Annotated in this window: 51 protein-coding genes (1 of these 51 running past the window's edge); 22 read left to right on the top strand and 29 right to left on the bottom strand. The window is 66.8% G+C overall.

Going from position 1 to position 55,895, the window contains the following annotated elements; genetic code table 11:
* The 5 genes from O0K41_RS08275 to O0K41_RS08255 form a co-directional block, all read left to right on the top strand.
* A protein-coding gene (locus O0K41_RS08275) for a DUF3299 domain-containing protein (RefSeq protein ID WP_108269805.1) crosses the window boundary here: on the top strand, nt 1-531 show its 3' portion. It extends 21 nt beyond the left edge of the window; the window shows 531 of its 552 coding nt (coding positions 22-552); its start codon lies off the left edge, out of view; the stop codon is at nt 529-531.
* Complete coding sequence (locus O0K41_RS08270; protein ID WP_108269806.1) at nt 521-1,141, top strand: DUF3299 domain-containing protein; 621 nt, start codon at nt 521-523, stop codon at nt 1,139-1,141. Before O0K41_RS08275 ends, O0K41_RS08270 begins: the two co-directional genes overlap by 11 nt.
* Nucleotides 1,141-1,887, top strand: coding sequence for a hypothetical protein (locus O0K41_RS08265; protein ID WP_164222846.1), 747 nt, complete (start codon nt 1,141-1,143; stop codon nt 1,885-1,887). Before O0K41_RS08270 ends, O0K41_RS08265 begins: the two co-directional genes overlap by 1 nt.
* A gap of 152 nt (nt 1,888-2,039) precedes the next feature.
* On the top strand, nt 2,040-3,572 hold the full coding sequence (locus O0K41_RS08260) for an MFS transporter (protein ID WP_164222843.1): 1,533 nt from the start codon (nt 2,040-2,042) through the stop codon (nt 3,570-3,572).
* A gap of 4 nt (nt 3,573-3,576) precedes the next feature.
* Entirely contained in the window at nt 3,577-4,134 is a 558-nt protein-coding gene (locus O0K41_RS08255) for a TetR/AcrR family transcriptional regulator (protein ID WP_088436282.1), read from the top strand.
* A 481-nt stretch (nt 4,135-4,615) separates the two neighbouring features.
* On the opposite strand, the gene O0K41_RS08250 is transcribed toward O0K41_RS08255, so the two are convergent.
* The gene (locus tag O0K41_RS08250; RefSeq protein WP_164223371.1) at nt 4,616-5,512 is read right to left on the bottom strand and encodes an AraC family transcriptional regulator; all 897 of its coding nucleotides are present in this window, start codon (nt 5,510-5,512) and stop codon (nt 4,616-4,618) included.
* A gap of 106 nt (nt 5,513-5,618) precedes the next feature.
* Between O0K41_RS08250 and O0K41_RS08245 the strand changes: the two genes are divergently transcribed.
* Nucleotides 5,619-6,155 carry a peroxidase-related enzyme gene (locus tag O0K41_RS08245; protein WP_049450840.1) on the top strand — a complete coding sequence of 179 codons (537 nt, stop codon included), beginning with the start codon at nt 5,619-5,621 and terminating at the stop codon, nt 6,153-6,155.
* A 308-nt stretch (nt 6,156-6,463) separates the two neighbouring features.
* Here O0K41_RS08245 and fdhD read toward each other — a convergent pair whose 3' ends face one another.
* Nucleotides 6,464-7,303 carry a formate dehydrogenase accessory sulfurtransferase FdhD gene (fdhD, locus tag O0K41_RS08240; RefSeq protein ID WP_164221189.1) on the bottom strand — a complete coding sequence of 280 codons (840 nt, stop codon included), beginning with the start codon at nt 7,301-7,303 and terminating at the stop codon, nt 6,464-6,466.
* Nucleotides 7,304-7,547: 244 nt separating this feature from the next.
* Here fdhD and O0K41_RS08235 point away from each other — a divergent pair, with 244 nt between their 5' ends.
* Nucleotides 7,548-9,830 carry an FdhF/YdeP family oxidoreductase gene (locus O0K41_RS08235; protein WP_164221191.1) on the top strand — a complete coding sequence of 761 codons (2,283 nt, stop codon included), beginning with the start codon at nt 7,548-7,550 and terminating at the stop codon, nt 9,828-9,830.
* Between the two features lie 18 nt (nt 9,831-9,848).
* On the opposite strand, the gene O0K41_RS08230 is transcribed toward O0K41_RS08235, so the two are convergent.
* Nucleotides 9,849-10,865, bottom strand: coding sequence for a DUF4034 domain-containing protein (locus O0K41_RS08230; protein WP_239503517.1), 1,017 nt, complete (start codon nt 10,863-10,865; stop codon nt 9,849-9,851).
* A 181-nt stretch (nt 10,866-11,046) separates the two neighbouring features.
* Between O0K41_RS08230 and O0K41_RS08225 the strand changes: the two genes are divergently transcribed.
* Together O0K41_RS08225 and O0K41_RS08220 are read left to right on the top strand one after the other, a co-directional pair.
* The gene (locus O0K41_RS08225; protein WP_080052374.1) at nt 11,047-11,388 is read left to right on the top strand and encodes a hypothetical protein; all 342 of its coding nucleotides are present in this window, start codon (nt 11,047-11,049) and stop codon (nt 11,386-11,388) included.
* Nucleotides 11,389-11,503: 115 nt separating this feature from the next.
* Nucleotides 11,504-12,040, top strand: coding sequence for a DUF411 domain-containing protein (locus tag O0K41_RS08220; RefSeq protein WP_164221195.1), 537 nt, complete (start codon nt 11,504-11,506; stop codon nt 12,038-12,040).
* Between the two features lie 122 nt (nt 12,041-12,162).
* On the opposite strand, the gene blaL1 is transcribed toward O0K41_RS08220, so the two are convergent.
* The 4 genes from blaL1 to O0K41_RS08200 form a co-directional block, all read right to left on the bottom strand.
* Nucleotides 12,163-13,035, bottom strand: coding sequence for a L1 family subclass B3 metallo-beta-lactamase (gene blaL1, locus O0K41_RS08215; RefSeq protein WP_164221197.1), 873 nt, complete (start codon nt 13,033-13,035; stop codon nt 12,163-12,165).
* A 95-nt stretch (nt 13,036-13,130) separates the two neighbouring features.
* The gene (locus O0K41_RS08210) at nt 13,131-15,560 is read right to left on the bottom strand and encodes a TonB-dependent receptor (RefSeq protein WP_164221199.1); all 2,430 of its coding nucleotides are present in this window, start codon (nt 15,558-15,560) and stop codon (nt 13,131-13,133) included.
* A gap of 71 nt (nt 15,561-15,631) precedes the next feature.
* Entirely contained in the window at nt 15,632-16,483 is an 852-nt protein-coding gene (locus tag O0K41_RS08205; protein WP_164221201.1) for a FecR domain-containing protein, read from the bottom strand.
* On the bottom strand, nt 16,480-17,004 hold the full coding sequence (locus O0K41_RS08200) for an RNA polymerase sigma factor (RefSeq protein ID WP_164221203.1): 525 nt from the start codon (nt 17,002-17,004) through the stop codon (nt 16,480-16,482). Before O0K41_RS08200 ends, O0K41_RS08205 begins: the two co-directional genes overlap by 4 nt.
* A 202-nt stretch (nt 17,005-17,206) precedes the next feature.
* Here O0K41_RS08200 and O0K41_RS08195 point away from each other — a divergent pair, with 202 nt between their 5' ends.
* Together O0K41_RS08195 and O0K41_RS08190 are read left to right on the top strand one after the other, a co-directional pair.
* Nucleotides 17,207-17,473 (top strand): hypothetical protein, encoded by a 267-nt coding sequence (locus O0K41_RS08195; RefSeq protein ID WP_088429971.1) that lies wholly within the window; start codon nt 17,207-17,209, stop codon nt 17,471-17,473.
* A gap of 9 nt (nt 17,474-17,482) precedes the next feature.
* A complete protein-coding gene (locus O0K41_RS08190; RefSeq protein WP_197592025.1) occupies nt 17,483-18,655 on the top strand; it encodes a low temperature requirement protein A in 1,173 nt (390 codons plus the stop codon).
* 100 nt (nt 18,656-18,755) lie between these two features.
* Here the strand turns inward: O0K41_RS08190 and O0K41_RS08185 are convergent, their stop codons facing one another.
* From O0K41_RS08185 to O0K41_RS08155, 7 genes are all read right to left on the bottom strand, one after another.
* Complete coding sequence (locus O0K41_RS08185; protein WP_164221207.1) at nt 18,756-19,271, bottom strand: DUF1697 domain-containing protein; 516 nt, start codon at nt 19,269-19,271, stop codon at nt 18,756-18,758.
* Complete coding sequence (locus tag O0K41_RS08180) at nt 19,268-19,909, bottom strand: response regulator transcription factor (RefSeq protein WP_164221209.1); 642 nt, start codon at nt 19,907-19,909, stop codon at nt 19,268-19,270. Before O0K41_RS08180 ends, O0K41_RS08185 begins: the two co-directional genes overlap by 4 nt.
* Nucleotides 19,902-20,957 carry an ATP-binding protein gene (locus tag O0K41_RS08175; protein ID WP_308304481.1) on the bottom strand — a complete coding sequence of 352 codons (1,056 nt, stop codon included), beginning with the start codon at nt 20,955-20,957 and terminating at the stop codon, nt 19,902-19,904. The genes O0K41_RS08180 and O0K41_RS08175 overlap by 8 nt, the downstream gene beginning before the upstream one ends.
* A gap of 196 nt (nt 20,958-21,153) precedes the next feature.
* Nucleotides 21,154-21,891 (bottom strand): MgtC/SapB family protein, encoded by a 738-nt coding sequence (locus tag O0K41_RS08170; RefSeq protein WP_005413576.1) that lies wholly within the window; start codon nt 21,889-21,891, stop codon nt 21,154-21,156.
* Nucleotides 21,892-21,922: 31 nt separating this feature from the next.
* Nucleotides 21,923-24,682, bottom strand: coding sequence for a magnesium-translocating P-type ATPase (gene mgtA / locus O0K41_RS08165; RefSeq protein ID WP_164221213.1), 2,760 nt, complete (start codon nt 24,680-24,682; stop codon nt 21,923-21,925).
* A 63-nt stretch (nt 24,683-24,745) separates the two neighbouring features.
* On the bottom strand, nt 24,746-25,045 hold the full coding sequence (locus O0K41_RS08160; protein WP_005409807.1) for a hypothetical protein: 300 nt from the start codon (nt 25,043-25,045) through the stop codon (nt 24,746-24,748).
* A 293-nt stretch (nt 25,046-25,338) separates the two neighbouring features.
* Nucleotides 25,339-25,638 (bottom strand): hypothetical protein, encoded by a 300-nt coding sequence (locus tag O0K41_RS08155; protein ID WP_164221215.1) that lies wholly within the window; start codon nt 25,636-25,638, stop codon nt 25,339-25,341.
* Nucleotides 25,639-25,900: 262 nt separating this feature from the next.
* Here O0K41_RS08155 and O0K41_RS08150 point away from each other — a divergent pair, with 262 nt between their 5' ends.
* Genes O0K41_RS08150 through O0K41_RS08135 form a run of 4 tightly spaced genes read left to right on the top strand, consistent with a single transcriptional unit; the run spans nt 25,901 to nt 32,224 of the window.
* Nucleotides 25,901-27,070 (top strand): efflux RND transporter periplasmic adaptor subunit, encoded by a 1,170-nt coding sequence (locus O0K41_RS08150; RefSeq protein WP_164221216.1) that lies wholly within the window; start codon nt 25,901-25,903, stop codon nt 27,068-27,070.
* Nucleotides 27,067-30,180: a multidrug efflux RND transporter permease subunit gene (locus tag O0K41_RS08145; protein WP_111118275.1), complete on the top strand. Its 3,114-nt coding sequence runs from the start codon at nt 27,067-27,069 to the stop codon at nt 30,178-30,180. The genes O0K41_RS08150 and O0K41_RS08145 overlap by 4 nt, the downstream gene beginning before the upstream one ends.
* The gene (locus O0K41_RS08140; RefSeq protein ID WP_111118274.1) at nt 30,177-30,866 is read left to right on the top strand and encodes a heavy metal response regulator transcription factor; all 690 of its coding nucleotides are present in this window, start codon (nt 30,177-30,179) and stop codon (nt 30,864-30,866) included. The genes O0K41_RS08145 and O0K41_RS08140 overlap by 4 nt, the downstream gene beginning before the upstream one ends.
* Nucleotides 30,863-32,224 carry a heavy metal sensor histidine kinase gene (locus O0K41_RS08135; protein WP_164221218.1) on the top strand — a complete coding sequence of 454 codons (1,362 nt, stop codon included), beginning with the start codon at nt 30,863-30,865 and terminating at the stop codon, nt 32,222-32,224. The genes O0K41_RS08140 and O0K41_RS08135 overlap by 4 nt, the downstream gene beginning before the upstream one ends.
* A gap of 9 nt (nt 32,225-32,233) precedes the next feature.
* Here the strand turns inward: O0K41_RS08135 and pip are convergent, their stop codons facing one another.
* Nucleotides 32,234-33,193, bottom strand: coding sequence for a prolyl aminopeptidase (pip, locus tag O0K41_RS08130; protein ID WP_111118272.1), 960 nt, complete (start codon nt 33,191-33,193; stop codon nt 32,234-32,236).
* Between the two features lie 114 nt (nt 33,194-33,307).
* Here pip and O0K41_RS08125 point away from each other — a divergent pair, with 114 nt between their 5' ends.
* On the top strand, nt 33,308-33,973 hold the full coding sequence (locus O0K41_RS08125; protein ID WP_005409805.1) for a TraX family protein: 666 nt from the start codon (nt 33,308-33,310) through the stop codon (nt 33,971-33,973).
* A 156-nt stretch (nt 33,974-34,129) separates the two neighbouring features.
* Here O0K41_RS08125 and O0K41_RS08120 read toward each other — a convergent pair whose 3' ends face one another.
* Complete coding sequence (locus O0K41_RS08120) at nt 34,130-36,322, bottom strand: TonB-dependent siderophore receptor (RefSeq protein WP_164221220.1); 2,193 nt, start codon at nt 36,320-36,322, stop codon at nt 34,130-34,132.
* A gap of 229 nt (nt 36,323-36,551) precedes the next feature.
* On the opposite strand from O0K41_RS08120, the gene O0K41_RS08115 reads away from it, so the two are divergent.
* Both O0K41_RS08115 and O0K41_RS08110 read left to right on the top strand, forming a co-directional pair.
* Entirely contained in the window at nt 36,552-37,136 is a 585-nt protein-coding gene (locus O0K41_RS08115; protein ID WP_014647283.1) for a TetR/AcrR family transcriptional regulator, read from the top strand.
* Nucleotides 37,137-37,240: 104 nt separating this feature from the next.
* Entirely contained in the window at nt 37,241-38,329 is a 1,089-nt protein-coding gene (locus O0K41_RS08110; RefSeq protein WP_049450921.1) for a crosslink repair DNA glycosylase YcaQ family protein, read from the top strand.
* 96 nt (nt 38,330-38,425) lie between these two features.
* On the opposite strand, the gene O0K41_RS08105 is transcribed toward O0K41_RS08110, so the two are convergent.
* The 4 genes from O0K41_RS08105 to O0K41_RS08090 form a co-directional block, all read right to left on the bottom strand.
* A complete protein-coding gene (locus tag O0K41_RS08105; RefSeq protein WP_164221222.1) occupies nt 38,426-39,352 on the bottom strand; it encodes an ABC transporter six-transmembrane domain-containing protein in 927 nt (308 codons plus the stop codon).
* A 155-nt stretch (nt 39,353-39,507) separates the two neighbouring features.
* Complete coding sequence (locus O0K41_RS08100) at nt 39,508-40,584, bottom strand: ATP-binding protein (RefSeq protein WP_005409800.1); 1,077 nt, start codon at nt 40,582-40,584, stop codon at nt 39,508-39,510.
* Nucleotides 40,585-40,588: 4 nt separating this feature from the next.
* Nucleotides 40,589-41,305 carry a response regulator gene (locus O0K41_RS08095; RefSeq protein ID WP_032965890.1) on the bottom strand — a complete coding sequence of 239 codons (717 nt, stop codon included), beginning with the start codon at nt 41,303-41,305 and terminating at the stop codon, nt 40,589-40,591.
* 47 nt (nt 41,306-41,352) lie between these two features.
* Entirely contained in the window at nt 41,353-41,817 is a 465-nt protein-coding gene (locus O0K41_RS08090; RefSeq protein ID WP_005409798.1) for a hypothetical protein, read from the bottom strand.
* Between the two features lie 329 nt (nt 41,818-42,146).
* On the opposite strand from O0K41_RS08090, the gene O0K41_RS08085 reads away from it, so the two are divergent.
* Nucleotides 42,147-43,328, top strand: coding sequence for an efflux RND transporter periplasmic adaptor subunit (locus O0K41_RS08085; RefSeq protein WP_164221303.1), 1,182 nt, complete (start codon nt 42,147-42,149; stop codon nt 43,326-43,328).
* Nucleotides 43,329-43,330: 2 nt separating this feature from the next.
* A complete protein-coding gene (locus tag O0K41_RS08080; RefSeq protein WP_164221224.1) occupies nt 43,331-45,274 on the top strand; it encodes a MacB family efflux pump subunit in 1,944 nt (647 codons plus the stop codon).
* Nucleotides 45,275-45,390: 116 nt separating this feature from the next.
* Here the strand turns inward: O0K41_RS08080 and O0K41_RS08075 are convergent, their stop codons facing one another.
* The 3 genes from O0K41_RS08075 to O0K41_RS08065 all read right to left on the bottom strand — a co-directional run bounded on the left by O0K41_RS08075 (nt 45,391) and on the right by O0K41_RS08065 (nt 47,340).
* Nucleotides 45,391-45,984, bottom strand: a complete 594-nt coding sequence (locus tag O0K41_RS08075) for a mechanosensitive ion channel domain-containing protein (protein WP_164221226.1) — start codon at nt 45,982-45,984, stop codon at nt 45,391-45,393.
* Between the two features lie 5 nt (nt 45,985-45,989).
* A complete protein-coding gene (locus O0K41_RS08070) occupies nt 45,990-46,856 on the bottom strand; it encodes an SDR family oxidoreductase (protein WP_164221228.1) in 867 nt (288 codons plus the stop codon).
* A 100-nt stretch (nt 46,857-46,956) separates the two neighbouring features.
* A complete protein-coding gene (locus O0K41_RS08065) occupies nt 46,957-47,340 on the bottom strand; it encodes a sensory rhodopsin transducer (protein ID WP_005409793.1) in 384 nt (127 codons plus the stop codon).
* A 59-nt stretch (nt 47,341-47,399) separates the two neighbouring features.
* Here O0K41_RS08065 and O0K41_RS08060 point away from each other — a divergent pair, with 59 nt between their 5' ends.
* Entirely contained in the window at nt 47,400-48,386 is a 987-nt protein-coding gene (locus O0K41_RS08060; RefSeq protein ID WP_164221230.1) for a TIGR03885 family FMN-dependent LLM class oxidoreductase, read from the top strand.
* On the opposite strand, the gene O0K41_RS08055 is transcribed toward O0K41_RS08060, so the two are convergent.
* Nucleotides 48,356-49,942 (bottom strand): alpha-amylase family protein, encoded by a 1,587-nt coding sequence (locus O0K41_RS08055; RefSeq protein WP_164221232.1) that lies wholly within the window; start codon nt 49,940-49,942, stop codon nt 48,356-48,358. The two genes, O0K41_RS08060 and O0K41_RS08055, sit on opposite strands and share 31 nt — an antisense overlap.
* A gap of 161 nt (nt 49,943-50,103) precedes the next feature.
* Here O0K41_RS08055 and xth point away from each other — a divergent pair, with 161 nt between their 5' ends.
* Nucleotides 50,104-50,895, top strand: coding sequence for an exodeoxyribonuclease III (gene xth, locus O0K41_RS08050; RefSeq protein WP_164221234.1), 792 nt, complete (start codon nt 50,104-50,106; stop codon nt 50,893-50,895).
* On the opposite strand, the gene O0K41_RS08045 is transcribed toward xth, so the two are convergent.
* The 5 genes from O0K41_RS08045 to O0K41_RS08025 form a co-directional block, all read right to left on the bottom strand.
* Nucleotides 50,896-52,614 (bottom strand): PAS domain S-box protein, encoded by a 1,719-nt coding sequence (locus O0K41_RS08045; RefSeq protein WP_005413551.1) that lies wholly within the window; start codon nt 52,612-52,614, stop codon nt 50,896-50,898. It lies immediately after the preceding gene.
* A gap of 120 nt (nt 52,615-52,734) precedes the next feature.
* On the bottom strand, nt 52,735-52,929 hold the full coding sequence (locus O0K41_RS08040; RefSeq protein ID WP_005413550.1) for a hypothetical protein: 195 nt from the start codon (nt 52,927-52,929) through the stop codon (nt 52,735-52,737).
* Nucleotides 52,929-53,564 carry a DNA-3-methyladenine glycosylase gene (locus O0K41_RS08035; RefSeq protein ID WP_164221236.1) on the bottom strand — a complete coding sequence of 212 codons (636 nt, stop codon included), beginning with the start codon at nt 53,562-53,564 and terminating at the stop codon, nt 52,929-52,931. The genes O0K41_RS08040 and O0K41_RS08035 overlap by 1 nt, the downstream gene beginning before the upstream one ends.
* A gap of 72 nt (nt 53,565-53,636) precedes the next feature.
* The gene (locus O0K41_RS08030) at nt 53,637-54,596 is read right to left on the bottom strand and encodes a cation diffusion facilitator family transporter (protein WP_088436535.1); all 960 of its coding nucleotides are present in this window, start codon (nt 54,594-54,596) and stop codon (nt 53,637-53,639) included.
* Nucleotides 54,597-54,738: 142 nt separating this feature from the next.
* On the bottom strand, nt 54,739-55,895 hold a 1,157-nt coding region (locus tag O0K41_RS08025; RefSeq protein WP_308304480.1), incomplete at its 5' end, for a hypothetical protein.

Here is a 55,895-nt window from a genome sequence, read left to right as displayed (position 1 = left end):
CCGATGGTACTGGCCCTGGTTGCCTGCGAGCGGCCGGTGGATACCGGTGTGCAGGCCTTGCCACCCTCGCCGGTTGTCGACCGCGCTGACGCTGCGGATGCGGCAGAGCAGGAACTGGACTGGCTGCAGATGATGCCCAAGGACGAGCTGGCCGCGCTGGAGCGGGGCGAGGGCCCGGAGGTCGAGCACAACGGCAACCGGCGCATGCCGCAGTTCGGCACCTTCCGCACCGTGGACACGGTACTGCAGCGGCCGGTGCGCCTGCCGGGCTACGTGGTACCACTGGCCAACGCGCAGGACGGGCGGCTGACCGAATTCCTGTTCGTGCCGTACTACGGCGCCTGCATCCACGTGCCACCACCGCCGCCGAACCAGATCGTGCACGTTGTGCTGCCGCGCCCCATCGCGATGCCGGACATGTACTCGCCGTTCTTCCTGGCCGGCACTCTGCGTGCCGAACGGTTGGACGACGATCTGGCCGGTTCGGCCTACACCATGCGTGACGCACAGTTGAGGCCGTATGAACCGTAGTTGCCTGCTGCTGGTGCTGGGGTGCGTCGGGTTGGCAGCCTGTACCGCGCCGGGCGGCGATGCCGTGGTGGTCACGCCGCAGGACAAGCCGGCGCCCTCCGCCACGGCCGAAGCCCTCATCGACCGTTGGGACGCGTTGCGACCCGACGAGGTCACCTACCAGCGCCCACCCCCTCAGATCGGCCTGTCACGCAATGGGATGGAGGGCGTGGGTGGCCTGATCGACGACACCGGCTCAGGCACGCCACCGGGGCTGGAGATCGACCATTCCAGCCCGGATCGCGCCAAGCAGTTCGGCTCTTCGCGCGTGGTCGACGCTGTCGACGGTCGCGCGGTGGATCTGGATGGCTACGTGGTACCGCTCGGCACCAACGATGCCGGACTGGTCGATGAACTGCTGTTCGTACCGTTCTACGGGGCCTGCATCCATGTTCCACCGCCGCCGCCCAACCAGATCATCCACGTGACCCTGGCGACACCGATCGCGCTGGGCGATCTGTGGGATCCGTACCGGCTTGCCGGCCGCCTGCAGGTGAAGCGTTTCGACGCGGACATCGCCAGCGCGTCCTACGATGCCGCGGCAGCCACGCTGACGGCGATCCGCAACTGATGCGCAGGCGATGGATCATGGCTGCCGGGCTGATCGTGGGCGCGGTGGTGCTGCTGGTGTGGTGGCAGCGGCAGCGCGGACCCACCGCGCCGCCGGCGGTTGCGTTTCCAGCACCGGCGTCCGATGCCAGCCAGCGCATCGAACAGCGCCTGGGTGACGACCACGCATTCCGCAACGACGTGCTGTTCCTGCTCGCGGCAACATTGCGTGACCGCTGCCAGCCGGCGCAGGCGGGAGTGCTGGCGCGCATGGCCAATCGTGCATCGCTGCCGGTGCTGGCGGCAGTCAGCGCGGTGACCCAGCAGGATCCATCGCTGGACCGGCCCATCTACCAGTACATCCAGCATCGCGCCGACGCGACGCCGTGCGGACAGACGCTGCAGATGCCGTTGGCCGGTGGACGCCGCATGGCCGTGGACATCGAACAGTACGCGCGCACGTTCCCGGACAGCTACTTCGACCCGCAACGCAGCAGCGAACCGCGGGATTTCGGTGGGCTGTCGCTGCAGCAGCGCGCCGGCAACGCCTGCAACAGCGTGGTGTACTCGGTGCTGCCGCTGGGTGGCACCGACTGGCGATGCAGCAGCCTGCGCGCCAATGCCCGCGCGCGCGTGCGCGGGCTGTGCGAGGACGAGCTGCGGCGCCAGCATGGTGACATTGGCGGCGAACTGGACGCCGCCGTGGGGCAGGGCATGCAGGCGGCCGTGGTATCGGCCATCGCCGCGCTGCCGGAAGACTGCCGGTGAGCGTCTGCCAGTAGAGCCAGGCCATGCCTGGCTGGCGGCCCCGTCGAGCAAGCCCGCCTCTACAAAAACTGAATCGGCTGGCTCCGACGATCATAACTATACAGGACATCCGGTATAGTTATGATCGTAATCCACCCCCACCAGGTTCTCCCATGGCTTTGTCCCAGCCCTTGGCCGGTGCTCCGGCCCTGTCGCGTGCCCGCCGCTGGGCACTGTTGTTTACCGTCGCCGCCGGCCTGCTGCTGGTCACGCTCGACAACTCCGTGCTCTACACCGCACTGCCCACCCTGACCGAGGAACTCTCGGCCAGTGCCGGCCAGGCGCTGTGGATCATCAACGCCTACCCGCTGGTGATGGCCGGCCTGCTGCTCGGCGCGGGCACGCTGGGCGACCGCATCGGCCACCGCCGCATGTTCCTGATCGGCCTGGTGGTGTTCGGCGGCGCCTCGCTGGCAGCGGCGTTCGCCGACAGCGCAGCGCAGCTGATTGCCGCACGCGCGTTCCTGGCGGTCGGTGCCGCAGCGATGATGCCGGCCACGTTGGCGCTGATCGGCCTGAGCTTCCACGAAGAGCGCGAACGCAATATCGCCATTGCGATCTGGGGTTCGGTGGCCATCGTCGGCGCGGCGCTCGGACCGATCATTGGCGGCTGGCTGCTGCAGCACTTCTGGTGGGGCTCGGTGTTCCTGATCAACGTGCCGGTGGTGGTGGTCGCGTTCGTGGCCACGTTGCTGCTGGCGCCGGAAGGACAGCGTGACACCTCGCGGCCATGGGACCTTGTGTCCTCGGTGCTGGCATTGGCGGCACTGTCCGGCCTGGTGCTGGCGATCAAGTCGTTGATCGCTACGCCGCCGTCGTATGCGCTGGGCGCAGGCGCGCTGCTGCTGGCCGTCATCAGCGGTGCGGCGTTCGCGCGCCGCCAGCAACAGCTGCCGTACCCGCTGCTGGACTTCGCGATCTTCCGCAACCCGGCGTTCCTGGCCGGCACGCTGTCGGCGGTGTTCACCCTGTTCGCGATGGCCGGCCTGCAGCTGGTCACCACCCAGCGCTTCCAGCTGGTGGCAGGTTTCACGCCGCTGCAGGCCGGCCTGCTGGTCTCGGTGGCGGCACTGAGCAGCCTGCCCAGCGCACTGCTGGGCGGCAGCATCCTGCACCGGGTGGGCCTGCGCCCGCTGATCTGTGGCGGCCTGGCCGCAGGTGCGCTGGGCGTCGGCGTGGTGGCGTTCGGCTTCCCGCACGGCCTTGGTTGGGTGGTCGCGGGCATGGCGATCACCGGCTTCGGCATGGGTTCGGCCATCTCGGTGGCATCCACCGCCATCCTCAACAATGTGCCGGCACACCGCGCAGGCATGGCCTCGTCGGTGGAAGAAGTGTCCTATGAGTTCGGCGGCCTGCTGGCGGTGGCGATGCTGGGCAGCCTGAGCGCCGCGATGTACAGCGCGTTCCTGCCGGTCTCGGCCGACATGCCGGCACTGGCCCGTGAAGGCTTCACCCAGGCGCTGCATGCCGCGCGCGAGAGCGGGCAGGGCGAGTGGTTCGCATTGACTGCGGCGGCGTATGACCGTGGCTACCAGATCGTGCTGCTGGTGATCACGGCGGTGTTGGCGATGGGCGCGACGATCCTGGCGCGCCTGCTGCGCGGCCGCGTCGGAAGCCGCGAGGGTGCGGCCGATCGCGTAAAATGAAGCGATGAGAACCAGCAAGCGCGACCGCATCCTCGACGCCGCCGTCAACGTGATCAATCGTGATGGCGTGCGAGGGGTGACCTTCGAGTCGGTGGCGGCCGAGGCCAAGCTGACCCGCGGCGGCCTGCTGTACCACTTCCCGTCGCGCGAGGCGCTGCTGCGCGGCATCGACGAGCACCTGGTGCAGGCCTGGGAAACGTCGATGGAAACGCTGCTGGGCAAGCGCGCGGATGAAGCGACGGCACTGGAGCGTTACCAGACCTTCGTGCGTGTCTCGGCGCAGAGTGCCACCCGTGCCGAACTGATGTTCATGCTGGAATCGGCCGACCCGGAGGCGGGCGAGCGTCCATGGGGACCGGCGGTACGGCGCTGGGCACCATCCGCGCCGGAGGCCGGGAATGTCGATCCGACGACGCTCGACAATTTCGTGGCGCGCCTGGCCGCCGATGGCCTGTGGATCTACGAGGCGATGTACGAAGGCCAGCTGGACGAAGGCGTGCGCGCCCGTGTTGCCGAGCGCATCGCCGGGTTGTTGGCGAAGTCTGAAGGAACGTCCAGTTGAGCGGCCCGCCGGCGCGCAGACATCACCCGTGGTAGAGCCGACCGCTGGTCGGCTGCCCTTCGGTCAGGCCACGAAAATGCGCTTCGGTAGAGTCGACTGTCAGTCGACTGCTCTTCGGTCAGACAACGAAAACCCCGCGCTTCGCGCGATAGTCGACTGACAGTCGACTCTACCCCTCGCGCGTCTGCCCAGCCTGGCCCCCAGCCGCTTGCGGAACGCCTTCGACAGCGAGAATGACGGGACGTCCAGTTGAGCGGCCAGCCGGCGCGCAGACATCGCCCGTGGTAGAGCCGACCGTTAGTCGGCTGCCCTTCGGTCAGGCCACGAAAATGCGCTTCGGTAGAGTCGACTGTTAGTCGACTGCTCTTCAATCAGAGAACGAAACCCCGCGCTTCGCGCGCTGGTCGACTGTCAGTCGACTGCTCTTCGGTCAGACAACGAAAACCCCGCGCTTCGCGCGTTAGTCGACTGACAGTCGACTCTACTCCTCGCGCGTCTGCCCAGCCTGCGCGGCGCCCGAGGCCAGCCACGCCCTCGGCGATACCCCCAGCCGCTTGCGGAACGCCTTCGACAGCGAGGCGGTATCGGCAAACCCGACCTCGATCGCCACCTGCTTGACCGCCACGCCGGCCCGCAGCTGCGTGCAGGCCAGGCTCAGCCGCCAGTCCAGCAGATAAGCGGCCGGTGTCGCCTGCATCACCTCCTTGAACACGGCCGCGAACGCGCTGCGCGACATGCCGGCAGTCGCAGCCATGCGCGGCAGCGTCCATTCGTCCTGCGGCGCCTGGTGCATCGCCACCAGCGTACGGGCCAGCCGCGCATCGGACAGCCCGCGCATCAGCCCATGGCTGACGCCAGCCGCATCCGGGTGGTCCACCACCCAGCGCAGGATCTGGATCAGCGCCACCTCGAACAGGCGGTTGGTCAGCAGCCGGGAACCGCAGCGCTGGCGATCGGCCTCGGCGAACAGCAGGTGCAGGGTGTCATCCAGTTCGCCGATCGCCGCCAGCGGCACCACTATCACCGGTGGCAGCGACTGCACGATCGGATTGCGCGCGCCGCCATCGAAGTCCAGCGTGGCGCAGGTGAAATCCGGGCCATCCAGCGGTGCGTTGAAGAACACATGGTGCAGCGGCTGCGGATACAGCAGCAGGCTGGGTGTGTCGATCTTCAACCGGGGCAGCGCGATATCGCCCCCGGGATGACGGACCTCCATTTCACCCTGGCGCAGGATGTGCAGGAAGGCACGACCAGGCTGCGGCTCGAAGACGTGGCGCCCGCACAGCGGACCGCTGTGGAACAGCGCGGCCTGCACCCGGAAGCGTTCCAGCAGGGAGGAGAGGCGGTCGGGTGCGGAAGCGTCGGCGGATACGTTCATGGATGAATGGACAACATGTGTGGTTTATCGCGCCTGATTCGTCCGGGGAGTCTACCTAGGATGAGCGGGTCGTCCAATCCCGGGCGCTTTCCCAAGGAGATCCACCATGTCCCGTGTCCCCCTGATCGATGCCGCCAACACCACCGCCGACCGTCAGGCCCTGCTGGGCCAGGTCCACGCCGCCTTCGGCGCCACCCCGGCCATGTTCCGTGCCGTGGCCAACTCGCCGGCTGCCCTGCAGAGCATGTGGGGTGCGTTCGGCGCGCTGGGCGGCGGTCGCCTGTCGCCGCTGCTGGGCGAGCAGATCGCCGTGGCCATCGCCAACCGCAATGCCTGCGAGTACTGCCTCGCCGCGCACACCGCGCTGGGCCGCAAGGCCGGCGCCAGCGGCGAGCAGATGGCCGCCGCGCAGATCGGCCAGTCCAGCGATCCGGCCACCTCGGCGGCATTGGACTTCGCGCTGAAGGTGGTTGAGCAGCGTGCGCAGATCGCCGACGGCGACGTGCAGGCGCTGCGCGCGGCTGGCTTCGATGATGAGCAGATCGTTGAGATCCTCGCCCACGTCGCGCTCAACCTGTTCACCAACTACATCAACGTAGCATTCGACGTCCCGGTGGACTTCCCGAAGGTCGCGCTGCGCTGAGATCTGGCCTGGCCCGGGTGGCAGTGGTCGCCCGGACCGGTCTGAATGGAGCCGACCGGGTAGAGTCGACTGTCAGTCGACTATCGCGCGCAGCGCGGGGTTTTCGGGGGTCTGAACGAAGAGCAGTCGACTGACGGTCGACTCTACAACGCAGCGTTCGACGTGCCGGTGGACTTCCCGAAGGTGGCGCTGCGCTGAGATCTGGCCTGGCCCGGGTGGCAGCGGGCCGCGCGGGCAGGTCTGAATGGAGCCGACCGGGTAGAGTCGACTGTCAGTCGACTATCGCGCGCAGCGCGGGGTTTTCGGGGCTACTTGTCGTCTGCCTGCAGCCGTTCGGGATGGGTATACACATTGAACCCGCTTTCCCGCGCGAACCCGACCAGGCACAGGCCGGCGCTGCGCGCCAGATCGATCGCCAGCGCGGTCGGCGCGGACACCGCTGCCAGCACGCTGGCGCCGGCGCGCACTGCCTTGCTGACCATCTCGTAGCTGGCCCGGCTGGAAATCACCAGCAGACCACCCTCGATCGTGTGTTCATTGTGATGCAGGGCGCCGATCAGCTTGTCCAGTGCGTTGTGGCGGCCGACGTCTTCGCGTACCCAGCCGATGCGCCCACTGGCGTCGGCCCAGGCCGCGGCGTGGATCGAACCGCTTGCCGCATTCATCGGCTGGTGCTGCGCCAAGGTGGCCACCGCCCGCTGCAGGGCGGTGGCGGAATAGCTGCGGCGTTCGCGGATCTGCGGGAGTGGGCGCAGCACTTCTTCCAGCTGGCGCGTGCCGCACAGGCCGCAGCCACCACGGCCGGGCAGCAGGCGCCCATTGGCGGGGTCCAGATCGGCACCGGGTGCCTCCTCGGCCACGGTCATCTGCAGTTCGATGCCTTCCAGCTGTGGGCGGATGTCGATCGACAGCAGCTGCGAGGGCGTAGCAATCAGTCCCTCGCTGAGCGAGAACCCAAGCGCAAAGTCCTCCAGGTCGCAGGGCGTGGCCATCATCACCGCGAAGGCGACGTCGTTGTAACGCAGCGCCACCGGCACTTCCTCGGCCACCACGTCGACCAGGGGCTGTCGCCCCTCGCTGCGCCAGCGCTGCAACGGGCGCTGGGCCGTGCCGGCAGGCGGGGTGTGCGGTGGGGTCGAATCAGGCATGCAGCGCGTCCGGACAAGGGAGATACGCAGGTGGTGGACCACCCACGCCATCGAGAATAGCGCAGTGGCCATGCGCTGACGCAGGTGTAACCGTTGTCATGGCAGGCTGCGCTGAAAACAGCGCGCACCCACTGGCGAAGCCGTGCAGGCCGTGTTTGACTGTGGGGCTGGCTGTGCATCCGAAAGCGCCGCCGGACCGCGTTGTGCCCATTGTTGCCGCGTTCCTCCCGTCAGGTTCCCGAACATGTCCGAGCAGAAGCCGCCGCGTTACAAGCCCTACAACCAGCCCGCCGGTGGTTGGGGTGCCGCCGGAGCCACCGCCAAGGTGCTGCTGCAGCAGAGTGTGATCGGCAAGGGGTCGAAGGCGTTGCTGGCGATGAACCAGCCCGGTGGCTTCAAGTGTCCCAGCTGCGCGTTCCCCGATGCCGACGAACGCAAGAAGCTGGAGTTCTGCGAGAACGGCGCGAAGGCACTGGCCTGGGAAGCCACCCAGTTCCGTGCCGGTCGTGAGCTGTTCGCCCGGCATACCGTTACCGAGCTGATGGCGCAGACCGACTACTGGCTGGAGATGCAGGGCCGGTTGACCGAGCCGATGCGCTACGACGCGGCCACCGATCACTACGTGCCGTGCAGCTGGGACGATGCCTTCGCACTGATCGGCCGCCACCTGCAGGCGCTGGACAGCCCGCACCAGGCCGAGTTCTACACCTCCGGACGCACGCCCAACGAAGCGGCGTTCCTGTATTCGATCTTCGTGCGCGAGTTCGGCACCAATAATTTTCCGGACTGCTCGAACATGTGCCACGAGCCGACCAGCCGCGGCCTGCCGCCAGCCATCGGGGTGGGCAAGGGCACCATCGTGCTGCAGGACTTCGAGCATGCCGAGGCGATCTTCGTGATCGGCCAGAACACCGGCACCAATTCACCGCGGATGATGAGCAATCTGGTCGAGGCGCGCAAACGCGGCATTCCGATCGTGGCGGTCAACCCGATGCCCGAGCGCGCGCTGATCCGCTTCGCCGAGCCGCAGGACATGGTGCAGATGGCCACGTTCGGTTCGACCGAGATCACCAGCGAGTTCGTGCACATCCGCATCGGCGGCGACCTGGCCCTGATCAAGGGCATGATGAAGGTGATGTTCGAGCGCGAGGCGCAGGGTGAGCGTGTGCTCGACCATGCATTCCTCGCCGAACACACGGTGGGCCTGGAGCCGCTGCGCGAAGACGTGATGGCGCAGGACTGGGACGAGATCGTGCAGGTGTCCGGCATTTCGCAGGCGCAGATCCGTCGCTGTGCGGAGATCTACATCCGCTCCAATGCCACCGTGATCTGCTACGGCATGGGGCTGACCCAGCACCAGTACGGCTCGCGCCTGCTGCAGCAGGTCGCCAACCTGCTGTTGCTGCGTGGCAACTTCGGCAAGCCCGGTGCTGGCATCGGGCCGATCCGGGGCCATTCCAATGTGCAGGGCGACCGCACCGTCGGCATCGACGAGAAGCCCAAGCCGGCCTATCTCGACCGCGTGCAGCAGGTGTTCGGCTTCGACCCGCCGCGTGAGCATGGCCACCATGTGGTCGAATCCATCGAGGCGATGCTGGACGGCAGCGCCAGGGTGTTCATCGGCCTGGGTGGCAACTTTATCCATGCCGTGCCCGATACGCCGCGCGCGTACGAGGCAATGCGTGGGCTGGACCTGACCGTGGGCATCGCCACCAAGCTCAACCGTGGGCACCTGGTTCATGGCCGCGATGCGCTGATCCTGCCGGTGGTGGCGCGCTCGGAGCGCATCGTCACGCCGGCCGGCGAGCAGTTCGTCACCATCGAAGACGCGATGTCCAATGTGACCGCCTCGCGCGGCGTGCTCGAGCCGGTCAGCGCCGATGTGTTGCCCGAGGTCGAGATTGTCTGCCGGATGGCGATGACCGCGCTGCCGCACAGCAAGGTCGACTGGGCAGGTTGCATGCACGACTACGCACTCATCCGTGAGCTGATCGCTGCGGTGTACCCGGAGATCTACACCGGTTTCAACGAGCGCATCCAGCAGCCGCATGGTTTTCATCTGGACATCCCGCCGCGCCGCCGCGTCTGGCCCACGCCAAACGGCAAGGCCAACATCCTGATGATGCCCGGCCTGGACGTGGACGATCCCGTACATGATCCGGACATGCTGCGGTTGGCCACGGTGCGCTCGCATGACCAGTACAACACCACCATCTACAGCTACAACGACCGCTATCGCGGCGTGTACAACGATCGCATGGTGCTGTTCATGAACATCGAGGACCGGCTGGCGCGCGGGCTGGAGAAGGAGGCGCTGGTCAGCCTGGAGACGATCAGCGGCGATGGCGTGCAGCGGCGCGTCGAGGGCCTGACCGTGCTGGACTACCCGATGCCGCGCGGCGCGCTGGCCGGCTACTACCCCGAACTGAACCCGTTGTTGCCGCTGGACTACTACGACCGCATCAGCGGCACGCCGGCGGCCAAGTCGATCCCGGTGCGGATGAGTGCAATGGCGGCGGTCGCCTAGCAGTGAATGAATCCAGTCCTATGGGCCTTCGGCATGTGGGTTGGGTTCATCCAGAGCAAAGGAGCAACGGAAATAGTTGGCCGTATCCCGCCAAGCGCCAACGATCGGTTCCTGGATCTGCGCCAGCAGTTCACGGGCCTTGACGGGATCATTGGCCTGGCAGGCGAAGTACGCGAACGATTGCAGGTTCCATGGCGAGGGATAACGTGACAGCACGTCTTCGAAGCCGCGTTTCATGGTCGGCCAGTTCACTTTCGACTCGGTGAACAAACGGTCCTCGTACTCCCGCTGCGAGGCGACCCAGTAGATACGGGCGTACAGCATGTATTGGTCCTGCGGTGGGGCCGCAGCCATGACCCTGCGTGCATAGGCTTCCAGGCCAGCCGGATCGCCGCCCCACTTCGGAGCGAAATAGCGCACGGCAGCAAAGTAGAGCGGGAAGTAGCCCGGATAGCGCGCGATGCCTTCGTCATGCAATGCGAAGAAGCGGTCTGCATCCCAACTCTGTTCGATCGCCCGGTGTTCCATCGACTCGTACCAGTACGGGTCCGTGCTGGCGATGTCCTTGTATTTCAGCAGGTAGTCAACGGCCTGCTGCTGCAGCGCCTTGAACGGTGCCCAGTCCTCTTCCTTCACCGTATTTGCATAGCCGGGGCCGCGGATGCTCCAGCCTTGGCGGCTGAGCATCTCAGCCATGGCCAAGCGCGCCGACGGCGACCTGGGGTAGCGCGAGATCCACGCCTGCACGAGCTTCTCGCGACCCTGCCAGTAGGCCGGGTCACGGTTCCTCATGCTGAAGACATAGCCGATGCCTACGTAGTACGCCGAAAGCTTCCAGACACCACTGCTGAAGTAGCGATCCGTATCCCGGTAACGACTGGCGAGTTGCTCCAGTCTGGCGAAATCCTGCTTCTCCAGCAGTTGCTGTGCCTGCCGGGAGACTTCAGCGCGTTCGCTTGCTTCATCTTCGCTTGGTTCTTCGCCGTGGGTGATGGTCGCGCACGACAACAGCAGCACCACAAGCAGTGTTCGCATGAATCCATTCATGAGGGAAACTCCGTGTCGGGGACAGGGGCAGGGGCGTGGCAATGCAGGGTGGCACGATTGCCATCTCGCCATAGCAAGGGGCATCGCGCAAGTCGGCCGCGTGGTTGTCAAGCTGTCAGGGTCGTTGCCACCCCACGTTCAGGGCGCCTGCATCGGCTATCATCGGCCGGTGAACCTGCCTGGCCTGCTGCTGCGATGGATGTTGCTTGTCGCCCTGGTGCTGAATGCACCGGCGCTGGCGCTCGCTGCGTCTTCGTACAGCGGCCCGTCCAGCCAGGGGCATTGCGCTGCACCGCACTCGGCCGCGATGGCTGCAGCCGGCTGCTGCGATGATGCAGCCCCGGCGGCCTGCCAGAGTGGTGAGTGCGAATGCCCACCGGCCTGTCTTGGCATGCTGGCGACATTGAACGGAACACCGGCCTCGCCGTGGCGCGAGGCGCCTGTTCCGGCCAATGCCCAGCAACGCGCACCGCCGCCGAGACTCGACCCGCTGCGGCCCCCCATCGCGTGATTCCCTGCAGGCCCTACGCGCCTGCCGTAGCTGCTCGACTTCTTCTCGACTCTGCCCGCGCCTTCGATGCGCGGGCGGCGGGCTACGTTGCCCGCCTCTGCAAAGGAATCACTCAATGAACCGTACTCTCTCCCTCGGCCTGCTGCTGGGCACCGTGCTGGCCACGACCGCCTGCGCTCGTGCCGCCGAAGAATCCTCCGCGGCACCGGTTGCCAGCGAAGCACCGGTACCGGCCCAGGCCAGCCCGGCCAAGATCGATCCAGCCTTGCCGGTCGCCATCGTGCACAAGACCGCCAGCTGCGGTTGCTGCGGCATCTGGGTCGACCACCTGAAGGCCGCCGGCTTCCAGGTCGATGTGCGCGACACCGATGACATGAATCCAATCAAGGTCCGCTTGGACGTGCCGGTCGGCAAGGCGTCCTGCCATACCGCCGAGATCGGCGGTTACGTGGTCGAGGGTCACATCCCGGCCGAGGACATCAAGCGCCTGCTGGCCGAACGCCCGGCCGCGCGCGGGCTGGTGCTGCCCGGCATGCCGGCCGGTTCGCCGGGCATGGAAATGCCGGACGGCTACGTGCAGCCGTATACCGTCGAGCTGGTGCGCACCGATGGCAGCACCGAGCCGTTCGCCCAGCACGGGCAAGGTGGCTGACAGCCAGTGGTGGTGCCGGTCGGTCTGACCGGCACCTTTCCTCGCGGCCGACTTGCTCTTTACAGAGTCGAGCCGTGCTCGACTGCTCTGCGGCTCCGTCGAGCAAGCTCGACGCTACAGAATCAGCGGGTCCCGGCCGTTTCCCTGGCCAACTGCGCGTCGAACTTCTTCTCGGCCGCATCTGCGTAGGCGTTGCAGGTCAGTGCCTCGGCGCTGGCCTTGCTGCCGGCGGCATAGTTCCAGTTGCTGGCGCCCGGATGCGGGGTGAGCAGCAGATCGCAGGGCAGCGCCCGTACCGTTGCGAAGCTGCGCTTGTAGTCCTCGATCAGGCGCGGATAACGGGGATTGCCCTTCAGCTGGTAACCCGGTGCACTCAGGCTGTCGGCGTAGGCGATGCGCACCGGCTTGCCATTGCGGGTGTCGGTCCAGGTCCAGGCGGTGCTGCCCGGGGTGTGCCCTGGCATGAAGTGCGCGGTGAATGCGATGCCGCCCACCGTGACCACTTCGCCATCCATGATGATGCGGTCGGCGCTGGCCGGCGGATAGGTGATGCCGTCGCCAAAGTGCAGGTCGTTGCTGCCGCCGCGCGCCAGCAGCACCGCCGTTTCTGCATTGGCCGCCACATGCGCGCCGGTGCGACGCTTGAGCTCGGCGACCGGGCCGGCGTGGTCGGCATGCGCATGGCTGAGCAGGATCAATCGCAGGTCCTGCGGGGCCACGCCGCGCAGCTTCATGTTGTCCAGCAGGTGACCGGCCATCTGTGGCATGCCGCCATCCAGCAGTACTGCGCCCTCGGCGGTCTGCACCAGCAGCGCGGTCAGGTCCTCGGTGCCGATCTGCCAGGTGTGGTCGGCAACCTGCAGCGGCGCCATCGGCTGCAGCCAGGACGCATCCACGGTATAGGCCCGCAGTTGTGGCAGCGGTGCCTCGGCGGCGCTGGCGTGGGCGGCCGGAAGAGCGACGGCCAGGGCGAAGGCGAGCAGGGTAAAACGCATGATCCACGTCCGCTTGAAGGAGGCCCAGAAACTAGCATGGGCCTCCTTCATCGCGTCTCGCATAGATTTCATGGCTCCCATAAGGACGCCATGGATCAGTACCGGTACTGCCATCCCAGCGTCAGCACCCGGCCGCGGCCGGAGAAATAGCTCGGGTTCGACGGCGTGGTCTGCGAGTAGTAGCTGATGTACTGCCTGTCCGCCAGATTCTGCGCGCCCAGCGTGAAGGCATGCTTGTCCAGCGTATAGCGCGCGACCAGATCCACGGTGGTGTAACCCTTGAACTCGGCCACCCGCGCGCCACGCAGGTCGAAGTCGCGGTCGAAGGCGTGACTGGCCTGCAGGCGGGTGCTCAGCTGCGGCGTCCAGCTCTGTTCCCAGAACGCAGTCAGCCGGTTCGGCGCGATGTTCACACCAGCCAGGTCGCTGTCGAGGCGACCGTCAACGTCGGCGTCGTAGCGGCCGTTGGCGCGTGCATAGCCCAGTCCGAGGCGGCTGTTGCCCAACCGCAGGCGAAGGTTGCTTTCAAAGCCTTCCACGCGGGTGGCTTGGCGCTGCACCGCATAGGCATCGATGCCCGGATCGTAGATCAGCACCGAGCCCAGCTCGGATTCGGAGGTGTAGTAGGCAATGTCACCGCTGAAGCGGCCATCGTCGTACTCCAGGCCGATCTCGCGGTTGTCCGACACCACCGGTGACAGGTCGACGAGGCTGTCCACGCGTTGTCCGTCGCGGTTGATCGCGCGCAGCACGCGGCCGACGTCGGCCACGGTGTAGCCTTCCGAGTACGAGGCATAGGCGTTGAGGCGATCGTTGATGTACCAGACCGCGCCGAAGTTGGGCAGGGTCTCGCTCATCGTCGGCTTGCCACCGGCCACCTTGCGTGCGCCGTAACGGGGCAGGGTGGTGTAGTCGCCTACTTCCAGCTCGCCCTTTTCGTAGCGCAGGCCGCCGGACAGCATCAGGTGATCGGTCGGCCACCAGTGCAGCTGCAGCAGCGGTGACAGGCTCTGGTAGGTGGTCTGCGGCACCCAGTTCATGCCACTGGCCAGCAGCACCTGGTGGGTGCGGTCGCGCAGGCCGTCCAGGCCCAGGGTCACGTCCAGCGTGGTGTCGGCGATGCGGCTCCAGCTCTGGGTCAGCTTGAAGCCGCGCTTGTCCGATTCGTTCTGGGTCTGGTCCCAGGCGGCATTGGCGCCGGTGTTGCCCCACGGATCCCATTGGCTGGCACCGTAGCGGCCTTCGAAATCGACCGCGAAGGCCTGCGCCTGGAAACGGCCGCCGAGCAGGTCGGCGGCGCTGTAGTCCACCGTCAGCGAACGCGAGCGGTTCATCGGCGGATCGAGCGGCGTATCGCCGGGGACCGAAATGGTCGGGCGACCGGTCCGGTAGTCACCGTTGATGGCCAGGTAGTTGTCCAGCCCGCGCAGTTCGTAGCGGTTGGCCATGACCTGCAGGCGGTGGCCGTCGGCAATGTTCCAGCCCAGCTTGGCAAATACGTTCGATGAGGTCGAGTCCATCAGCTCGCCCTGCGCGTTGGTGCCGATCGATCGGCCCTCGCCGTCGTGGTACAGGCCCTGCTTCTCATAGGCCAGGCCGGCGACCAGGTCGAACTGCTCTCCGCGCACGCCCACCAGGGCCGAGCCGCGCTGGCCATTGTCGTCGTGGCGGCTGGGCAGGGCAGCGCTGTAGCTGACGTTGGTGTCGAGCAGGAACGCGCCCGGCTCACTGGGCGCATTGCGGGTGATGATGTTGACGATGCCGCCGGTACCGCCGATGCCCTGCAGCGCGTTGGCACCGTGGATGACCTCGATGCGTTCGATCATCGCCGGGTCGATGGTGTGCGAATCACGCGAGCCATCGCGCAGCGGCGTGGACTGCGGCACGCCGTCGACCATGTACAGGATGCCGCGGCCGCGCATGGTTTCGCCGTAGTTGGACATCTTCTCGCGCGCCGGGGCAAACGCCGGGATCTGCGACGACAGCACCCGCGACACATCCGAGCCCAATGCCAGCTGCTGGGCGATGTCCTCGCGGGTCAGCACCGTGATGGTATTGGGCATGGCGGTCTCGCCCTGCGGCATGCGCGCGGTCGAGGCCGAGACCGTGACGCGGGCCAGCGACGTCGTCGAGGCGGATGACGGCGCCGATGATGCGGCCCGGGCCGGGATGCGCGGCTTCGCCGGCGCTGGCGCGGCACTCACCACGAACACCCCTGGCGAACGTTCCTGCATCGCCAGGCCTTGGCCTGACAGCAGCCGCTGCAGGGCCTCACGCGGGGTGTAGCGGCCATCAACAGCCGGGGCGCTGCGGCCGCTCACGCTGTCGGCGGCGAACAGCAGCTGGATGCCACTCTGCCGCGCCAACGCAGTGAGCGAGGCCTGCAACGGGCCGGCCGGCAGGTGCAGCTCGACGGGCGCGGACGCAGCGGTCTGCGCCATGGCGGGCAGGGCCGCACACAGGCAGGCAGCGAGCAGGGTAGGGGCCAGCCGGCGCAGGGCGGCAGGCGGAACAGGGCGGGTCATGCGGGGGTCCTTCGGAAGGGTTCAAGCATCTGCCGGATGGGACGACGCGCAACCCACCCTCGGTGCGGCATTCAATCGCGGGCGCGCAGATGCAGGCTGCCATCGGAAGCGGTGTGCACCTGTACCGGCAGGATCTCGGGCAGCAGCGCGAGTACGGCTTCGGCGCGGTCGGCATCGAAGACGCCTGATACCTGCAGCGGCCCCAGTACCGGGTCGTCCAGCACGATGGGACGGTCGTGATAGCGCTGCAGGATGCGCAGCACCTCGGCCAACGGCATGCGGTCGAACTGCAGCCGCCCACGGGTCCAGTCCGCTCGATCCGGGTCCACCGCTTCCGGCGGAGACAACGATCCTGGCTGGGCCAGCACACGCTGCCCCGGCTTCAGGCGCTGCTCGGCGCCCCCGCCATCCACACGCACGCCCACCTCGCCGCGCCACAGGGTTACCTCGCTGAGGCTACCCTGCCGGTCAACGTCGAACACCGTGCCATAGTTGCGCACATGCACCGCCCCGGCCTCGACCTCGAACGGGCGCCAGGTCGAGTGCTGCACCTGGAAACGGGCCTGGCCCTGCACCAGCACCACTTGCCGCGAGCGGATGTGCCTGCGAACCTGCAGATGGGTACCGGCGTCGAGCAGCAGATGGCTGCCATCGGGCAGGCGGATGCCGCGGCGTTCGCCCACCGCGCTCCGATAGTCGTGCACCTGCCATGCCGGGTCGGCAATGAACACGCCCGTGGCCGTGATCAGCAGCAGTGGCAGGACGATCTTCGACGCACGCCCACCGCGACGACGCTGCAGCGCATCCGCGCTGGGCATGGGGAAGCGTTCCTTCAGGGCATCGCGATGCTGGTCCAGCACCTGGTCGGTGGTTGCGGGTTGGACCGGCGGTTGCGGTGGGGACGGCGGCGGTTGTGGGCTCATCGCAGGCCAGCCGACCGTTGGCAATCGGCCATGGCCAGGCGCAGGTGGCGCTCCACCGCCTTCTGGCCGATACCCATGCGGCGGGCAACCTCAGCCTGTGGCAGTTCGTGGATCTTGTGCAGGATGAAGACCTGCTGGCGGCGGCAGGGCATGCGTTCGATGGTGGCGCCCAGTCGTTGCAGTGCCTGCTGTCCCTGCGCCTGCTGCTCAGGCCCGGGGCGCGGGCAGGCGTCATCGGGCAGCTCGGCACGTGCCTCCACCCAGTGCCGGCGCAGATCCTCGGCGCGGCAGCGATCCACCGCAGTGTCGTGCGCGATCCGCCGCAGCAGCGCGATGGGTTGCCGTGCATCGTAGGCGGTTGGGCGTTCCAGCAGGCGCACGCAGACATCGTGCACCACCTCACGAGCCAACCCCGGCGAGCGGAAACGGCGGCGCAGGTACTCCACCAGTTCCTCGTAATGGCGCACCAGCGAGGAGACCAGCGGCAGCGCGGGAGGGGGTAGGGAAGGCAGCTGGGACATCCGGACCGGAAGCAAGGGCAAGGGGCGCGCGGGGGAGGGCATCCCTGCGCGATGACGCAATACTAATGGGAACCGTTCGCGTTTGCCATGTGGGGCGCGGGTCGGGGATTGTTCGTCGGAACTGGAAAGTGAAACCACGATCATCGTCTGGAGCGCAGAATCGGCCGCGGCTAGCCTGCCAGCAGGCTCAAGGAGATGGACCATGCACGTGCTTCTGGTGATGGTGGGTGGGGTGTTGTTGTTGGGGGTATTCCTGCTCTTCGGGCGGCTGTGGAGCGTAGGCCAGTCACAGCTGCCCACGGCCCTGCTCGCGTTCATCGCCACCTGGCTGCTGGTGACGCTTGCCAACATGTGGGTGGGCGTGAGCAAGGCCGGCTACGCCGTGCGGGAGGAACTGCCGATCCTGCTGCTGGTGTTCGCGGTGCCGGCCCTGCTGGCTGGACTGCTGTACTGGCGCCTGGCGCGCTGAAGGACGGCCATGAGCACACGACTGAGACTGCCTGCCCTGCGCCAGCGCGATGGGCACCACGCCCGCGTGACCTACGAAGAGCTGTTCTTTGATCTGGTCTACGTCTTTGCGGTTACCCAGCTCAGCCACCATCTGCTGCATCACCTGGACCTGGTCGGGGTGATGCAGACGCTGGTGCTGTGGTTCGCGGTCTGGTTGGGCTGGCAGTACGCCTGCTGGGTCAGCAACTGGTTCGATCCCGAGGCGCCACGCATCCGCAGCCTGCTGTTCGTCAGCATGTTGCTGGCGCTGCTGATGTCCTCGTCCATTCCCGAGGCCTTCGCTGAACGCGCCTGGGTCTTCGCGGGGGCGTACGCCACCATGCAGGTCGGGCGCACGGCGTTCGTGCTGCTGGAGGTCGGTCGCAGCCATCCGTTGGCGCCCAATTTCCGACGCATGCTGGCGTGGGTGAGCGTGTCGGCCTGCTTCTGGCTGGCGGGCGCCGCCGCCGAGGGCAATCTGCGCCTGGCGTTGTGGGCGGTGGCGGTGGCCTGCGAATACATCTCGCCGATGTTCGGTTTCGCGTTTCCGGGCCTGGGCCGGTCGCACACCCGCGAGTGGACCATCGAAGGCGGGCACCTGGCCGAGCGTTGCCAGCTGTTCGTCATCGTCGCACTCGGCGAGACGCTGCTGGCTACCGGTGGCGTGCTCAGCGAGGTCGAGCAGTGGAGTGCTGCGGTGGTGTCTGCGGTGCTCGCCACCTTCGCCGGCACCATCGCCATGTGGTGGCTGTATTTCGGCATCTCCAGCCGCGACGCCACTGCGGTGATCACCCATTCCGAGGACCCCGGGCGGATGGGCGCCAATTTCCACTACGTGCATGCGCTGCTGATCGCCGGCATCATCGCCACCGCGGTGGGCAACGACCTGGTGATGGATCACCCGGAAGCGGCGGTGACGCCGGTATATGCAACGGTGCTGGTCGCCGGGCCGTTGATCTACCTGCTTGGCAGCGCCCTCTACAAGCGCATTGTGTACGGGCGCGCCCCGTATTCGCATCTGTTCGGTGCCGTGGCGCTGGTCGTGTTGGGCGTGGTCTTGCCGCACACCCATCTGCTGGCCGCCGGTTGGCTGACCAGTGCGGTGCTGCTGGCCGTGGGGTTGATGGATACGCGGTTGAAGCGTCGCCTGCAGCGGGCGTGATCCGTTGCGTCAGCAAAGCGCTCCAGCCGCCATCGAACGCAAGCGCTGAGCAGTCGTTGACACTCGACTTCAGCACCGCTGCACAAGAAATGCTGGCAGGCTAGGCCAGCGCGGCGGCCATCGCTGCAAGCTTGCCCACCGTGTTCATGTTGCGGGCAGTGCCTTGCTGGGCATAGGACATCCGCAGGCGCGAGTCGGCCATGGCAGCACCGTAATGAACGAAGATCTCCCGCGTGCCGAATGCAAGCTGTTCATCACGCCGGCCGGTCACGCCGTCCAACGGATCGGCGGGGAGGCTGGCATCGAGGAACAATGCCACCACACGGTTGCCGGCCGCCTGCGCAAACGGATTGCGTGCCACCACGCCGGCAATCTCGTTGGCCGAGCGCACCAGCACGCCCACCGGCTTGCCGGCATAGGCCTGGAGCCGCTGGCCGAGGGCCTGGCGCACGCCTGTTTCGTCGAGCGAGCTGCGCAACACCACGTTGCCGCTGGCGATGTACGTGCGGACATCGGCGAAGCCTGCGTCCTCACACATCGCCACCAGTTCGCGCATCGGCAGCTTGCCGGTGCCGCCGACGTTGACCGCGCGCAGCAAGGCGACGTGGACGTTCATGGCGTCCCCGCCTGCAGGCGGTCATACATGCGTACCAGGTCAACCAGGGTGCGCGCGCCCATCTTGCGCATCACCTGCGCGCGGCGCACCTTCACCGTGATCTCGCTCACCCCGAGGTCGCCGGCGATCTGCTTGTTGAGCCGGCCGCGTACCACGCCATCGACCACCTCGCGCTCGCCGGCGTTGAGGGTGTCCCAGCGCAGTTGCAGTGCGCCGAGTGCCTCGCCGTCGCGGCGGCGCTGGCGGTCGATCTCGATGCCCTTGTGGATGGCATCGAGCAGCTCCTGGTCACGGAAGGGCTTGGTCAGGAACTCGATGGCACCGTCCTTGATCGCGTTGACGCCCATCGCGATGTCGCCGTGGCCGGTGATGAATACCACCGGCAGCTGCAGGCCGAGGCTGCCCATCGTGCGATGGAACTCCAGCCCACTCTGGCCGGGCATGCGCACGTCCAGCACCAGGCACGCTGGCGCGTCTTCCAGGTAGTGTTCGAGGAAGGCCTGGGTGGAGGTGAAGGCCCGCACCTGCAGGCCCATCGAGGCCAGCAGGTCTTCCAGTGCGGCGCGCACCGACGGGTCGTCGTCGACCACGTAGACGATGGGCGCTGGGTCGATGGCTGGGGCAGCGGGCTTACGCATGTTGAACGTCCGAGGCGATGGGCAGGTCGAACACGAAGCAGGCACCGCCGCCTGCCGGTCGTTCGGCGCGGATCTGGCCGTCATTGGCTTCGATCATCGAACGGCTCAGGCTGAGGCCCAGGCCGAGCCCATGTGATTTGGTGGTCCAGAATGCATCGAATACTCGCTCGGGATTATCGGCGGGCAGGCCGACACCACGGTCGCGCACGCTGAGACTGAGCCGCTGACCGTCACGCCGGGTCAGCAGGGACAGTCGCCGGTCCGCAGCAGGGACTGGCTCCATCGCGTCCACCGCATTGAGGATCAGGTTGCCGATCACCTGCTGCACCTGCACGCGGTCGGCGTGTACCGGCGGCAGATCGGCGTCCAGCAGCAGCGCCACGGCCACGCCATGCTGGTCCAGCTCGCTGCGCGACAGCGCCAGCATTTCCTCCACCGCCTGGTTCAGGTCGAAGGTGCGTCGTTCCGGTGCCGCGCCCTGGGTCAGGCCGCGGATGCGGGCGATCACGTCACCGGCGCGGTGCGCGTCTGCCAGGATGCGGGCTACGGTCTGCCGGGCCTTGTCCACGTTCGGCGGGTCCTGCGCCAGCCAGCGCTGGCAGGCTTCGGCGCTGCTGGCGATGGCCGCCAGCGGCTGATTCACTTCATGCGCGATGGAAGTGGTGAGCTCGCCCACGGTGGAAGCGCGTGCCACTCGCAGCAGGCGGCCCTGCGCTTCCTGCACGGCGGCCTTGGCCGCTTCCATGTTCAGGGCGAGATAGGTGGTGATGCCGATCACCAGCATGCCGATCACCGAATTGACCAGGCCGATGTGGTAGGTGCCGAAGCGGGTCAGGAAGAAGCTCAGCCCGGTCAGCGCGATGCAGGCGAAGGCCAGGGTGATCAGCCCGCGCGCACTCAGCACGCGCGACGCTGCGAGGATGACCGCTGCATAGAAGCAGGCCGCGGCAACCGCATAATCAGTGACGGTGTCGATCAGGAAGATCGCCGCCATCACGACGATCAGGGCCAGCAGCACCAGCGGGCGGCGGGGCGACAGCGATGGCATCGGGGAGCTCCCTGGCGTGGGGGAAAAGGATAGCAAAGCCGGCATTGGTGGATGCCGACCTGGGTCGGCGTGCTCTCGTGCAGTGGGTGCCGACCGTTGGTCGGCACAAACCAGAGCGATGCCTGGTAGTGCCGGCCGCTGGCCGGCAACTGCACGGTGCTTCGGAGATCACGAGGTTGCCGGCCAGCGGCCGTCACTACTCCTCCAGGCTGGCGTTCCAGAAGCCCTGCAGCACACCGGGCGTGGTCGCCAGGGTGGCCAGCACGGCATCGAGCTCACCGGCATCCACCGTGGTGGCATACAGCACCGCTTCGATCTCCACGTCGCGCTCGCCGAACGGGCGCTGGTCCACCGCGCGCACCGGGTAGTGCGCCTGCTCAAGCAGCAGCAACAGCTGGTCCAGCACCTCGGCCTGCTGCTCGCGCTGGCAGACCACGTTGATCGCATAGGTCGCCTCGCTGAACGCTTCCGGCAGCGGCTGCCGCTGGATGCGGTTCACCACCGGCCGCAGCAGGGTATTGGCGGCCAGCACGAACACCGCTGCCAACACCGCCTCCGGCAGCAGCTTGATACCGGCACATGCACCCACCGCCGCCGATCCCCACAGGGTGGCGGCGGTGTTCAGGCCGGACACCTGTGCGCCGTCCTTCATGATCGCGCCGGCGCCGAGGAAGCCGACGCCGGAGATCACATAGGCCACCACATGCAGCGGTGACGGCGGGCCGCCGTACAGATCATGGAAGCGCACGGCCAGATCGACGAACACCGCCGCACCCACCGCCACCAGCGTGTTGGTACGCAGACCGGCGGTGCGTTGGCGCAGCTGCCGTTCCAGGCCGATGGCCGTGCCCAGCACGAACGCCACCGACAGGCTGATCAGCGAACTCAGGGTTGCGCCGGCGTTGAACGCCGGCAGGTTCGGATTGATGTCCATTGTGATTCTCCCTGGACAAGGCGGCGGGCGCTTACTGCCAGCCGTAACGACGGATGTAGAACCGCTTCAGCGCAGTGGTCAGCACCGCATAACCGAACAGGATCGCCACCAGGAACGGCCAGTAGCCGGCCGGCAGCGCCTGCAGCTTGAAGTAGCCGGCCAGCGGGCTCATCGGCAGGGCCACGCCGATTGCCATGATCAGGCCGGTCATCACCAGCAGCGGCGGCGCGGCGATGCTCTGCAGGAACGGCACCTTCGGCGTACGGATCATGTGCACGATCAGCGTCTGGGTCAGCAGGCCGACCACGAACCAGCCGGACTGGAACAAGCCCTGGTCGGCCGGCGTGCGTGCATCGAACACGTACCACATCAGCGCGAAACAGGTCAGGTCGAAGATCGAGCTGATCGGCCCGAAGAACACCATGAAGCGGCCAATGTCCGCCGGGTTCCACTTCAGCGGCTTGCGCACCAGCTCCTCGTCAACGTTGTCGAACGGGATGGCGATCTGCGAGATGTCGTACAGCAGGTTCTGCACCAGCAGCTGCAGCGGTAGCATCGGCAGGAAGGGCAGGAAGGCCGAGGCCACCAGCACCGAGAACACGTTGCCGAAGTTGGAGCTGGCGGTCATGCGGATGTACTTCAGCATGTTGTTGAACGTGCGCCGGCCCTGGATGACGCCTTCCTCCAGCACCATCAGGTTCTTTTCCAGCAGGATGATGTCGGCCGCCTCCTTGGCGATGTCCACCGCGCTGTCCACGCTGATGCCGATGTCGGCTGCGCGCAGCGCCGGTGCATCGTTGATGCCGTCGCCGAGGAAGCCGACCACCTTGCCCTGCGCGCGCAGCTCGCGTACCAGCCGCTCCTTGTGCAGCGGCGTCAGCCGGGCAAACACGCGATGGTGGTGCAGCGCCCGCGACAGCGCGCCGTCGTCCATGCGCTCGATCTGCGGGCCGGTCAGGATGGTGTCCGCGTCCAGCCCCACCTGTGCGCAGACACGGGCGGTCACCAGTTCGTTGTCGCCAGTGAAGACCTTGACCTCGACACCGTGTGCGGTCAGCGCCTGCAGCGCCTGCGCAGCGGACTCCTTCGGCGGGTCCAGGAAGGCCACGTAGCCGACCAGGGTCAGCCCGCATTCGTCCGCTTGCGAGTAGGCGCTCTGACTGGCCGCGGTCTCCTTCATCGCCACCGCCACCACGCGCAGGCCCTGCTCGTTCAGTTCCTCGGTGGTCTGCCGCACGCGGGCCAGGCGGTGCTCGTCCAGTGGCATGTCCTGGCCGTTCTCGCGAACGGTGCTGCACACCGCCAGCATCTCTTCCACCGCGCCCTTGCAGATCAGCTCGTGGTGGTCCTCGCGCTCGGACACCACCACCGACATGCGGCGGCGCTCGAAGTCGAACGGAATCTCGTCCACCTTGTGGTAGTCCTGCGACAGCCGCAGCGAGCTCTGCAGCTCCACGTGTTCCAGCACCGCGCGGTCCAGGAGGTTGATCAGCCCGGTCTGGAAGTGGCTGTTGAGATAGGCGAACTTCAGTACGTCTTCCGAATCGTGGCCGAACACATCGGTGTGGCGCTCCAGCGCGATCCTGTCCTGGGTGAGCGTGCCGGTCTTGTCGGTGCACAGCACTTCCATGGCGCCGAAGTTCTGGATCGCATCCAGGCGCTTGACGATCACCTTGCGCCGCGACAGCAGCACCGCACCCTTGGCCAGGGTGGAGGTGACGATCATCGGCAGCATCTCCGGCGTCAGGCCCACCACCACCGACAGCGCGAACAGAAACGCTTCGGTCCAGTCACCCTTGGTCCAGCCGTTGATCAGCAGCACGAACGGCACCATCACCAGCGCGAAGCGGATCAGCAGCCAGCTGACACTGTTGACGCCGGCCTGGAATGCGGTCGGCGCACGGTCGGTGGCGGTGCTGCGCTGGGACAACGTGCCGAAGTAGGTGCGGTTGCCGGTGGCCAGCACCACGGCGGTGGCCGTTCCGGACACCACATTGGTGCCCATGAACAGCAGGTTGTGCTGTTCCAGCAGGCCGGCCAGGCCGTCGCCCGGGTGCGCGAACTTCTCTACCGGCAGCGACTCGCCGGTCATTGCGGCCTGTGCCACGAACAGGTCCTTGGCAGTCAGCACGCGGCAGTCGGCCGGAATCATGTCGCCGGCTGAAAGCACGATGTGGTCGCCGGGCACCAGCTCACGGATCGGCAGGTCCAGCAGGCGCGCCGGGCGCCGGCTGTGCAGGTGCGCGCCGAAGTACTGGTCGGCCACATCCGCAGCCTCGGTGCCGGGATTGCGGCGCAGCACGCGCGCAGTGTTGCCGACCAGTGCCTTCAGCCGCTCGGCGGCACGGTTCGAGCGCCCCTCCTGCACGAAGCGGATCAGCGTGGACAGCAGCACCATCGCACCGATCACCACGGTGGCCTTGATGTCCTCGGTCAGCCAGGACACCGCCGCCAGCACGGTCAGCAGCAGGTTGAACGGGTTGCGATAGCACTGCCACAGATGGCGCCACCACGGCAGCGGCCTTTCGTGATCCACCTCGTTGGGGCCGAGCGTGACCAGTCTCTCCTCGGCCTCATGCGGGCTGAGGCCATCGGCATGCGACTCCAGTGTGGCCAGCAGCTCGGCTTCCTCCTGCTGGGCGAGGGTAACCAGGCCGGTGGTGAGCGCGAACGGCGCGGCCTCGGCGCTGCCCGGGCCAAAGCCGGCTTCGGGCATCGCGCGGCGGCGGAACAGGTTGCCTGCGCGACGGCTGCGCAGGAAGGCATTGAACCAGGCGTTGAGCAGGCTCATGGGACTCTCCTCGAATGTCAGAGCCGGCCGCGGCCGGAACAGGAACGGAACGGTTGGAACAGGTCAGGCGTGGCGCATCGCCAGCACCGCCGGCGACCACGGCTGCATGTGCAGGCGCTGGCTGCCGCCGATGCACAACGGCTTCATCGCATCGCGCAGGGGATAGGGCAGATGACGCAGCACGGTGATGCGCTCGCTGATCGGCAGCAGCGACAGCGCATCGGCCACCACGCGCGGCGAACCGAGCGACAGCGAACGGGCGAACATCACGGGGCCGTGTTGCAACAGTTGGCTGCGCAGGCCGGCAACATCGCGCTCGCCGATCAGGCGGCGCAGGGTGATGTAGAGGATCTTGTAGGACATGGGGGCGATCTCCAGGCAAGCGGCGCCTGGCGGTCCCCCGTCACTCAGGCAGGCAGGGACCGGCGGGCAGGCGCCAGGAACAGGCGGATTGCGGGCATCGGGGGCGCGGTGCGCCCGGCAGGGTCGGGGTCCATCTGCGTCTCCATGAGGGGAGGGGGCCAGCCAGGGTTGCCCTGGCCAACGGCGCTATTGTCCGCCCCTGAATGGGACAGGCCTAGAGGCCCGTGGGTTAGCCCGGCTATACCTTGGTATAGCCGGGCATGCGCAGCGCCAATCGAGGTTTCAGTGATGGATCAATGCGAAGCGCTGGTCTGCTTGCACACGTCGTACTCGCCACGGGTCAACGTCTTGTTGCGGTCGGTATCGCAGGTATGCAGGCGTTCGGCCCAGTCCGGCGCCACGGCATCCACCTCGGCCAGTGTGACGATGCCGTCCTTGTCCTTGTCCAGCGACTCATACGGCGGTATCAGCTTCACTTCGGTGACGTCCTCGGCGGCGGTGGCCTTGCTTGCCTCCTGTGTCTTGGAACAGGCGCCCAGCAGCAGGCCGATGGTAACGACAAGGACAGCAGGAACGCAGCGAGTACCGGTCATGACAGGCTCCAGAAGTGGGGACGCGGGCCACGGTTGTGGATGGCCACGGCCGGATCTTCGGCCCGGATCTGTAAGCGAGCTGCGAAGAACCGACCGGGTCGCCAGATAGCGGTGGGCCACCGTTCACCCGCACGCCCCATGCGTGTACCGGCCGCACCTGACGAAATTGTCAGGCAGGCGACAGCAAGGCGCCGGAGGCCAGCCGGGAGGATGGCATCAGGCCCGCGCAGCCCCCGCGCCGGCACTGGTATGGATCCCTGTCATGCGAATTCCCTTCCTGTCCGCACGAATGCGTCGCCGCCACCTTGTCCTGGGTGTGTTGCTGCTGGTGGTGTTGTCGCTGGTGATGCTGTTCCAGGGTGTGTCGCGCAGCGACGCGCAACCGGCCAATGCGCCGCCGCCGGTACCGGTGGTGACCGGCCGTGTCGAGCAGCGCGACGTGGCGCATTGGCGCAGCGGCGTAGGCACGGTGCAGTCGCTGCAGAGCACCGTGCTGCGGCCGCAGGTCGATGGCGTTCTGACCGAGGTGCTGTTCGAGGAGGGCCAGAAGGTGCGCAAGGGCCAGTTGCTGGCCCGTATCGATGATCGCGCGATCCGTGCCGACCTGGGTGGCGCACAGGCTGCGGTGGTTCGCGACCGTGCCACGCTGGATGCCGCGCGCTCGGACCTGGCGAGGCTGCAGCACCTGTCTACCGACCAGCTGGTTTCGCGGCAGATGCTGGAGCAGCAGGCGGCCACGGTACAGCAGCTGCAGGCCACCGGGCGTGGCAACCAGTCGGCGGTGGACGCCGCACAGGTGCAGCTGTCGTACACCCGTATCCTGGCGCCGATGGATGGCCGCATCGGCCTGCGCCAGGTGGACCCCGGCAACCTGGTACGTGCCACCGATACGCAGGGACTGGTGACGGTGCAGCAGACCGATCCGATCTCGGTGGTGTTCGCGCTGCCGCAGGACGCGTTGCCGCAGCTGCGGCAGGCACTGGCTGCCGGCGACGTGGCGGTGCAGGCGCTGGACCGCGATGGTGGCCAGCGCCTCGCCGAAGGCACCCTGCAGGTGATCGACAATCAGATCGACGAGACCTCCGGCACGGTGCGGTTGCGTGCCCGCTTCGCCAATGCCGATGACCGGCTGTGGCCCGGGCAGCTGGTCAGCGTGCGGGTACGCATCGGCCAGACCACGGGCGCACTGGTGGTGGACGCTGCCGCAATCCAGCGCGGTGCCGAGGGCAGCTTCGTCTACCGCGTAGTGGGCGATGGGAGCGTCGAGGTGCTACCGGTCACCGTGGGTGAAGCCGAGAACGGGCAGGTGGCCATACAGGGCGAGCTGCGGGTGGGTGATGTGATCGTGCGCGATGGCCAGTCGCGCCTGCGCCCGGGTGTGGTCGTCACTGAAGCCGGCGCACCGGTTGCCAGGGCCGGGGCCGCACCATGAGCACCCGCGTTTCGCTGTCCAGCTGGTTCGTCCGGCATCCGGTGGCCACCACGCTGCTGACGCTGGCGGTGATACTGCTCGGCGTGGCCGCGTTGCCACGGTTGCCGGTGGCACCTCTGCCTGAAGCGGAATTCCCGACCATCCGCGTCAATGCCAGCCTGCCCGGCGCCAGTGCCGAGACCATGGCGTCGGCGGTGGCTACGCCACTGGAAACGCAGCTGACCGGCGTGCCCGGCATCATCGAGATGACCTCCACCAGCGCGCTCGGCAGCACCTCGATCACGCTGCAGTTCGATCTGGAAAAGAACATCGATACCGCCGCACAGGAAGTACAGGCGGCAATCAATGCGGCGGCCGGGCGCCTGCCCAGCGACCTGCCGAACCTGCCGACCTGGCGCAAGGTCAACCCGGCCGACAGCCCGATCCTGGTGCTCAGCGTGGTCTCGGCACAGATGTCGATGACCGAGCTGAGCGACCTGGCCGAGAGCCGCCTGGCGCGTTCGATCAGCCAGATCAGTGGCGTGTCCGAGGTCAATATCGTCGGCCAGCAGCGCCCGGCCATCCGCATCCAGGCCCAGCCGGAGCGGCTGGCAGCGATGGGCATGACCCTGTCCGACCTGCGCGGCGTGGCCCAGAACGCCAGCCTCAACCAGGCCAAGGGCGCGCTGATGGGCGAACAGCGCACGTCCACCTTCGAGGCCAACGACCAGCTGTTCGATGCCCAGGACTACCGTCAGCTGGTGGTCGCCTACCGGCAGGGTTCACCGGTCACGCTGGGCGATATCGCGCAAGTGGTCGACGGTGCCGAGAACGCCTATGTGCAGGCGTGGCCGAACGGGCAACCGGGCGTGGGCCTGATCATCAGCCGGCAGCCGGGCGCGAACATCGTTCGCACCACCGATGCGGTGCTGGCGGCCTTGCCGGAGCTGCGCGCCAACCTGCCGGCCAGCGTCGATGTGGAAGTGCTCAACGACCGCACGCGCACCATCCGCGCGTCGCTGCACGAGGTGGAGGTCACCCTGGTGCTGACCATCGTGCTGGTGGTGCTGGTGATGGGGCTGTTCCTGCGCCAGCTCTCGGCCACGCTCATCGTCGGTGCGGTGCTGGTCGTTGCGCTGGTCGCCACGTTCGCGGCGATGTATGTGGCCGGCTTCAGTCTCAACAACCTCACCCTGGTCGCGCTGGTGGTGGCGGTCGGCTTCGTGGTGGACGACGCCATCGTGGTGGTGGAGAACATCCACCGCCATCGCGAGGCCGGTTTGGGGCCCGTGGAAGCGGCACTGAAGGGTGCCGAGGAAATCGGCTTCACCGTGGTGTCGATCAGCCTGTCGCTGATCGCGGCGTTCATCCCGTTGCTGTTCATGGGCGGCGTGGTCGGGCGCCTGTTCGCGGAGTTCGCGATGACCATCACGGTCGCGATCCTGATCTCCATCGTGGCCTCGCTGACGCTGGCGCCGATGATGGCTGCGCACCTGATGAAGCGCATGCCGGCCCATCGCGACGGCCAGGACACGCTGGCCGGGCGCCTGCTGGCCGGCTACGACCGCAGCCTGCAGTGGGCGCTGGGCCACCAGCGGCTGGTGCTGGTCGGGTTCGGTGCGACGGTGGCGGTAGCGGTGGCCTCGTACGTGGTGATCCCGAAGGGCTTCTTCCCGCTGCAGGACACGGCCTTCGTGTTCGCCACCACCGAAGCGGCACAGGACATCGGTTTCGAGGAGATGGTGGCCAAGCACCAGCAGCTGGCGAAGATCGCCGCCGAGGATCCTGCGTTGCAGGCCTACAACCATGCGGTGGGCGCCACCGGTGGCAGCCAGACCCTGTCCAATGGCCGCTTCTGGTTCATCCTGAAGGACCGTGGCGACCGCGACGTGGATGTGCACGGCTTCATCGACCGGCTGCGCGCGAAGATGGCCAGCGTGCCGGGCATCACCGTGTACATGCGGGCCGCGCAGGACATCAACCTGGGCGCGGGGCCGGCGCGTACGCAGTACCAGTACGCACTGCGCGGCCAGGACAGCAGGGAGCTGTCACGCTGGGCCGAGCAGCTGACCGAACGCCTGCGCGGGCTGCCGCAGCTGCGCGACGTGTCCAACGACCAGCAGGTCGGCGCCAGCGTTACCCGGTTGCAGATCGATCGCACCGCTGCGGCGCGCTTCGGCTTGACCGCCAATGATATCGACCAGGTGCTCTACGATGCATTCGGCCAGCGCCAGATCAACGAGTTCCAGACCGAGACCAACCAGTACCGCGTGATCCTGGAGATCGCGCCCGGCCTGCTTGGCCAGGTCGATGCGCTGTCCTACTTCCACCTGCGTTCGCCGCTGACCGGGCAGATGGTGCCGCTGTCGGCAGTGGCCCAGGTGCAGCCGCCGGGCAACGGGCCGCTGTCGATCAGCCACAACGGCATGCTGCCGGCGGTGAACCTGTCGTTCAACCTGGCGCCGGGCGTCTCGCTGGGCGAGGCGGTTACCCTGGTCGAGCAGGCACAGGCGCAGATCGGCATGCCCGACAGCATCAACGGGCGCTTCCAGGGCACCGCACAGGCGTTCCAGGAATCGCTGGCCAGCCAGCCGTTGCTCATTCTGGCCGCGCTGCTGGCCGTCTACATCATCCTCGGCGTGCTGTACGAGAGCTTCGTGCACCCGCTTACCATCCTGTCCACGCTGCCGTCGGCCGGTATCGGTGCCGTGCTGACGCTGTGGCTGTGGGGGCTGGATTTCTCGATCATGGCGTTGATCGGCATCGTGCTGCTGATCGGTATCGTCAAGAAGAACGGCATCCTGATGGTCGACTTCGCGCTGGATGCCCAGCGCAACCGCGGGTTGACCCCGCTGCAGGCCATCCACGAGGCCTGTCTGACCCGCTTCCGCCCGATCATGATGACGACGTTGGCGGCGCTGCTGGGTGCCATTCCGCTGATGATCGGCTTCGGCACCGGCTCGGAGCTGCGCCAGCCGCTGGGTGTGGCGGTGGTGGGTGGCCTGCTGATCAGCCAGTTGCTGACCCTGTACAGTACCCCGGTGATCTACCTGGCCCTGGACCGGCTGTTCCTGCAGCGCCGATGCGAACGCAGGGCGGCCGCCGGTGCCGCGCTGACGGAGCCCGGATGAAACTGCTGATCGTCGAGGATGAGAGCAAGACCGCCCACTACCTGCGCACCGGCCTGGGCGAGCAGGGCTGGGCGGTCGACCTGGCCGCCGACGGCGTGACCGGCCTGCACCTTGCCCGCGAGTTCGACTACGACGTGATCGTGCTGGACGTGATGCTGCCCGGCATGGACGGCTTCAACGTGCTGCGCGAACTGCGCCGCAGCAAGCAGACCCCGGTGATCATGCTGACAGCGCGCGACCGCGTGGATGACCGAGTGCACGGGCTGGGGCAGGGTGCCGACGACTACCTGGTCAAGCCGTTCTCGTTCATCGAGCTGCTGGCGCGCCTGCAGGCGCTGGTCCGGCGCGGTCGCCAGCAGGAGCCGACCGAACTTCAGGTGGGCGACCTGCAGGTCAACCTGCTGGCGCGCCGCGCCTATCGTGACGGTACGCGACTGGACCTGACCGGCAAGGAATTCGCGCTGCTGGCCCTGCTTGCGCAGCGGCGCGGGCAGATCCTGTCCAAGACAGTGATCGCCGCGCAGGTCTGGGACATCAATTTCGACAGCAACACCAACGTAGTGGAAGTGGCGATCAAGCGCCTGCGCAGCAAGCTTGACGGCCCGTACCCCAGCAAGCTGCTGCATACGGTGCGCGGCATGGGCTACGTGCTGGAAGTGCGCGATGACGAGGGTGACGGTCGATGAGGTTGTCGATCGCCCAGCGCCTGTCGGCGATGTTCGCGCTGGCCGCGCTGCTGGTATTCGCCCTGCTGGGCATCGGCGTGTATGGCGTGCTGGAACGGCAGGTGGTGCGTTACCAGCACGCCGAGCTGCAGACCAAGCTGCACGCGGTCAGCGGCAGTGTGGCGATGTGCGATACCCGCGAGCGCTGGAGCAAGGTGCGCGACAAGGTCGGCAACCTGATTTCCGGCGACCGCGACACGCTGGTCTGGGCCTGGAGTGACGACCCCACCTTCCGCATCGGTGGTGAACGCCCACAGGTGCAGCCACCCAATGGCAACGACAGCGGCATGGGCACGTTGCAGCGCGAGGGCCAGCATCCGCTGCGTACGCTCTATGAGCGCGTGCCCGGCAAGGGCGTGCGGCCGGCGGTGGACCTGTGGATCGGTATCGACTCCGAACCGTACACGCATGCCTTGCAGCGCTTCGCCGTGGCGCTGTGGGTTGCCGGTGGGCTGGGCGTGCTGCTGGTGGCCGGCCTCGGCTACTGGATCGCGCGCCTGGGACTGGCACCGTTGCGCGCGCTTTCGGACGAGGCGCGCTCGCTCAGCCCACAGCGGTTGTCACAGCGGCTCGGCACACAGGCGCTGCCGGCAGAGCTGGGGCACCTGACGCATGCCTTCAATGGTGCATTGGATCGCCTCGAGGCCGCCTACACGCGGCTGGATGCGTTCAACGCAGACGTGGCGCATGAGCTGCGCACGCCGCTGGCCAACCTGATGGGGCAGACCCAGGTGGCCCTGTCACGGCCGCGCGACAACGCGCAGCTGCAGGACGTGATGCAGTCCAACCTGGAAGAGCTGGAGCGGCTGCGCGCCATCGTCAACGACATGCTGTTCCTGTCGCGGGCCGGGCAGGGCGACATCGCGATGGAAACCCGGCCGGTGGCGCTGGCCGACGAAGTGGCCGCCGCCGGGGACTTCCTGGAGTTCCTGTTCGAGGAGGCCGGGCTGACCCTGCGCATCGAAGGTGAAGCAACCGCCAGCATCGATCCATCGCTGTTCCGGCGTGCCCTGACCAACCTGCTGCACAACGCCGTACAGCATGCGCGGCCCGGCACCGAGGTACGGGTGCAGCTGCAGGCCGAAGGCAAGGGCACGCGCATTGCGGTGTTGAACGAAGGCGATGGCATCGCCGCCGGGCACCTGCCGCTGTTGTTCGAGCGTTTCTACCGGGTTGACCAGGCCCGAGAGTACCGGGGCGAACGCCACCACGGCCTGGGCCTGTCGATCGTCAAGGCCATCGCCGTGCTGCATGGTGGCGATGTGTTCGTGGCCAGCCGCGACGGGCTGACCACGGTGGGGCTCACGGTGGCGTGTTGACGCTGCGGATCAGGTGCCGTTGCCGAACCGGTCGGCAAACGCATCCGTGGCGCGCACCAGCGCATCGACCGTGGCCGGCTCGTTGGCGCTGTGGCCGGAGGTCACCATCTCCAGGCGCGCTTCCGGCCACGCCTTGGCCAGGTCCCACGCGCTGCGCGGCGGACAGATGATGTCGTAGCGTCCCTGCACGATCACGCCGGGCAGGTGGCGGATGCGATCAATGTTGCGCAGCAGTTGGTCCGGTTCCAGGAAGATGCCGTTGCGGAAGTAGTGCGCTTCGATGCGGGCCTTGGCCAGCGTATCCAGCGGATCATCGGTGGATTGCGCATCCACGTCGTGCTGCAGGGTGGCGGCGTTGTCTTCCCAGCCCAGCCAGGCCTGCGCGGCTTCGATGCGGGTTGCCTCATCCGGGCCATCCATGCGCGTCCAGTAGGCCGCAATCATGTCGCCACGTTCGGCGTGCGGAATATAGGCCTGATAGCGGTCCCAGCGCTCCGGGAAGATCCAGCGCGCACCCCCATCGGCCTCGGCGAACCAGCGGTTCTCCATTTCGCGGCCGAGGAACACGCCACGCACGATCAGGCCGGTGGCGCGCTCGGGATGCGCCTGCGCGTAGGCCAGTGACAGGGTCGAACCCCACGAGCCGCCGTAGACCAGCCAGCGTTCGATGCCCAGGTGCTCACGGACCTTCTCGATGTCGGCCACCAGGTCCTGCGTGGTGTTGTCGCGCAGCTCGCCAAACGGCGTGGAACGGCCGCTGCCGCGCTGGTCGATCAACACGATGCGGTAGCGCGCCGGGTCGAAGAAGCGCCGATGGGTCGGCGAGATACCGGCGCCCGGGCCACCGTGCAGGTACACCACCGGAATGCCCTCCGGCGTGCCGCACTCTTCGATATGCAGGGTGTGCAGATCGCTCACCTTCAGGGTGAACTCGCGGTAGGGCTCGATGGCCGGGTACAGGGTGCGCATGACGGGTGTCTCACAAGCAGGGGCGGCCAGCATAGCGCCGCCATCTACGACTTGCAGCGGCGGGCTCCTGCGCGGCGCTGGAAATGCGCTGGCCGATGCGCATAAGCTTCCGCGATGCAAGCGACCACGACCGGGACGTCCACGTTCAACCTCACCCTCGGCAGCGGCGCGCGCGAGCTGCTGAAGTGGATCGCGCTGCTGGCCATGACCGGCGACCACGTGGCCAAGGTGGTCTTCGGGGGCTACGTGCCGGTGGTCAGCGAACTGGGGCGTATCGCCTTCCCGCTGTTCGCGCTGGTGATGGCCTGCAACCTGGCCCAGCCGGGCGCCGACCTGCGCAAATCGATCCGCCGGCTGGCGCTATGGGGGCTGATTGCGCAGCCATTGCACGCACTGGCGTTCGGTTCCTGGCTGCCGCTCAACATCCTGCTCACCTTCACCTTGGCAGTGGTGGCCGTGCATGCGTTTGCGAACAATCGGCCTGTGCTGCTGTTGCTGGCTGCCGGCGTGCTGCCGATGTTCGTGGACTACCAGTGGGCCGGTGTTGGCGCCGTGCTGCTGGCCTGGATCGCGTTCCGGCATCGGGCGTGGTGGCTGTTGCTGGTTGGGCTTGCAGCGGTGTGCGGGGTCAACCACAACGGCTGGGCACTGCTGGCTGTTCCGGTGGTCGTGCTGGCGACGCGGGTGCCGTGGCGACTGCCGCGCTGGCGCTGGGTGTTCTATGGGTACTACGTGGGGCATCTGGCGGTGCTGGCGGTGGTGGCGCGCGTGCTTTCGTGATCAGTGCGTGCGTGGTCGTGCCTTGTGTCGGTAGATCCACGCCAGGCGTGGATGCGTTTGGCGGATCACCATGGAAGCAGCCAGGCATGGCCTGGCTCTACAGTTTCCGGCAGATCCACGCCATGCGTGGATCCCGTTGACAGTTTGTCGCCCGGCTCAGAAATCCATCGTCGCAGAGAGCAACACCGTCCTCGGCGCACCCAGCGCCAGGCTTGAAAGCAACGGCATGCCCCAGTACGCCTTGTTGGTCACGTTGTTCACGCTGGCCCGCAGCGCAAGCGGTCGACCCGCCACGGTGGTGCTGTAGCGCGCGCCCACGTCGAACAACGTACGCCCCGGCACCGACAGGCTATTGTCGGCACTGATGTACTGCTTCGACATCGCCGTGGCATTGCCGGTCAGGGTGAGGCCCTGCAAGGTCGGCACATCCCATTCCACGCCCAGCTTGGCCTGCCGCTGCGCCACGGCGGTGGCGATGCGTCCTTCATTCACGCCGCCGGCCGTGCGGGTCAGCTTCGGCTGCACATAGGCCACGCCACCGAGCAGGCGCACGCCGTCCATCGGTGCGCCGAAGAAGCCCCATTCCACGCCGCGGTTACGTTGTTCGCCACCAAGCGAGAAGATATTCGTGACCGGATCGGTGTAGCTGCTCGGTCGCTTGATCTCGTACACGCTGAAGGTGTGCGCGAAGCTGCCCAGGTCCAGCTTCAGGCCCAGCTCCTTCTGCCTGGTGCGGAACGGTGCGAACACATCGCCGGCGTTGGCTGCGGTCATCGGCGCGGTAGCACCCTGGCTGAGGCCTTCGATGTAGTTGGTGTAGAGGGAGAGCGTGTCGGTGGCTTTCACCAGCAATGCAGCCGCAGGGGTGGTCGCGCTCTTGTCGTAGCGCGAGGTGCGCGCACCGGTAGCGACGCTGAAGGTCTCGCTGACCACCTGCTGGCGACGCACACCCAGCGTCAACTGCACGCGGTCATCGGAGAAGGACAGGGTGTTGGCGAAGCCGAGGCTGTCCAGCGTCAGCTCGGTATGCGAGATGTGCGGTGCCATGAACGGCGCGGCCGGGCCCCACACCGGGTTGTACAGATTGGTGGTCCAGTCCCAGCCGGGCACGCTGCGCCGGCCGTAGTCGTTCTGGGTGTGCTGGTAATGGGTCACATTGGCGGCCCACTGGTGGCCGACGCTGCCGGTGTGGAAGGAACCGCGCAGGCCGGCATCTCCGGACTGCTTCTTGATGTCGAAGGCGAGCTGGCCGATCACCGTGGTGAAGTCGCCAGCCGGATTGAGGATCTGCGCGCTGATCGAACCGTTGTAGCGGTAGTCGGTCTTGCTGGTGCCGTAGGCGAGGTAGGCCATCAGGCTATCGTTGATATCCAGCTCGCCGCGCAGCATCGCGCCCTTGTCCTGGCTGTCCACGTAGGCCCAGTCCGGGTTGATCAGCGTATCGCCACGCGGTGGCCGCGGAATGGCCACGCCCGGTGCGAGGCCGACGCCACGTGCCGGGCCGTCCACGCGATCGTCGGCGCTGTACAGATCCGCCGACACCCGCGCACGTTCGCCGCGCCAGTCCAGTGCCAGCGAACCGAGCTGTACCTTCTTGCTCTGCTTGCCGACTACGCCGTCACCATCACGGTAGGCACCGTTGAAGCGGATGCCGAACTGCTTGTCGGCGCCCAGACGACGGCCCATATCCACGTGGGTGCCGAACTGCGCGTCGGAGGCGAAGTTGGCACTGACCCGCAGCAGCGGTTGCTCGCTTGCGCGCTTGGGCACCAGGTTGACGCTGCCACCGACCGAGCCGCCCGGCGGCATGCCGTTGAGCAGCGCAGACGGTCCCTTCAGCACCTCGATGCGCTCGAACATTTCCGGCGAGGTGCGGTAGTAGGGCGCCATGCCGCTGAGGCCATTGAACGTGGTGTCGCTGGTGTTGGAGGCGAAGCCGCGGATCGCGTAGTTCTCACTCCAGGCACCGGTGACGCCATTGCTGAACACCGTGGGGTCGGTGGCGGCGATGACGTCGGTCAGGTCCTTGGCCTGGCGATCACGGATGAAGGACTCGGTGTAGCTGACCGTACTGAACGGCGTGTCCATGAAGTCCTTGTCGCCGAGCAGGCCGACGCGGCTGCCGGCAGCCACTTGCCCGCCCGCATAGTCTGCAGTGACCCGGCGCTGTTCCTGCACCTGCACCGAGGGCAGCGTGGACGGTGCGGTGTCGGCCAGCGCGGCAAACGAGGCCAGCAGCCCCAGCGCGAGGGCTGACATCCGGTAGCGCATGGGCATGCCCGGCGGATGCATCAGGCCTGAGAATGCGGCAGCACGATGCTGTGCAGAAGTGAAGTTGTAAACGGTCATGCCAGAGTCCTGTGAATCGCAGGCGCGAGCGCGCCTGGCGCGCTGCCGACGGCAAGCACGGGGGTAGGGCGCAGCGCAGGGTTGTTGGCTGGGTGGGGACCTGGCGGGAAGTGAGCCATGGGCTCGACTACGGGCAGCGTGCTGGACGCATTCCGAATTAGTTGGGTAAGTTAAACTAAATCAATTGAAGCGGACAAGAGGGTCCCTTTACTGGCACCCTCAGCAGGGTATGAGCACCCACCCCGATCCAACGGCGCCGACCCGTGGCCGCCCACCCACCATCACCCCGGAGCGCCTGGCCGACATTGGCATCCGCCTGGGCCTGCCCAACCTGACCATGGCCAACGTAGCCGCCGAACTGGCGGTAACCCAGGCAGCGCTGTACAAGCGCGTGGCCAACCTGGAGGCGTTGAAGCGCCTGGTGGCGGAGGCGGTGTTCCAGCGCTGGCAGATTCCGCGCGCGTCGGTCGACGCACCCGGTGGGCTGGAGGCCTACCTGATGGGGTTCGTGGAGTCGCTGTGCGAAGTGGTGAAGGCGCATCCCGGGCTACCGCCGTACCTGCTTCGGCGCACGGTGGCGACCGCGCCGATGCTGGAGAAGATCGCCTCGCACCAGGCGCACGTGGCCGAGGTGTTCGGCCTGCCGGTGGACAAGGCGCGCTGGCTGCTGGCCACGATCGCGTTCTACTGCATCGCCGGCGCCGACACGATCTATGCGATTGCGGACGACGAGGAGGGGCAGGTGATCACCGAGTTCAAGCAGGGCATGCGGGCGTTGGTGATCGGTTCGCTGGAGGTATCGCGGCTTCGGTAGATCCACGCCATGAGTGGATGATCGTGGCCATTCACCATGACGCCAGCCAGGCATGGCCTGGCTCTACTGGACGGATCGCGTAGTGTCGAGAATACAATGCGGCCATGCCTGCCACGCCCACTCTCGATGATCTTCGCCGCTACGCGGTGGCGCGCACCCTGTTCAAGCCGACCACGCTGCTGACCGCGATCCGGCGGCTGGGCTTCGTGCAGGCCGACCCGATCCGGGCACCCGCTCGCGCGCAGGACCTGACCCTGCGCCACCGGGTGAAGGACTACCGCGCGGGCGATCTTGAGCGCCGCTACACGCGTCTGCCGGTGGAAGAGGATTGCCTGGTGAACTACGGCTTCCTGCCGCGCGAGCATCTGGCGCTGATGCACCCACGGGTTTCCAAGCGCGAGTGGGATGCCGAGACCCATCGCCGTGCGGCCGATGTGCTGGCCTTTGTGCGCGAGCGTGGCAGCGTGCACCCACGCGAGGTCGACCAGGCGTTCGCGCATGGGCGGGTGACCAACTACTGGGGCGGCACCAGCAATGCCAGTACCCATCTGCTGGACGGCATGCACTACCGCGGCCTGCTGCGCGTGCAACGGCGCGATAGCGGTACGCGCATCTACGCGGTGGCCGATCATGCCGAGCCCGATTCCAGCGAACAGGCGCAGATCGAACGTGCTGCCGCCCTGATCGATCTGGTGGTGCGCAAGTACGCACCGCTGCCTTCGGCCAGCCTGACCTATCTGGTGCGCCTGCTGGGCTATGGCGCTCCGCACCTGGCCGAGCAGACCCGCAAGGCATTGGCACTGGCCAAGCAGCAGCTGGCCAGCTGCACGTTGGAGGGCACCACCTGGTACTGGCCGGCGGACGAAAATCCGCGCTCGCGCCGCCATGCGCCGGACGAACAGGTGCGCCTGCTGGCGCCGTTCGATCCGGTGGTGTGGGACCGCCGCCGTTTCGAGTTGCTGTGGGATTGGGTGTACAAGTTCGAGGCGTACACGCCTGCACCGAAGCGCCAGTATGGCTACTACGCACTGCCGGTGTTGTGGCACGACCAGGTGGTGGGCTGGGCCAACCTGAGCATGCGCGAAGGTGAGTTGGTGTCGAACGTGGGCTATGCCGGCAAGTCTCTGGCCCGCGACAAGGTCTTTCGTGGCGCGCTGGACGACGAGCTGCAGCGCATGGCGGAGTTCCTGTAGCGCCGAGCGGCGCATGGGTACCCATCGCGCCCGGTAGCCGCCAACCTTGGTTGGCGCGGGCTCCCGCCGGTGCCCACCAAGGTGGGCATCTACCGGTCAAGCGACATCCTTGTGCTCCGCGTCGTACATCCCCGGGCTGACTCGCCGGCCGATGTCCTTCAGCCGCGCAAGCTGATCCACCATCGACGGTGCATCGTCCAGGCTGCCGGCAAAGGTCCACAGATAGGTCATCACCGCATAGACGTGACCGGGGGTAACGCCATGGGTGGTGGCAAGGCGGCCGATGGTCAGTGCGAACAGGGCCGCTGCCGTCGCGCCGACGGCCAGCACGGCGCCGGCTTCGCGATCGGAGAGCAGGATGCGCAGGCGTGACAGCGTGGTGTAGTGACGGCGCAAAACCGAGGGACTGACCCGGTCCACCAGTCGGATTTCCTGTTCCAGGCGGTTGTTGAGGCGCTCATGCAACTGCTCGTTGCGACGCGCGAACGACGGCAGCAGCAGGAGAGCACCGAACAGCGCGAGGAGAGCGGCTCCACCGACCAGCGGTTCAATTGCGAGCAGCATGACCGCAGCGCCAAACATGGATACCAGTGCGGTGGCGATGATCGGCACGTGCTTTTCGAAGAAGTCGACGAACTCGCGGGCCAGAACGACGCGGGCCGCCGAAGTGGAGGTGGCCTGGCCCAAACGGCGCTGCGCCTGCACCACGTTCACTGCCAGATCGGCATAGATGCGGGTAAACGTCCGGGTATCGACCGCACGGCGGGCGGCACCGACCAACCAGAACAGCAGCACCACGCCGGCGTAGGAGATGGCATGGCCGATGTTGCCGCGGATGATGGCATCCACGGCGAAGCCGGCGAACAGCGGATAGGCCAGCAGCAGCGCGTTTTCCAGTGCCACCAGCGAGAACGTGCCGGTGAGCTGCCAGGGGTAGGTGCGCAGGATGGCCTTCAGGGTGGCGGCCGCATTCTGCTGGCCGATGCTGCCGGCGGCGGCCGCTGGATCGTGGGGGTGTTGCATGGGATGCCTGGGTGGGTCGGGGGTAGAGTCGACTGTTGGTCGACTGCTCTTTGCGAACTGCTGGAAGAACCCGCGCTTGCGCGCGCAAGTCGCCTGACAGTCGACTCTACCCAGGCAGTTCCGGCATTTCGGGCTTTCCAGGGCAGCGATGGCCCTCAACGACGCGCGTGCACCGGCCAGCGGATCTCGAACGCGCTACCACCGCGTTCGGTCGCCCTGCATCGCGCCGTTCCGTGATGGGCCACGGCAATCGCGCGCACCACCGCCAGGCCAAGCCCGGAGCCACCGCTCTGCCGTGAGCGCGACACATCGGTGCGCTGGAAGGCTTCGAAAATGCTGTCGCGCAGGTCGTCCGGCACTCCGGGGCCACCATCCTCAACGGTCACGGTGCAATGGCCTTCGGCCAGCGTGACGCGAACCCGGAGGGGGCAGGGGATGGCATGGCGTCGTGCATTCTCCAGCAGCGCCAGCACCGCCTGGCGGATGCGTGCCGGATCGCAGTCGGCCAGCGAAGACCGTGCGTCCAAGGTCACCGAGAAACCACTCTCGGTCAGCGCCTCGGACATCGCTTCGACCACCGCCGCTACCTGCACGCTGACATCGCTGCGCTGCAGGCGCAGATCCAGGTGACCGCTTTCGGCAAGGCTCACCACGCGCAGGTCTTCGATGATGCGGGTCAGGCCCTCCAGCTGGGTGAGCATGCTGTTGAACTGCTCGGGCCCCGGCTCGAACACGCCTTCGGCGATGCCCTGCAGGCGGCCGCGCAGGATGGTCATCGGCGTGCGCAGTTCGTGTGCGATCGCTGCATTCCAGAACACGCGGTTCTCGGACATCCGGCTGAGCCGCTCGGCCATGGAGTTGAAGTCGCTGACCAGTGTGGCGGCCTCGGCCATCGAGGTGTCGCCGCCGCGCGCACGCGCCTCAAGATCACCGCTGGCGACGCGACGCAGGCTTTCGGCCACCGAGTTCAGCGGGGTGATGATGCGCCGGGTCAGGCGCGAGGCGATCAACGTGGCCAGTGCCACCACCACGGTGGCGGTCAGGCCGATCCACAGCCACTCCAGCCCTGACGGCATGATGGTCTCCGGCTCGTCATACCAGCGGGGATAGAACACCTCCATGAGGTAATAGAACAGGTAGAAACCGCTGATCGACAGTACGGTCGAGCACAGCGATGCGACCGTGATGGACAGCGTGATCTGGCGCCCGATGCTCTTGCCTTTGCGGTTCATCGGTTCAGTCCAGGAAGCGGTAGCCGACACCGCGGATGGTGGCGGGAATGCCGATGATGCCGACGTCCTCCAGCTTGCGGCGCAGTTTGCTGACGTGGCTGTCCACGGTGCGCTCCTGCGCATCGCCTTCCGGCAGGCAGGTCTGGAGAAGATCCAGCCGGCTGTGCACCATGCGCGGTGCGCGCGCCATGTGCACCAGCAGACGGAACTCGGTGAGTGTGAAATTCAAAGCGTGCACATGGTCATCGGTGCGCACGGTGACCTCATGGCTGCGCAGGTCGATCTCGAATGGCCCCTGCCGGATCAGCCCGTTGGGTTCTTCTGCCATGGGCTTCGCGCTACGGCGCAGCACCGCCTGGATGCGCGCAACGATCTCGGCAGGATTGAACGGCTTGGCCACATAGTCGTCGGCGCCGACGCGCAGGCCGGTGAGCTTGTCCACGTCCTGGTCCAGTGCGGTGAGCATGATCACCGGGGTGTTGCCGCGCCGGCGCAGCTCACTCAGGACCTGCCAGCCATCCAACTTCGGCATCTGCACGTCCAGCAGCACCAGGTCGGGGCGCAGCTGGCGGTGGCTGGCGAGGGCGGCTTCGCCATCGGCGGCGCGGGCGCTGCGCAACCCGGAGCGGGCCAGGTAGGCGCCGAGAATGTCAGCAATTTCGCCTTCATCCTCGGCAATCAGCACCAGGGGCGCCTGGCGCGTGCGTGCATCGGTCTTCATTGAACGCTGCAGTTTCAAGTACGAGATGGGGAGTGCTGGCGGCGGTGTCATCGTGGCCGTTCCAGGGTCTGTGCTTCTTCGTGGGCGGCCCAGGCGAGGGTGGCCAGCACCAGCGTGTGCTGCAGGGCGGGCGCCAGCGTTGCGGTCCCGCGCAGGTGCTGTGCGAGCAGGGCCGATACGGCCGCAGGCAGCTTGCTCCACCGTGATTGCATGCCCGTTGCGTCCACCCGGTCCTGCAAGCGGCGGGCCATGCGGACCAGGGCCCACAGGCGCCGGGCAAGCAACGCAGCCACCAGGACCGCCGCTATCCCTGCAGGCATGAGACTCAGGCCAGCGCTGGAGGCGGACCAGACCGCGAAGCCGATCAGCACCAGCGATGCCAGGGTGCCCGTGCGCGCCGAATGGGCGGGGCCTTCGCTGCGGAAGCACACCAGCGCGGCGGCACCGGCGCCCGCCAGCAGGGGCGGCGCCTGGTTCGCGCTGGCAAGCATCCAGGCGCTGGTCGACGCCATTACCAGTGCAAGCAGCCACGGCGAAGGCGCGCACCAAGCGAGGTAGGCGCGGCGGACATCGATGGGAGGCAGGTCAGGAAGCGGGAGGGACACGGCGGGAACGCAGTCGGCGAGGCCGACAAGGCTAGGGGCCGTTGATGGAGACTTGGTCGAGATTGTGTCGAGATTTCATGGACGCGATCCGTGCCGTTCAGGAGCGGATGCCGTGCGTGAACGGATGTGCGGCCTCCATGCAATCTCCACAGTGGCTCCAAGAAACATCCACCACCACCTTCCAGACTGCGGGTTCTGCGGTCACATCCGGTGGCTGCGTGCATGCGAGCCTTCCGATGGACAACCGCAGGACCTGGATCATTGCCGCAATCGTTGCGCTTCTTACGGGCGGCACCGGCTGGTGGCTGTTTGCCGAAAGTGATGATGCCGCGCTGATCACGGCCCCGGCAAGGGTGGCGGACCTGGAAAAGACCGTGCAGGCCGTTGGCCGGGTCAACCCCAAGGAACTGGTGGCGGTGGGTGCGCAGGTATCGGGCCAGGTCAAGCGCCTGCATGTGGTGCTGGGCCAGCGTGTGCACGCTGGTGATCTGATTGCCGAAGTGGATTCGCAGCCGCAGCGCATCGCCCTGCGCAGCGCCGAAGCGGCTGCCAATGCGCTGCGTGCCCAGCATGCCGCCAGCCAGGCGCGCTACGCCCAGGCCATCCGCGTGCATGAGCGCCAGTCGCAGCTGGTGGCGTCGCGGCTGGTTTCGCAGGAAGGTTTCGAGTCCGCGCGGGTGGCGCGCGAAGCGGCGCGCTCTGACGTCGCCGCGCTGCAGGCCCAGATCGAGCAGGCGCTGACCCAGGTGGAGACGGCGCGGATCAACCTGGGCTACACCCGCATCGTCTCACCTTCCGACGGCTACATCGTGGCCATCGTCACCAAGGCCGGGCAGACGCTGAACTCGATGCAGACCACGCCGACCATCGTAATGCTGGCACAGATGGACACGATGACGGTTCGCACCGAGATCGCGGAGGCCGACGTGGAGCTGATCGCGCCTGGCCAACCCCTGTGGTTCTCCACGCTGGGGCCGGGCGGACGCCGCTACGAATCGCACCTGCAGCAGCTTGAACCTGCGCCATCGTCGATTGCCGACGTGGCCACCGGCAACACCGGTGGATCGGCGCAGACGCCGAAGGCGGTGTACTACGCCGGGCTGTTTGACGTACCCAATCCAGGCCTGAAACTGAAGCCGTCGATGACGGTGAAGGTGACGATCCAGCTGGCGCGCGCCGCCAATGCGCTGCAGGTGCCGTTGACGGCAGTTTCCGAGAGCGACGACAAGGCGGGCAACCGCGCGACCGTACAGGTGGTCGATGCCAAGGGCCGTGTCCACGAGCGCGCGGTGACGACCGGCCTGCGCACCGCTACTGCGGTGCAGATCCTGTCCGGCCTCAAGGCGGGCGAGAACGTGGTGGTCGGGCAGGCGCCCAGCGGCGCGGAAGCCGAGCCCACCAGCCTGCTGGGGATGTGAGCATGGCTGACGCGCTGCTGGAACTGCATGGCGTATCGCGCGCCTACCGCTCGGCCGCTGGCGAGGTGGTGGTGTTGAAGGACGTGTCGCTGCGCATCGCGGCGGGCGAGTTCATCGCCATCATCGGCCCGTCCGGTTCGGGAAAATCCACGCTGATGAACATCCTGGGCTGCCTCGACCGGCCAACCGAAGGCAGCTACCGCGTGCACGGCGCCGCAACCGAGCAGATGTCGCCCGATGAACTGGCGCACCTGCGTCGCGAGCATTTCGGTTTCATCTTCCAGCGCTACAACCTGATGGAGAACCTGAGCGCTACCGAGAACGTGGCCCTGCCCGCCGTCTATGCCGGGGTGGAGGCCGATGCGCGCACCACGCGTGCCCGCCTGCTGCTGGAAACGCTTGGCTTGGGCGAGCGGACCGCGAACCGGCCCAGCCAGCTGTCCGGCGGCCAGCAGCAGCGCGTTTCCATTGCGCGTTCGCTGATGAACGGCGGCGCCATCGTGCTGGCCGACGAGCCGACCGGTGCGCTGGATCATGCCAGCGGCAGTCAGGTGATGGCCGAACTCAAGCGCCTGCATGCGCAGGGCCATACCGTGATCCTGGTGACCCATGATGCGGCGATTGCCGCGCACGCTTCACGCGTGATCGAGATCGCAGACGGCCGGGTCGTATCCGACCGTGGTACGGGTGATCCCGCGGTTGCACGCAAAGCCGTCGGGCCCGAGCGCAGCACGGAACCGGGCGCCGAGCGCCGCGCGCGCCTGGATGCGACCAGGGAAGCTGCACGGATGGCGGTACGTTCGATGCTGGCCCATCGCCTGCGCACCTTGCTGACCATGCTGGGCATCATCATCGGCGTGGCTGCGGTGGTGACCGTGGTTGCGTTGGGCAAGGGCGCACAGGCGCAGGTCGAGTCACAGATCAACGAACTGGGTGCCAGTACGCTGGAGATCTTCCCGGGTGCGGATTTCGGCGACCCGCGCTCGGCCGAGATTGAAACGCTGGTCGTGGACGATGCCGATCACCTGGCCGCATTGAGCTACGTAGACAGCGTAAGCCCCAACCTGAGCAGCTCGGTGGCCGCTCTGCAGGGCAACCGGCGCGCCAACACACAGGTGCTTGGCGTGGGCGCTGATCTACCCCGCGTGCGCGGGCTGCGCCTGAAGGCGGGGCGGTTCTTCACCGATGCCGAGGTGGAGGGGCATCGCGCGGTGGCCGTGCTCGACCAGAAGGCGGCCAAGGCATTGTTCAACGGCAATCCGATCGGCGGCACGGTGCTGCTGGGCGGCATGCCGGTGGACGTGATCGGGGTGGTGGGTGCCAGTGCATTCGCAGGCGGCGCGACGCCCACGGTCTACGTGCCTTACACCTCGGCGGCCTCGCGCCTGCTTGGCAGCCAGCGGCTGGAGAGCATCACCGTACGCGTGCGCGATGACGTACCAACCCGTGCAGCTGAAGCCTCGCTGGGCGCAGAGCTGCAGCGGCTGCATGGGCGCCGCGATTTCTTCATCTACAACTCGGACCAGATCCGCAAGGCGGTGATGAAGTCCAGCCAGACCATGGCGGCGCTGGTCTCGGCGATTGCGGCGGTGGCGCTGGTGGTCGGTGGCGTGGGCGTGATGAACATCATGCTGGTGTCGGTGAAGGAGCGCGTGCGCGAGATCGGTGTGCGGTTGGCGGTGGGGGCTCGGCAGGGCGACATCCTGCGCCAGTTCCTGATCGAGGCCGTATTGATCTGCCTGTTCGGCGGCGTGCTGGGCGTGTTGTCCGCGTTGGGTGTGGGAGCCTTGTCCAGTCTGCTGTCACTGGGCGTGCCGTTCCTGTTCACGCCTGGGCCGGTGCTCGCCGCGCTGGCATGTTCGTCTGCAATCGGGCTGGGTTTCGGCTACTTCCCGGCCCGCAATGCCGCACAGCTGGACCCGATCCAGGCACTGGCGGCGGAGTAGCGTCGTCCGCGGTGGCACCGTAGAGCCGGGCCCGCGCTCGGCTGCTCTCCATTCAGACCGCGATGCGCCCTGCGCCGCGCGCAGCAAGCCGAGCATGGGCTCGGCGCTACAGCGACTCAGCGCGCCTTGCCTTTGATCGCCACGCTTGCTGGCAGCTGCGCATAGCCGCTGTCGCCCCAGTGCCGGGTGATGCGCTGGAAGAACAACGAGTTGGGCACGCGCAGCAGGCAACCGCGCGCGCCTTCGCCACGATCACTCAGCGTGGTGTAGATCAGGTTGATGTCCACCACCTGACCACACAGGCCCGGTTTGTCCACGCTTTCCAGCACTTCGATGGTGTCATTGATGCGGAACGGGCGCGTGGCGACGATCAGGAACGAACAGAACAGGTTGGACAACACGCTCCACGCGGCGAAGAACGCCACCGCACCGACCGCCATGAACCCGGTCAGCGCGGTCCACAGCACCGAGCGCGAAACGCCCAGCCGCTCCAGTATCAGCAGCGCAGCCGCCAGATACAGCAGCAAGGCACCGCCACGGCGCAGGCCCACATGAAGCTCTGGAGCCAGCCTGCCGCGCTGCCGGGCCTGCACCAGCAGCCACGCCAGCGCACGCACCATCACCCATGCGACGCCGAGGATGGCCAGCACCTCGGCCACCGGCACAACCACGGTCAGCCAGTCCTCGATCCATGCAGGCAATCCGGTCATGGAGGCTACAGCGTCGCCGCGCCGCCAGAAATGGTCAGCAGTGCACCAGAGGTATAACTGGCGCTGTCCGAAGCCAGCATCACATAGGCCGATGCAAGTTCGGCTGGCTGCCCGGGGCGGCCAAACGGCGTCTGCGAGCCGAACTGCTCGACCTCCTCGGCGGCCATGCCTGCCGGAATGAACGGCGTCCAGATCGGTCCGGGCAGCACCGCATTGACGCGGATCTGGTGCTCGGCCAGCAGGCCCGCCAACCCCAGCGTCAGGTTGGCCACCGCGCCCTTGGTCGCGGAGTACGGAAGGATGTTCGGGGTCGGCCGCTCGGAATTGACCGATGCGGTGTTGATGATCGCGCCGCCACCGCGCAGGTGCGGGACGCACAACCGGGTCAGATTGAACACGGCATGGACATTGGTATCGAACGTCCGCTTCCAGTCATCCAGGGTGATGTCGTCGAAGTGCTCGTAGTAGCGCTGGTAGGCCGCGTTGTTGACCAGGATGTCGAGGCCGTCCAGTTCGCTGGCCACGCGGTCCACGAGCGAGCGCGCCTGTGCCGGGTCGCTGATGTCACACGGCACCAGCACGGCCTTGCGCCCGGCCTGTTCGATCTGCTGCTGCACATGGCGGGCATCGTCCTGCTCACCATCGAGGAACGCGATGGCAACGTCGGCGCTTTCGCGCGCAAAGGCGATGGCCACGGCTGCGCCGATGCCGCTGTCACCGCCGGTGATCAGTGCCTTCTTGCCCTGCAGCAAGCCATGGCCGCGATAGCTGCTCTCACCGTGGTCCGGCCGCGGCTGCATCTGCGCGGTCTTGCCGGGGAAGGATTGCTGCTGGGCGGGGAAGGGCGGGCGTGGGTAGTCGGGCAGGGCCATCGTCACTCTCCGGAAGGAAACCGGCGCCAGTCTCCCTCCATGCGGGTAAACGGCCGGAGGGCGCGGTGTCGTTGCAGCGTGGACGCCTGCGCGGAGGACTTCACAACGGATGGGCGATCGTGGTCATGATGCTGTTGGCCGGTTGCCGTGAATCCAGCCGCGTGTGCTGCACGATGATCGGCTGGTCGGATTCAACGAGGGTGGCAAAGCCGGTGCCGCGCGGCACCGGCGCCGGATCCTGCAGGTCGTTGAAGCGCAGGTGACAGGTGCGTCGTGCCGGCACGGTGACCCGGTAGGGGCCCACCGGATCACGGTCTTCGAAGTAGAGGGTGAGCGTGACATGCGCGGGCTCGTCGCCGGCATTGAGTACGCAGCAGGTTTCGTGACTCTGCATCTCCGGTGACGGGCCGTTGCTCCAGGCTGGAATGTAGCCCTCGGCGATAGCCCAGCGTCGATGCCCGATGCAGGAAGCGTTCGTTTCCATGACGCGGTTTTAGCTGGAGGGGTGTTGCCATCGTGTCCAGTCCCCGCACGGAATCCGTGATGACCATCGGCTACCACGCATCGCATGAGCAGTTCCCGCCCGCCACCTTGCTGGGCCTGGCGCTGCGCGCCGAACAGGCGGGATTCGAGGCCGTGATGTGCTCGGACCATTTCCATCCATGGACGACTGCGCAAGGGCAGTCCGGCCACAGCTGGGTGTGGGCCGGCGCGCTGGCGGTGCAGAGCGCGTTGACCCTGGGCATGGTGACCTGCCCGATGCTGCGCCAGCACCCGGCATTGGTGGCACAGGCAGCGGCGACGCTGGAGCAGTTGGCGCCGGGCCGGATCTGGCTGGCGCTGGGTACCGGCGAGGCACTGAACGAGCGCATCACCGGCCAGCCGTGGCCAGCCAAGCGCGAGCGGCAGAAGGCACTGCGCGATGCGGCCGAGGTGATGCGGCGGCTGTGGGGTGGCGAGCAGGTAGACCATGACGGTGGCTTCCAGGTTCGCCAGGCACGCCTGTACAGCCGACCGGCGCTTCCCCTGCCGCTGCTGGGTGCAGCGGTCACGGAGGAGACTGCACGTTGGATGGGGGGCTGGGCCGATGGGCTGATCACCATCAGCCAACCGCTGGCGCGGTTACAGCGTGTGGTGGCAGCGTTCGAGGCAGGCGGTGGCAGGGGCAAGCCGATGTACCTGCAGGCCAAGCTCTCCTACGCGCGCGCCGAACAGGCTGCGCTGGAAGGTGCGATGGAGCAGTGGAGTGCCAACGTGCTGTCGCCGGAACTGGCCGAAGGCCTGGACCAGCCCGAACAGTTCGAAGCACAGGCCCGATCGGTCAGCGCCGAGGTGGTGCGCCAGCACGTGCATGTCTCGGCAGACCTGGGCCAGCATCGGGCCTGGCTGCAGGAGCTGCAGGGACTGGGGTTCGATCGCATCTACCTGCACAACGTGAACCGCGAGCAGGAACGCTTCATCGACGACTTCGCCGAACACGTGCTGCCCGCGCTGCGCACTCAGGCACGTTCGGGAGCCAGCCACGTATAGCCGTGGCCCTGCAGGTAACAGCGGCGACCCTGCAGTTTTGCGCCGTGGCCCACCAGCGTGTTCAGCGGGCCGCGCAGGGGCACGTCCACCTCGACCGGCTCGTCGCCGAAGTTGATCAGTGCCAGTGCCTGATGGGGTGCCTCACCGTAGCGGAGCATCAGCAGCGCAGGTGAGGGCGGGTCGAGCGTGTGAGGACCCTGCTGCAGCACGGGATGTGCATTGCGCTGCTGCAGCAGCTCGCGCACCCGCAGCAGCAGTGAACCTGGCGTCGCGCGTTGCGCCTCGACGTTCACCGTGCGGTAACCGTAGGGGCCGTCTGCCGGTGGCGCGCGCCAGGCATGCCGCGGTTCGTCGGTGAACCCAGCCCCTGGGCCGTTATGCCAGTGCATCGGCATGCGCACGGCATTGCGTTCGGGCAGTTCCAGGCAATCACCGAGGCCGATCTCTTCGCCATAGCGGATCACCGGCACCTGGCCCAGCGACAGCAGCGCCGCCCAGGCCATGGCCTGCCATGCGATGTCGCCCTCCAGCATCGGTGCCAGCCGGCGGCGGATGCCACGGCCATAGATGCGCATGCCACGCTCAGGGGCGAAGCGTTCCATCACCGCTTCGCGCTCATCCGGCTCCAACTGCTCAAGGTCCAGTTCATCATTGTTGCGCAGCCAGGCAATGCGTGTGTCCGGCGGCGCGTGCGGGCCGTACTCGGCCATGACCCGCGCCACTTCGCTGGCATCGCCACGTGCCAGTGCGAGGAAGAAATGATTGTTGAGGTGGAAATCCAGCAGGTGCGAAAGCCGCCGCCCGTGGCACAGGAAGTCACCGTAGTGGGACGCGCGGACATCCGCTTCGCCGATCAGTGGCAGCCCTGGTTGCTGCGCGTCTGCCGTGGCGCGCATCGCCTCCAGCAGCCACAGCCCGTCGTCGCGCGGGTCGGCGTGGCGGGCGCGCTCGACCATGTACGGAACGGCGTCCACGCGGAAGCCGGCCACGCCACGCTGCAGCCAGAACGTCATTACCCGCAGCAGTTCCTCGCGTACCGGGGCATGGGCCAGGTCGAGGTCTGGCTCGTGCCGGTAGAACATGTGCCGGTTGAACGCGCCGGCCGTGGCATCCCATGTCCAGACAGCGGCCTCGATCGGCGGGAACATCGGCTGCAGGCCGTCGTCAGGCATGTGGTCGCTCCACAGGTACCAGCGGCGCCAGGCCGGGTCGCCCTGCTGTGCGGCGACGAACCACGGGTGCGCGCTGGCGGTGTGCTGCATCACCAGTTCGACGATGATGCCGATGCCGCGCGCGTCGGCCGCATCGACCAGGCGCTGGAAGGCGGTCTCGTCGCCCAGGCGTGGATCGATGCGGTAGTGATCGGTGACATCGTAGCCGCCATCACGGCCGGCGTTGCAGTAGAACGGCAGCAGCCACACATGGCTGATGCCGAGCCACTGCAGGTAGTCCAGCTTTTCGGTGATGCCATCCAGGGTGCCCCAGCCGCGGCCTTGGCTGTCGCGGAACAGATACGGGTCGACCTGATAGATCGCGCGCAGCGGACGCACCGCCATGGGGCTTCTCCGGCACTGTTCACGGGTGACCAGCCTGCTGTGCGCCGTGGCAGCGGTTCGTGAACCGAATGGCACCGCATCATGACGTGGCATCCACGGCCCGTGCATGCCCGGGCGCGCAGAGTGAATGCTCGTCCCGCTGCGCCGAGGAACCTTTATCCATGCCCCGCCGCAAAACGCTTCGTATTGCGACGTTCAACGTCAACGGCATCGGCACGCGCCTGCCGCAGTTGCTGGACTGGCTGCACAGGGAATCGCCGGACGTGGTTGCCCTGCAGGAACTGAAGGCCACCGACGCCGCGTTTCCCGCTGCGGCATTGGAAGAGGCCGGCTACGGTGCGCTCTGGCAGGGTGAGGCGCGCTGGAACGGCGTGGCGCTGCTGGCTCGGGGAACCATGCCGGTCGAGAGCCGCCGCCGATTGCCGGGCGAACCCAAGGATACGCAGAGTCGCTACCTGGAGGCGGCGGTGCACGGCGTCATCGTGGGTGCCCTCTACCTGCCCAACGGCAACCCGCAGCCCGGGCCCAAGTTCGACTACAAGCTGCGCTGGATGGAACGCCTGATCCGGCATGCACACAGCCTGGTCGAGCTGCCGCACCCGGCGCTGCTGCTGGGTGATTTCAACGTGATTCCCACAGACGCCGATGTCTATGATCCCAAGGCCTGGCGGCGCGATGCGCTGTTCCAGCCCGAGGTTCGCGATGCCTTCGAACGGCTGCTCGCGCAGGGCTGGACCGATGCGCTGCGAAAGGTGCACGGCGACGCCACGATCTACACCTTCTGGGACTATTTCCGCCAGCACGCCGAGCGCGACCGTGGGCTGCGCATCGATCATCTGCTGTTGAATCCCATATTGGCGGAGCGACTGAAGGATGCGGGCGTCGACCGTTGGGTGCGGCTGCAGGAAAAGGCCAGCGACCACGCGCCGGCTTGGGTGGCGGTACGGGCGTGATCAACGCGCGGCAGGGTCTTCGCGTCGCTCCCGACGCACGCGCGCGCGGGTTCGGTACAGGCGGCTGTCCGCCTTCTGGATGGTGTCGGCCACGGGCTCACCGGCCGTGTTGATGGCCGCACCCATCGAGAACGCGCTGGGCGAAAGCGCGGCGTGGTCCTGGTACCAGTGCTCGAGTTCGCTCAGGCGGCCATTCGCTGGCGCGACCAGCACTACCATGAACTCGTCGCCACCCAGCCGTACCACGGTCTCGTCCTTGCCCAGCGGCGAGCGCAGGAAGGTGGCGAACTCGACCAGCACGGCATCGCCACGGCGGTGGCCCTGGGTGTCGTTGATGTGCTTGAAATGGTCCAGATCGAACATCACGCAGGCCCAGCGCTCGTCAATCAGTTCATCCAGCCGGTGCAGGTAACGCCGGTTGTAGCACTGCGTGAGCGGATCCTTGAAGGACATGTCGCGCAGCTGCTGCTCCTGCATCCTCAGCGCGGTGACGTCCTGTGCATGCCCCAGCACGTAGGGCGGGCTGGCTTCGTTGTCGAGCACGTTGTGGTACGCCCAGTAGTGGCGCGTACCATCGGCGGCAATCAGCTCGATCACGCCAGCGTCGGTGTGGTTTGCCTGGATCCGGGCGAGGTAGGCCCTGAAACCTTCGCGTTTTTCCGGCGGCATCAAGTCACACAGGCTGCGCCCGATCATCTGGCTTTCCTCGAAGCCCAGCGACTGCACCGCCGCCGGATTCACCGAGGTCAATGTGCCGTCCAGCGTGTGGGTGCAGATCAGGCCCAGGCTGTAGTGGAACAGCCGACGGTAGCGGGTTTCGCTCGCTTCCAACGCGTCCAGCGCGGCTCGTTCGTCCGTGATGTCCTGGATTGCCCCGACCAGGCGCGGATGGCCGTCGACCTGTTGCCGGCTGCCGACCACCCGGGTCCAGATCGCGCGCCCGTCGGCCGTGGTCATCGGCAGCTGTACTTCCCAAGATGTCCCCTCGTCGATGCAGCGCTGTACCGCCGCCTGGATGATATTGCGGCTGTCCTCGCGATAGAACGAGAGTGCGGTCTCCAACGTGGGCGTGAAGTTGCTGCGTACGCCATGCAACTGCTTGGTTTCCCGTGTCCAGCGCACCTCGTTGGTCAGCAGGTCCATCTCCCAGCCGCCCACCCGTGCGGCACGGTTGGTACGCTCCAGGAAGTCCTCACTGCGTTTCAGCTCGCGATGCAGCGCCTTGGCCTGGCCAACCTGCGCCATCAGGGTGCTGCGCTGTTCCAGCACCTGGGTGGTGACCCGAGCCAGATGCACCATCAGTTCGCGCTGGGAGGGTGACAGCACACCGGGCATCGGGTCGAGCAGGCACAGCGTGCCGATGCGTGCGCCGTGCGTCGATCCCAGGGGAATGCCGGCGTAGTGGCGGATGCGCGGCCCACCGGTGACCAGCGGATTGGTGGAAAAGCGTGGGTCCTGGCGCGCATCGGGTATCTCGAACAGCTCGTCCTGGCGTATGGCATGGGTGCAGAAGGAAATCTCGCGGGCGGTCTCGCTGACGCCCTCCAGGCCGATGTTGGCCTTGAACCATTGGCGGTCTTCGGCCACCACGGTGATCAGGCCCATGGTCAGTCCGGTCGCGGCGCGGGCCGCGGCGACGATGGCATCGAACACCGGCTCCGGTGGCGTATCCAACAGGTGCAGTCGTTCGATTTCGAGCAGTCGTTCGGCTTCGTCCATGGCGCTTTTCAGGGCTGGGTGGCGAGGGCGGTTGCGGCGGCTGGCTGGCGCTACGCTAGTGTGCGCGCCGTTATGTATCGCCACGGCGGGGTGATGCCGATGTGAGGTGGGCGCGCCGGCTCAGTGCTGTTGGAGCGATGCCTGCAAGGCGGTGGCCAGTGCAGCGTCTCCGGATACCAGGTCCTGCCAGCGCAGTGTGATGCCCTTGCGTCGCCCCTTCTCAACCAGCTTGAGGCCCTCAGGCGCCACGGTGAGAGTGTAGGGTTGGCCGTCGATGTGCAGTTCGCGGCGCAGTGGCTTGTCGAGCGGGGTCATCATCGTTTCCTCGCTGGGGCGGAAGCGCGACGTGGCTGGATCGATACGTGACGATGATCACGGATGTGCCAACGCCAGGGGAAATCAACAGCGCGGGTGATGCCGATGCGGGGCCCGACCACTGGATCCTCCGGCGGCGGCACGCCGTCGCTGGCGATGACAATGCCGTGGTTGCCGGTCACCAGATCAGCGCCGTCGAAGCTGCGGTCCAGCCCGAAGGCCTGCGAGAGCTTGCCGGGCCCGCTGGCCAGATCGTGGTCGCGGCGCGCGGCGGAACGCAGTTCGCGCATGCGCTCCAGGCCCACCAGCGGCTCGATGGCCCGCAGCAGCACCGCCACGCCTTCACCCACTTCGCCGCAGACAACGTTGCTGCCCCAGTGCATGCCGTAAGTGAAGTAGACATACAGGTGGCCGGCCTCGCCGAACATGCTGGCCGTGCGCGGCGTCTGCCCGCGATAGGAGTGCGCCGCCGGATCGACGCTGCCCGCGTACGCTTCGACTTCAACGATGCGACCCGTTCGGCCATCGTCACGGACCAGGAGTTTGTTGAGCAGCTCGGGCGCAACCTCGACGGGCGGGCGCCGGTAGAAGCTGCGGGGGAGGATCTGAAGAGAGGCGGGCAACCAATCCGGCACGGTAGAGGCAGGCTCGGGAAAACGGTGATGGCACTGTGGCACCAGACAGGTGAAACGGGCGCAGACGCAGTGTCATTCCTGCGCAGGCGGAACGGCCAGTGCCGCGCGGCGGGAGGCATAGACCTCGGGTGTCTGCGGCTTGATGAACAGTGCCACCAGTTCCGGATACTCGCGCTTCACGGCTGATTCGATGCGGGTGATGCACGCCTCGATCTGCGGTGTCTTCCGGTCATCTTCGAACTCGGCGCTGAGCATGGCCACGACCTGTTCGGGGCCCATCTGCATGGTGGTCACGCCATTTGCGCGGCGCAGGTCGGGATCGGTTTCCGCCACGGCCATGATCCGCTCGGCCACGGCCGGGTGGGCCGGCTCACCCACCAGCAGTCCCTTGGTTTCGCGTGCGAGAAGAAAGGCGGTGGCGGCAAGCACGCCGGCGATGCACAGCGACGCCACACCATCAAGCACCGGCATGTCCAGGGCCTGGGCGGCCACGAGCCCGATCAGTGCGAAACCCAGGCCGAGCAGGGCCGCGCTATCCTCCAGCAGCACGGTGAAGGTGGACGGATCCTTGCTGCGACGGAAGGCTTCGAAGTAGCCCAGTTTGCCCTTGGTACGCCGGAACTCCCGTAGCGCGACCCACCATGAAGCCCCCTCGAACAGGATGGAGATGCCCAGCACGCTGTAGCTCAACGCGTGGTTGGTGGCCGGCTCCGGCCGGCGGATGTGCTGGATGCCCTCGTAGGCCGACACACCGGCGCCGGCGGCGAACACCAGCAGGGCGACGATGAAGCTCCAGAAGTACAGCTCGCGGCCGTAGCCGAACGGATGCACGGGGTCTGGCGCCTTGCCGGCGCGGCGCAGGCCGTACAAGAGCAGGAGTTCATTCAACGTGTCGACCAGCGAATGCACGCCCTCGCTGAGCATGGCCGAGCTGCCGGAGATGCCGGCAGCAATGAACTTGGCGATGGCGATGGCCAGATTGCCCGCGAGGGCGGCGTAGATGACCAGACGGGAACCGGTGGGAGCGGACATTCGGGTGTGGATAGACACAGTCGGAGTGGCTCATCCTCCGCGCCTGGCCGTGCTCAGCACGTCGACGGCCCCCGCGTGGCGGGGCGAGAAGGGCTGCCCACCGTCGACGTTTCCCCGAGCAAGTGCATCCGACACCGTGGCTTCAGCCGCCATGCATTTTCTTGGGCAGTTTTTCCTTTGGCGCGATCTTGGGAGGGGACGTCGAAGAACGTGGCGCATACTCGGCCAAAGGTGTCGCCGAGGGAGGCGTTGCGTACCATGTCACCACATCGCTGGCCGGGATCGGAACAGAGCGAGATGGCTTCTTTGGCGTCCAACCGGACTCTGCAATGACCATGTGGCTACCAAGGCGATTGAGAACGAAGACGTCGTGAATCTCATAGAGTTCCTTCCCTGAGCCTTGCACCGTGCTGCATGAAGCAATGACCGAAGCGGCCTTGGCGATGCGGCAACCTTCACTTGATACAACGACATTCTGATGCGGGCGCAGGCCCAGTTGGAACGTCGCCGCAGCACGATCGAGTGCCTCGAACATAGTGCCTGCCATTGAGAGCAGATAGATGATTGTAATGGATGCGGCGATAAGCCTCTGCTGCATGGGCAGAGCGCGAAGAGACAGAAAGAGGAAGTGGAGCAAAGGGAGCGCGAGATAGATACACACCAGTTCGGCGGTTGTTAGATTCTCTGCGGCTGAATGCGTGCCGAAAACTACAAGGGTCAAGAAAGGAAAGAAGAAGAGGTAGAGCCCTGTCGAGAACGCAACCAGTCTCAATGACCATGCGATGCGGCTGACCGGCGTGGATGCATCGCGTTTTAGAAGGATAGGGGCGAACGAAAGCAGCGCGCCAAGAAGCAGGAGTAGCGGAAGTGCCCACAAATTTTGCTCGCCAGTTTCAGTGAACAACGCGGCCCAGAGGAAAATTAGAGCGATGACGCCGCCCACCAGTAGCAGCACCAAGCTGAGTCCAGTGGGTGCAACCCAAGGTCCATTGCTATTCCTGGGGCTGAGCTTGTCTGTGATGGCCCCGGCCGCATGCCACTCGCGCAACAAAGCGACGGGTAGCAACGCGTAAACAACGAGCAGAACTATCATCAATGCCGAGAATGCGACAATGGCAATTGCAACCAGCCCGAGGTCGGTCAGCGTCATTGCAGGCAGATAGCGAACACGCCAGAAGAACGCGACCATTACGAGGGTGCCGAGCAGCAGGAACAGCCACTTGTGCGTGTAGATTTCAACAAGCAACTTTGAAATCGCTGGCCAAAGTGGGCGGGGCGGTGGCGGGGTCGTGTAGGGGT

Origin of the sequence: Stenotrophomonas sp. Sm2128, assembly GCF_030985535.1 — a bacterium.
Classification (GTDB): Bacteria; Pseudomonadota; Gammaproteobacteria; order Xanthomonadales; family Xanthomonadaceae; genus Stenotrophomonas; species Stenotrophomonas maltophilia.
This window is presented reverse-complemented; position numbering and strand designations above follow the sequence as displayed.

What these genes read in the sequence shown, in the direction of transcription:
- O0K41_RS08270 (WP_108269806.1), top strand. Translation starts at nt 521, where the DNA reads ATGAACCGTAGTTGCCTGCTGCTGGTGCTGGGGTGCGTCGGGTTGGCA.
- O0K41_RS08265 (WP_164222846.1), top strand. Translation starts at nt 1,141, where the DNA reads ATGCGCAGGCGATGGATCATGGCTGCCGGGCTGATCGTGGGCGCGGTG.
- O0K41_RS08260 (WP_164222843.1), top strand. Translation starts at nt 2,040, where the DNA reads ATGGCTTTGTCCCAGCCCTTGGCCGGTGCTCCGGCCCTGTCGCGTGCC.
- O0K41_RS08255 (WP_088436282.1), top strand. Translation starts at nt 3,577, where the DNA reads ATGAGAACCAGCAAGCGCGACCGCATCCTCGACGCCGCCGTCAACGTG.
- O0K41_RS08250 (WP_164223371.1), bottom strand. Translation starts at nt 5,512, where the DNA reads ATGAACGTATCCGCCGACGCTTCCGCACCCGACCGCCTCTCCTCCCTG.
- O0K41_RS08245 (WP_049450840.1), top strand. Translation starts at nt 5,619, where the DNA reads ATGTCCCGTGTCCCCCTGATCGATGCCGCCAACACCACCGCCGACCGT.
- fdhD (WP_164221189.1), bottom strand. Translation starts at nt 7,303, where the DNA reads ATGCCTGATTCGACCCCACCGCACACCCCGCCTGCCGGCACGGCCCAG.
- O0K41_RS08235 (WP_164221191.1), top strand. Translation starts at nt 7,548, where the DNA reads ATGTCCGAGCAGAAGCCGCCGCGTTACAAGCCCTACAACCAGCCCGCC.
- O0K41_RS08230 (WP_239503517.1), bottom strand. Translation starts at nt 10,865, where the DNA reads ATGCGAACACTGCTTGTGGTGCTGCTGTTGTCGTGCGCGACCATCACC.
- O0K41_RS08220 (WP_164221195.1), top strand. Translation starts at nt 11,504, where the DNA reads ATGAACCGTACTCTCTCCCTCGGCCTGCTGCTGGGCACCGTGCTGGCC.
- blaL1 (WP_164221197.1), bottom strand. Translation starts at nt 13,035, where the DNA reads ATGCGTTTTACCCTGCTCGCCTTCGCCCTGGCCGTCGCTCTTCCGGCC.
- O0K41_RS08210 (WP_164221199.1), bottom strand. Translation starts at nt 15,560, where the DNA reads ATGACCCGCCCTGTTCCGCCTGCCGCCCTGCGCCGGCTGGCCCCTACC.
- O0K41_RS08205 (WP_164221201.1), bottom strand. Translation starts at nt 16,483, where the DNA reads ATGAGCCCACAACCGCCGCCGTCCCCACCGCAACCGCCGGTCCAACCC.
- O0K41_RS08200 (WP_164221203.1), bottom strand. Translation starts at nt 17,004, where the DNA reads ATGTCCCAGCTGCCTTCCCTACCCCCTCCCGCGCTGCCGCTGGTCTCC.
- O0K41_RS08195 (WP_088429971.1), top strand. Translation starts at nt 17,207, where the DNA reads ATGCACGTGCTTCTGGTGATGGTGGGTGGGGTGTTGTTGTTGGGGGTA.
- O0K41_RS08190 (WP_197592025.1), top strand. Translation starts at nt 17,483, where the DNA reads ATGAGCACACGACTGAGACTGCCTGCCCTGCGCCAGCGCGATGGGCAC.
- O0K41_RS08185 (WP_164221207.1), bottom strand. Translation starts at nt 19,271, where the DNA reads ATGAACGTCCACGTCGCCTTGCTGCGCGCGGTCAACGTCGGCGGCACC.
- O0K41_RS08180 (WP_164221209.1), bottom strand. Translation starts at nt 19,909, where the DNA reads ATGCGTAAGCCCGCTGCCCCAGCCATCGACCCAGCGCCCATCGTCTAC.
- O0K41_RS08175 (WP_308304481.1), bottom strand. Translation starts at nt 20,957, where the DNA reads ATGCCATCGCTGTCGCCCCGCCGCCCGCTGGTGCTGCTGGCCCTGATC.
- O0K41_RS08170 (WP_005413576.1), bottom strand. Translation starts at nt 21,891, where the DNA reads ATGGACATCAATCCGAACCTGCCGGCGTTCAACGCCGGCGCAACCCTG.
- mgtA (WP_164221213.1), bottom strand. Translation starts at nt 24,682, where the DNA reads ATGAGCCTGCTCAACGCCTGGTTCAATGCCTTCCTGCGCAGCCGTCGC.
- O0K41_RS08160 (WP_005409807.1), bottom strand. Translation starts at nt 25,045, where the DNA reads ATGTCCTACAAGATCCTCTACATCACCCTGCGCCGCCTGATCGGCGAG.
- O0K41_RS08155 (WP_164221215.1), bottom strand. Translation starts at nt 25,638, where the DNA reads ATGACCGGTACTCGCTGCGTTCCTGCTGTCCTTGTCGTTACCATCGGC.
- O0K41_RS08150 (WP_164221216.1), top strand. Translation starts at nt 25,901, where the DNA reads ATGCGAATTCCCTTCCTGTCCGCACGAATGCGTCGCCGCCACCTTGTC.
- O0K41_RS08145 (WP_111118275.1), top strand. Translation starts at nt 27,067, where the DNA reads ATGAGCACCCGCGTTTCGCTGTCCAGCTGGTTCGTCCGGCATCCGGTG.
- O0K41_RS08140 (WP_111118274.1), top strand. Translation starts at nt 30,177, where the DNA reads ATGAAACTGCTGATCGTCGAGGATGAGAGCAAGACCGCCCACTACCTG.
- O0K41_RS08135 (WP_164221218.1), top strand. Translation starts at nt 30,863, where the DNA reads ATGAGGTTGTCGATCGCCCAGCGCCTGTCGGCGATGTTCGCGCTGGCC.
- pip (WP_111118272.1), bottom strand. Translation starts at nt 33,193, where the DNA reads ATGCGCACCCTGTACCCGGCCATCGAGCCCTACCGCGAGTTCACCCTG.
- O0K41_RS08125 (WP_005409805.1), top strand. Translation starts at nt 33,308, where the DNA reads ATGCAAGCGACCACGACCGGGACGTCCACGTTCAACCTCACCCTCGGC.
- O0K41_RS08120 (WP_164221220.1), bottom strand. Translation starts at nt 36,322, where the DNA reads ATGACCGTTTACAACTTCACTTCTGCACAGCATCGTGCTGCCGCATTC.
- O0K41_RS08115 (WP_014647283.1), top strand. Translation starts at nt 36,552, where the DNA reads ATGAGCACCCACCCCGATCCAACGGCGCCGACCCGTGGCCGCCCACCC.
- O0K41_RS08110 (WP_049450921.1), top strand. Translation starts at nt 37,241, where the DNA reads ATGCCTGCCACGCCCACTCTCGATGATCTTCGCCGCTACGCGGTGGCG.
- O0K41_RS08105 (WP_164221222.1), bottom strand. Translation starts at nt 39,352, where the DNA reads ATGCAACACCCCCACGATCCAGCGGCCGCCGCCGGCAGCATCGGCCAG.
- O0K41_RS08100 (WP_005409800.1), bottom strand. Translation starts at nt 40,584, where the DNA reads ATGAACCGCAAAGGCAAGAGCATCGGGCGCCAGATCACGCTGTCCATC.
- O0K41_RS08095 (WP_032965890.1), bottom strand. Translation starts at nt 41,305, where the DNA reads ATGAAGACCGATGCACGCACGCGCCAGGCGCCCCTGGTGCTGATTGCC.
- O0K41_RS08090 (WP_005409798.1), bottom strand. Translation starts at nt 41,817, where the DNA reads ATGGCGTCGACCAGCGCCTGGATGCTTGCCAGCGCGAACCAGGCGCCG.
- O0K41_RS08085 (WP_164221303.1), top strand. Translation starts at nt 42,147, where the DNA reads ATGGACAACCGCAGGACCTGGATCATTGCCGCAATCGTTGCGCTTCTT.
- O0K41_RS08080 (WP_164221224.1), top strand. Translation starts at nt 43,331, where the DNA reads ATGGCTGACGCGCTGCTGGAACTGCATGGCGTATCGCGCGCCTACCGC.
- O0K41_RS08075 (WP_164221226.1), bottom strand. Translation starts at nt 45,984, where the DNA reads ATGACCGGATTGCCTGCATGGATCGAGGACTGGCTGACCGTGGTTGTG.
- O0K41_RS08070 (WP_164221228.1), bottom strand. Translation starts at nt 46,856, where the DNA reads ATGGCCCTGCCCGACTACCCACGCCCGCCCTTCCCCGCCCAGCAGCAA.
- O0K41_RS08065 (WP_005409793.1), bottom strand. Translation starts at nt 47,340, where the DNA reads ATGGAAACGAACGCTTCCTGCATCGGGCATCGACGCTGGGCTATCGCC.
- O0K41_RS08060 (WP_164221230.1), top strand. Translation starts at nt 47,400, where the DNA reads ATGACCATCGGCTACCACGCATCGCATGAGCAGTTCCCGCCCGCCACC.
- O0K41_RS08055 (WP_164221232.1), bottom strand. Translation starts at nt 49,942, where the DNA reads ATGGCGGTGCGTCCGCTGCGCGCGATCTATCAGGTCGACCCGTATCTG.
- xth (WP_164221234.1), top strand. Translation starts at nt 50,104, where the DNA reads ATGCCCCGCCGCAAAACGCTTCGTATTGCGACGTTCAACGTCAACGGC.
- O0K41_RS08045 (WP_005413551.1), bottom strand. Translation starts at nt 52,614, where the DNA reads ATGGACGAAGCCGAACGACTGCTCGAAATCGAACGACTGCACCTGTTG.
- O0K41_RS08040 (WP_005413550.1), bottom strand. Translation starts at nt 52,929, where the DNA reads ATGACCCCGCTCGACAAGCCACTGCGCCGCGAACTGCACATCGACGGC.
- O0K41_RS08030 (WP_088436535.1), bottom strand. Translation starts at nt 54,596, where the DNA reads ATGTCCGCTCCCACCGGTTCCCGTCTGGTCATCTACGCCGCCCTCGCG.